Raw genomic sequence first — 46,350 nt, forward strand, 5'->3', positions numbered from 1 at the left:
GAGCGCCAGGAGGTGCCGGCAGAGCGCGGCCATCGGGTCGTCCCGGCCGGTGAGGTCGCGGACGAGCGGCCAGCCGTTGTCGGCGGGGGCGGGGCGGAGCCGGAAGTGTGTGTAGGCGTGCCGGGTGGTCCTGTGGGTGTCCCAGTGGAAGGTGTCGCGCATCCCGGGGCGTACCAGGAGCAGTTCGCCGGGCTTCAGCGGCACGCTCAGGTCACCGCAGACCCAGCGGGCGCTGCCCCGCAACAGCCAGACGAATTCGTACGATCCGGCGTCCCTGGGGCCGAAGACCGAACCGGGCGGGTAGTCGGCGACGGCGGGGCCGAGCCGGGACAGCAGCGCGGGGGTCGGCGGCGGGACGCGCTCCGTCACGGCCGTCTCACCGGTCGCAGCCCCCGGACCGGTCGCGCCGCACCCGGGGCGTACGGATGTCAGTGGTTCCCTTGTAGGCGTACGGGTCCTGGCCCGCCACCAGCACGATGTCCCGGAAGTCGGTCTGGGCCATGGGCACTTCGGCCTCGGGCGGGGCCCAGGGGAGCAGGGACGCGGCGCTCATGTAGTGGTTGACCAGCGCCCGACGGAAGCCGTGCCGACCGGAGTTGGGCAACGACTTGTGCAGCAGGTAGCCGTTGAAGAGCAGCACCGATCCGGCGGCGATCTCGACGGGCACGGCGTCGGACTCGTCGTAGGGGAAGGCGTACGACTCGACCGTGCAGTCGTAACGGGCGTCGTCGTGCTGCCGGTTGGGGTAGATGACGCCGGGGCGGTGCGAGCCCGGCAGGACCCAGAGGCAGCCGTTGTCGACGGTGGCGTCGTCGAGGGCGAGCCAGGCGGCGGTCAGCGACCGGTCCCGGGTGGGGATGAACATCTCGTCCTGGTGCCACGCCTGGCCCGGTTTCCCCTCGGACTTGACGAACAGCATCGACTGCATCGCCTTGACGTCCGGACCGATCACCTCGGTCAGCGGTCCGACGACGGCGGGATGGCGCATGGTGTCGAGCATGAGCGACGACAGCTTGTGCGGATAGTGCACGCACAGGAACCGCCGTACCGTCTCGTCGTCGCTCTCGCCCGCGACCGGCTCCGGCGCGCCCTCGACGCAGCCCCGCTCGCCCCGGCAGATCCGCACGGTCTCCGCACGCAACTCCGCCACCTCGTCCGGGGCCAGGGCGTCGGGCAGCACGGCGTAGCCGTCCCGGTCGAAGCGGGAGGCGAGGTCGTCGTCGGCGGTGTTCTCGGCCATGGTCCCGATGTTCCCGGACACCGCGTCCGCGTGCCATGGCTCAGGCGGGCACCCGGATGGCGAATCCGGTCACTCCCCAAGATCAGATCATCTGTCAGAAACAAGACGGACAAAGGCCGTTCACGTCTCTTGACGCGTTTCTCCGGGTCCGAGTAGCATCATTCGGCACTGCTTAATACGTATTAGGGAGTGCTCATGGCCCCTCCCGAACGACGTAGACGCTCCACCCAGCGGGACATCGCACGGCGCGCCGGCGTCTCCCAGGCGACGGTGTCGCTGGTGATCAGCGGCGGCGCGGCGAGCGACCAGATCGCGGAACCGACCCGGCGGGCCGTGCTGGCGGCGGCCGAGGAGCTCGGCTATGCGGCCAATGTCGCCGCGCGCAGCCTGAAGGGCGGCCGGAACCGGTTGCTCGGGCTCTACACCTTCGAGTCGGTGTTCCCGACCGACCAGCGCGACTTCTACTACCCGTTCCTGCTCGGCGTGGAGGAGGAGACCGCACGGCAGGGCTACGACCTGCTGCTGTTCTGCTCCGGCGGGGCCGCGTCCGGGGCGCCGGGGGCCGAGCGGTCGATCTACGTCGGCGGGACCAACCGGCTGAAGATCGCGGACGGTTGCGTCCTGCTCGGCCGGAACGTCCGCCGCGAGGAGCTGTCGGCGCTGGTCCGGGAGGACTTCCCCATCGTGTTCGTCGGCCGCCGCGAGGTGGACGACGGTGAACTCTCCTATGTGGCGGCCGACTACGTCTCGGCGACCGCGGCGCTCGTCGCGGAGCTGGCGCGCCTCGGCCACCGACGCATCCTGTACCTGCGCGCCCTGGAGGACAGCGAGCCCACCAGGGACCGTGAGGAGGGCTACCGGCGGGGACTGGCCGAGGCCGGCCTGGTCGCGGACGAGGCGCTGATCCGGAGCCTGACCGATCCGGCGGAGCTGACGGCCGAGCGGCTGGCCGGGTGGATCGGCGAACTGGGGATCACCGCGCTGCTGGTCGAGCCGACCGAGGACAACCGGCTCACCGAGGCGCTGGCGGCGATGGCCGGTACCCGGCGGGTCCGGTTCCCGGAGGACTGCTCGCTGGCCCTGCTCGGCGATCCGCCGTCCTGGACGCCGGAGTCGCGGAACTGGACGCGGTTCTCGCTGCCCCGCGCCCGGATGGCGGGGGAGGCCGTACGGGTCCTGGTCGAACTGCTCGACCAGGCGAGCCCCGAACCGCGCCGGCTGACGGTGCCCTGCGCCTTCGTCCCGGGTGACTCGATCGGTCCGGTGCCCGCCGGTGGCGGGAGGCCGCGGACATGATCCGGATGATCGTGCACCGGCTGCTCATCGGGGTGTTCGTGATGTGGGGCGCCGCCTCGCTGATCTTCCTCATCGTCCGGGCCGCGCCCGGCGACCCCGCGACGGTGCTGCTCGGCCCGGACGCCACCCGGAGCCAGATCGACCAGCTGCGCTCCTCGCTGGGCCTGGACCGGCCGCTCGGCGCGCAGTACCTCAGCTACCTCGGCGACGTCTGCCGGCTCGACTTCGGCCAGTCGCACTGGCTCGGCAGGTCCGCGATGGGCGCGGTCCTCGACCGGCTGCCCGCCACGATCGACCTCACCGTGACGGCCACCGTGATCGCGGTGGTCGTGGGACTGACCCTCGGCATGCTGGCCGGGGCCCGGCCGGGCAGTTTGGTGGACCGGGTGGTCTCGGCGTGCACGATCGCCCTCCAGTCGTTCCCGACGTTCTGGATCGGCATCATGCTGGTGCTGGTCTTCGCCCTGACCCTGCGGCTGCTGCCCAGTTCCGGGGTCGGCACCCCCCAGCACCTGGTGCTGCCCGCCGTCACCCTCTCCTTCCCGTTCGTCGCGATCATCGCCCGGCTGACCCGGACCAGCGTTGCCGAGACGATGGGCGAGAGCTACATCCAGACCGCGCGCTCCAAGGGGCTGACCGAGCGTCAGGTGCTGTTCGGGCACGCCCTGCGCAACTCGCTGATCCCGGTGGTGACCGTGGTGGGCGTCCAGGTCGGGGCGCTGGTGGGCGGCGCGGTGATCGTGGAGAACGTGTTCGCCTGGCCCGGTCTCGGATCGCTGGTGGTGGAGGCGGTGGCCAACCGCGACTACACGGTCGTCCAGGGCGCGACGCTGCTGATCGCCGGGATCGTCGTCGTACTCAACCTGGTGGCCGATCTGCTCATCGCGCAGCTGGATCCGCGGATCCGGACGGGAGCCGTCTGATGGTCGATCTCACCGTCGCCGTCGAGAAGCCGGTGACGGCCCCGCGGCGGGCACCGCGCTCGCTCCTGTCCCGACTCCCCGCCGTGGTCGTGGGCTGCTACCTGCTGGTGGCCGTCGTCGGTCCGCCGCTGGTCCACTACGACCCGGTGCACACCTCCCTGGACGACCGGCTGCTCGCCCCCGGCGCCAGGGTGTCCACCGGGGGCACGGCCTGGCTCGGCACCGACGGACTCGGCCGCGACCTGTTCGCCCAGATCGTCTACGGGGCCCGGACGGCGGTCCTCGTCGGCGTGTCCACGGTCGCGCTGTCCTGTCTGGTCGGGGTCCTCCTCGGCGCCGTCGCCGGCTACTTCCGGGGCGTCGCCGACGCCGTACTGGCCCGGATCTTCGACGTCCTGCTGGCCTTCCCCGCGATCCTGCTGGCCATCGTGATCGCGGGCGCGTTCGAGCGCAGTGTCCTGCTGGTCGTGATCGCGCTCTCGGCGACCGGCTGGATCGGCTTCGCCCGGGTCACCCGGGGCATCGCGCTCTCCCTCAGGGAGCGGCCCTGGGTCGACGCCGCCCGGGTGCTGGGAGTGCCCGGCCGGACCGTCCTCGTCCGGCACGTGCTCCCGTTCACGGCGGGCCCGATCGTCGCCCTCGCCACACTCGAATTCGCGCTGGTGGTGCTGGCCGAGGCGGGGCTCAGCTTCCTCGGCATCGGGCTGCCCCCGTCGACCGTGTCGTGGGGGCAGACCATCGCCAACGGCAAGGAGTACCTCGAAACGCAATGGTGGATCTCCACCCTGCCGGGCATCGCCCTGTCCCTCCTGATCGTCAACGTGGGCATCCTCGGCGACCAGCTCACCGCCCGCTACGGGCGTGGCCGCCCCGGCTGAACCACACCAGGTACGGCGCCTCACCCCCCCGACCGACTCCGAACCCACCGGCGGACTCCGACCCCCCGACCGACTCCGAACCCACCGGCTGACTCCGACCGACCCTCGATCGAGAGGAGCACCATCATGACCAGGACGCGTGAGCACGGGCGGAGCCGGCTGATCCGGCTCGCCGCCACCGCCACGGCGGGCGCGGCGCTCCTCGCCGCCTGCTCGACCACCACCGGCGGCGACGACGACGGGGGCGGTTCCGCCTCGGGAGACGTGACGGTCGCCGGCACCTATCCGATCGAGAGCCTGGACCCGCACGGAGCCCAAGGCGCCTCCACGGGAACCCAGTTGGCTGCCCAGGAGATCTTCAGCAGACTGGTGAAACCCGCCGCGGACGGCACCCTCGAAGGCGACCTCGCCGCGTCCTGGAAGCCCAACAAGGACGTCACCGCCTGGACGTTCACGTTGCGCTCCGGCGTCACCTTCTCCGACGGCTCCGCCCTCGACGCCGACGACGTGGTCGCCTCCTTCCAGCGGATGATCGGCCTGAACGGCCCCAACGCGGGCAACTTCCCGGGCGACACGATGACCAAGGTCTCCGCCACCGAGGTGGTCCTGCACAGCCCGGCGCCCGACGCGTCCGTCCCCGGCAAGCTCGGCACCTTCTACGTCCTCCCGTCGGGCATCGGCAAGGACGACACCGCCTTCTTCAACCACCCTGTCGGCTCCGGGCCGTTCACCGTGAACGCGTTCACCCCGAGCGGGTCGCTGGTCCTGGTGCCCAACAAGAAGTACCGGGGCACGAAGCCCACGCTCGACAAGGTCACCATCCGGAACATCCCCGAACTCGCGGCCCGCATGACCGCGCTGCGCACCGGCGAGGTGGACGTCGTCTGGGGCATCCCCGACGACCAACTGGCCTCGCTGAAGGGCCAGAAGGACCTCACCGTGCGGACCGTGCCGAGCAGCGCCGAGTTCACCATGTGGTTCAACTCCTCGATCCCCGCCCTCAAGGACGCGAAGGTCCGCCGGGCCATCTGGCAGGCCGTCGACTTCAGGACCATCATCGACAAGCTCTATCCGGACACCGGCAAGGCCGCCGACGCGCCCGTGACCGGCGTCGTCCTCGGCCACGTGACGCAACCCGCCGTCGCCTACGACCCGGCAGCCGCCAAGGCGGCCCTCACCGCCGCCGGATTCGACTTCTCCAAGAAGCTCCGGCTCCAGTTCGCCAACGACGAGTTCAAGCCCTTCATCGAGGCCGTCGTCTCCGACCTGCAGAAGGTCGGCGTGCAGGTGGACCCGCTGGAGAAGGAGCAGGCCGTCTTCACGGAGGACCTGCTCGCCCTCAAGTGGGACATCAACTTCCAGCAGCTGGCCACCCCCAGCTACGACGCGGCCAGCAACCTCGGCCGTCTCTACACCTGCGCGGCCAAGCGCATGGGCTACTGCAACAAGACGTTGGACGGCCTGCTGGCGGCGGCCGGCGCGACGGCCGACAAGGCGAAGCGCACCGACCTCTACGGCCAGGCCAGCAAGATCATCTGGCAGGACGCGGTCGGCATGTACCCGATGTCCGTGAGCATCGCCTACGCCTGGAACAGCGACCTGAAGGGCTTCGTCCCGGACGCCAGCGGACTGCCGGACTTCGCCGGCGTACGGACCGGCGGCTCGTGACCCCCGCCGGAACCGCACGCGAACACGGCGCCGGGAAGGCGGTGGCCGCGACGGACGGGCCGGTCCTGCGGATCGAGGACCTGGTGGTGGAACTCCCCGGTCCGCGCGGCACCCGCACCCGGGTCCTTGACGGCGTCTCCTTCGACGTGCCACGGGCCACCACGGTGGGGCTGATCGGCGAGTCCGGCAGCGGGAAGACCATGACCGCCCAGGCGGTCCTGGGCCTGCCGCCCGAGGGCGCCAGCCTGGCCGGCCGGCTGCTGTGGCACGGCGAGGACCTGCTCGCCGCCGACCCGGCACGGCGCCGTGCGGTACGCGGCCGGGAGATCGCGATGATCTTCCAGGACCCGCTCGCCGCCCTCAACCCGACCCAGCGCATCGGCCGGCAGGTCGGCGAGATACCGCGCCGCGACCGGCTGCCGCGGGCCGAGGTGAACCGCCGGGTCGTCGAACTCCTCGACCGGGTCGGCGTACCGGAGCCGGAACGGCGGATGCGGGCCTACCCGCACGAGCTCTCCGGGGGCCTGCGCCAGCGTGCCGTGATCGCGATGGCGCTGGCCGGAAACCCCGCGCTGCTCCTCGCCGACGAGCCCACGACGGCGCTCGACGTCACCGTGCAGTCCCGGATCCTGCGGCTCCTCGCCGACATCCAGGCGGCCGACGGCCTGGCGATGCTGCTGGTCAGCCATGACCTGCGGGTCGTGTCGCACGTCGGCGAACAGGTCGTGGTGATGTACGCGGGACGGGTCTGCGAGCACGGGCCCGCCCGTGACGTCCTGCGGCGGCCCGCCCATCCGTACACCGCCGCCCTGGTGCGCAGCGTGCCTGCCGTCCGGACCCGCACCGCCCTCGCCGACCCGCTGCCCGGGGCCCCGGCGACCCCGGCGAACCGGCCGGCCGGCTGCGCCTTCCACCCGCGCTGCCCGCTGGCCCGCGCCCGCTGCCGCGCCGAGCGGCCACAGGTGCGGGAGGTGGTGCCGGGCCGTTGGAGCGCCTGCCACTTCGCCGAGGAGGTGGCGGGGTCGTGAACACGAGCGAGCAGGCCCTCCTCGACGTGCGTGACCTGCGGGTCCGTTACGGAGGACGGCGGAGCGGCCAGGTCGCCGTGGACGGGGTGAGCCTGTCGGTGGCACCCGAGGAGACACTCGGGCTGGTCGGCGAGTCCGGCTCCGGCAAGACGACCGTCGCCCGGTGCGTGGCCGGACTCCTGCGGCCGGGTGCCGGGACCGTCACCTTCGAGGGCCGCCCGCTCGGCCGCGCGGGACACCGGCCGCCCGAACTGCAGCGCGCGGTGCAGATGGTGTTCCAGGACCCGCGCTCCTCGCTGAACCCGCGCATGACGGTCGCCTCGGTCATCGGCGAGGTCTGGCGCACCCACCCCGTCACCGCGCCCGCGGGCGACCGCACCGAGGCTCTGCACCGGCTCCTCGCCGACATGGGGCTCGACCCCGAGGTGGCGGCGCGCCGCGCCGGGGACCTGTCGGGCGGTCAGTGCCAGCGGGTCAGCATCGCCAGGGCGCTGGCGGTACGGCCCCGGCTGCTGGTCTGCGACGAGGCGGTGTCGGCGCTCGACGTCTCGGTCCAGGCCCAGATCCTGCGGCTGCTGGCCGACCTGCGCGGCCGGCACCGGCTCGCGATGCTGTTCATCTCGCACGACCTGGGCGTGGTGCACCAGATCGCGGACCGGGTGGCGGTGATGCGCCGGGGCGTGATCGTGGAGGAGGGCCGGACCGGCGAGGTGCTGACCGCGCCGCGGCACGCGTACACGCAGGCGCTGCTGGACGCGGCCCTGGACCTGGACGACTCGGTGCCGGGGGACGGCGCCGCCGACGGCAAGGCGGTCGTATGAACGAGGGGCGGCGTGCCGTGACTCCGGTACCGACCGGCTGGAACACCTGGGACGTCCGCACGCACACCGGCATGAACAGGCTGCCGGACGGGCCACGGGTACGGTTCGGCGTCCTCGGCCCCGAAGGACCGGTGCTCGACGGGTTCACCTGGCGCGACGGACTGGAGCGGCTCGGCCCGCACACCGTGGACGGCAGCTACGCGGAGGTGACGGTACGGGCGGCCGGCCAGCGGCTGCGTCTCGAGTTCGCGGGCGGACCCGGGGACGTGCTGGACGCTCTGGCCGAGAGCACGGGGGCGATCGTGCTGTCGGTGGAGGGCCTGGACGACATCGAGGAGCAGACGGACCTGGCCGCCACCGTCCGCGCGGGCGGCGTCCGTTGGACGGTCGCCACGTCGACACCGGGCCGCAGAATCGAGGGCCCGGCGACCGCGCTGGTGCTGGCGTTCGGCACCGGAGCCGACGTGGACCTGCGGATCGCGCCGGCCGCAGCGGCGCCCCAAGGGGGTGCGGGGCCGCATCGAGGTGCGGCTCCGCAGCGGGGCGCGACCGGCCACGACGGCCCGGCAGACGAAAGACGACACGGCGCGGCCCGCACGGCGGAACGCACCTCGCTCCGTTCAACCGGCTGGCTGGGCGACGCCGCCGACGCCCTGACCCGGGCCGTCACCTGGAACACCGTCTACGCCCCGGACACCGGCCGCGTCCTGACGCCCACCTCACGCGACTTCGTGTGCGCCGACCGGAAGGGCTTCTACGGCACCTGGGCGCTGCACGCCTGGGACACCTTCTTCACCGGACTCACCGCCTCGGCAGTCGACCGGGACTACGCGCGCGGCATCTTCCAGCAGATCCTCCCGTACGCGGACGGGACCGGCATGATCCCGAACCGGGTCTCGGACGACAGGGGCCGCACCGACGACCGTTCACAGCCGCCGGTCGGCGCGCTGACGGTGTACCAGGCCTATCTGGCGGGCGGTCTCTCGCCGGAGACCCGCGACACGGCACTGCTCGGCACCACCTTCCCGGCGCTGCTGGCCTGGCACGACTGGTGGCCCCGGGCCCGCCGGGGACCGCACGGGCTGCTCGCCTGGGGCTCCGACCCGGTCGCGGGCGACTCCGCGTCGGCCACCCTGGACCGGGCCAGACGCGAGTCGGGCCTGGACGACTCGCCGATGTACGACGAGGCCCGGTACGACCCGGCGACCCACACCATGGACCTCGCCGACGTCGGCCTGAACGCCCTGCACATCGCGGACGCCGAGGCGCTGGCGGACATCGCCGGTCTGCTCGGGGAGCACGCGACGGCCGACCGGTTGCGGGCCGAGGCCGCCGCGGCCAGGACGGTCGCCGACCGGCTGCTGTGGGACGACGGGCGCGGCGGCTACCGCAACCTCACCTCCGCCGGCACCCACGATCCGCACGTCTCGCCGACCATGCTGTACGCGCTGCTGGGCGGGTTGCCGGACCCCGGCCGGGCGGCGACGGTGGCCGCCGACCTGTTGCGGCCCGAAGTACTCGGCGGTGTACGGCCCTTGCCCAGCGTGGCCCGCAACGATCCCGGTTTCGCGGCGACTTACTGGCGCGGCCGGATCTGGGCGCCGATGGCGTATCTCGCCGTGCGCGGGCTGCGGCGGTACGGGCTGACCGAACTGAGCCGGCCCGTGGTGGGGGACCTGCTGCGGCTGTTCCTCCACGAGTGGCACGAGCACGGCCACGTCCGGGAGAACTATCCGGCCGTCGACGGCGAGAACCTGACGAACCTTCGGAAACGGTCCGACGGGCTGATGGCCTGGGGCGGACTGCTGGCGTATCTCGCCTTCGGCGAACTGGCCGACGCACGCCCGGACGGCTGGCGGTTCGCCCACCCGGGCGAGCCGGCCGAACTGCGCAACCTGCCGCTGGGCGACGGCCGCCTCGACGTCCGGGCGGCCGGCCGGCTCACCGTCCGCCTCGACGGAGGTGCCCTGCTCGACATGGCGCCCGGCGTCGTCGTACGCAGCTACCGGCGGACCCGCGACCGTGTCACCGGAACCGCCGAGGGCGTCGGCGACGTGCTCGTCACCCCGCCGGACGGCGGCCCGCCCGTGCCGGTGGACGTCCGGGGCGCACCCCGGAGCTTCACGCTCGGTCCGGACGGCGCGGGTGACATGTGGGAAGGGAGCGGTGTATGAGCGCGCCGACATCGGCGGCCACGGACATCCTCGTCGTCGGCGGGGGACTCGGCGGGGTGGCCGCGGCACTGGCCGCCCTCGACCGGGGCCGGACGGTCCTGCTCACCGAGGAGACCGACTGGATCGGCGGCCAGCTCACCAGCCAGGGCGTACCGCCCGACGAGCACGCCTGGATCGAGCAGTTCGGCGCCACCCGCACCTACCGCGCGCTGCGTGAGGCGGTCCGCGACCACTACCGGACCTGGTACCCGCTCACCGAGGAGGCCAGGCGGCGCCGGTATCTCAACCCGGGCGAGGGCCGGGTGAGCCCGCTGTGCCACGAACCGCGGGTCGCCGCCGCCGTCCTGGACGCCATGGTCGCGCCGTACGTGGCAGCAGGCCGGCTGCGGATCCTGTACCGGCACCGGCCGGTGGCCGCCTCCGTCGACGGCGACCGGGTACGGTCCGTGGTCGTCGAGGGCCCCGACGGCACCCGGATCGAGGTGTCGGCCCCGTACGTCCTGGACGCCACGGAACTCGGCGACCTGCTGCCGCTGACCGGCACCGAGCACGTGACCGGTTTCGAGTCCCGCGGGGACACCGGGGAGCCGAGCGCGCCCGACGCGTCCCAGCCGGCCAATATGCAGGCGTTCTCCTGGGTGTTCGCCGTCGACCACGTGGCCGGCGCGGACCACACCGTCGACCGTCCGGCCGGTTACGACCGCTGGGCCGCCTACCACCCCCCGCAGTGGCCGAACCGGCTGCTGAGCCTGAGCGCGCCCGACCCGAGGACGCTGCGGACCGTACCGCGTGGCTTCACCCCGAACGCCGACTCGGGGCCGGTCGTCGCCGACCAGAGCAAGGACGCGGGCGACAAGGAACTGTGGGAGTTCCGCCGGGTGTTCTCCCGGAAGCTGTACCGGCCGGGGTTCGCCGCGAGCGACGTGACCATCGTCAACTGGCCCATGATCGACTACCTGCCGGGCCCGCTCGTCGGGGTGGACGACAAGGAGCGGGACCGGCACCTGGCCGGGGCCCGCGAGCTGAGCCTGAGCATGCTCTACTGGCTGCAGACCGAGGCCCCCCGGCCCGACGGCGGCACCGGCTGGCCCGGCCTGCGGCTCCGCGGCGACGTGCTGGGCACGGCCGACGGGCTGGCCAAGGCGCCGTACATCCGGGAGTCGCGCCGGATCGTCGCCCGGCGCCGGATCGTCGAACAGGACCTGTCCCTCGCCGTCCGCGGCGAGCACGGCGCGGTGCGCTACCCGGACTCCGTCGGCATCGGGATGTACCGGATCGACCTGCACCCCTCCACCGGCGGCGACACCTACATCGACGTCGCCAGCAGCCCCTTCCAGATCCCGCTGGGCGCCCTGCTCCCGGTGCGGGTGCGGAACCTGCTGCCGGTGTGCAAGAACATCGGCACCACCCACATCACCAACGGCTGCTATCGGCTGCACCCCGTCGAGTGGAACATCGGCGAGGCGGCCGGATCGCTGGCGGCGTACTGCCTCGACCACCGGCTGGACGTCGAGCAGGTGCACGAGGACGGCGAGGAGTTGCGCCGCTTCCAGGACGAACTCACCCGCGCCGGCGTCGAACTGGCCTGGCCCGAGGTCAAGGGGTACTGATGGGCGGCAGCGAAGCGCCCCAAAGGGGCGCGGGGCGGCAGCGATGTGCGGCTCCGCCGCGGGGCGCGACCAGCCACGACGGCGCCGCAGCCGAACAACGACACGTCGACGGACGCGCCCTGCTGACAGGCGTCATCGTCCCCATGGTCACCCCGATGGACCGCCCCGGCCACCCCTCGGCCCCGGCCGCCGACACCCTGCTCCGCGCACTCGCCGCCGCCGGCGCCCGCGGCCTCATGCTCTTCGGCAGCAACGGCGAGGGACCGCTGCTGCCCACCGCGGAACTGGCCGAGTTCGCCGTCGGGGTGGCCGGACGCTGGCGTGAACTCACCGAAGGCGGGCCGGTGCTGATGAACGTCACGGCCCCCGGCACCGCCGAGGCGCTGGCCCGGGCGGCGGCCGTCCGCCCCGCCGCGCCGGACGCGCTGGTGCTCAGCCCGCCGATCTACTTCCACCACCGGCACGACGAGATCGTCGCCCACTACGCCGCCTTCGCCGGCCTCGGCGTTCCCGTCGTCGCCTACCACGCCCCCCGCTACGGCAACCCGCTCACCCCCGCCCTGCTCGACGAACTGACCGCCCTCCCGCACCTGGTGGGCATCAAGGACAGCTCCGGCGACCCCGCCCTGTTCGGCCACGCCCTCGCGGCGGCCCGGCGGCGCGACGGCTTCGGCGTCAGCCAGGGCGCGGAACGCCAGGCACTCGACGCGCTGCGGCTCGGGGCCGACGGGGTCGTCCTCGGGGTGGCCAACCTGGCGCCCGCGGTGACCGCCGAGCTGTGCCGGACCCACCACGAAGGCCGCGCCGAGGACGCGCGGCGCGCACAGCAACTGCTCGACCGGGTACTGGCGTTGCACACCGTACGCCCCGGCGTCCCGGCGGTGAAGGCCGTCCTGGCCGCGCGCGGCCTGTGCCCGCCGCATGCCGCGCCGCCCTTCACACCGTGCTCCGACGGGGAGCGCAAGGCGCTGCTCGACCTGCTCGCCCCGTTCGACGCACAGCTCATACACGCCTGACCCCGCGTCCGCGCCGGTGCCCCCCTCCCGTCCGCACTCCCTCCGTCCCGCCCGAAAGGGGTGGCCCCATGTCCGACGACAGACCGGACCGCACCGCCATGAACCGCAGATCCTTCGCCCTCGGCGTCGTCGGCGCCACGGCGACCGCCGCGTGGGGACCCGTGGCCCTCGGAACCTCGGCACAGGCCGCCGACCGGTCGTCCGCACCGGACCGGCACGGTGCCTTCTTCGAGGAGCAGACCCTCTGGGACTCCGTCGAGGGCCCGCTGGTGAGCTACCACGTCCACGCCCTCGCCGTGCTGCCCGACGACACGATCCTGGCCGTGACCGAGGGCCGCCACGAGGTGTGCGACGCGGGCCCGCGCGACCTGCTGCTGCGCCGCAGCACCGACGGCGGCCGGACCTGGGAGGCGAGCCGCACCCTGGTCGCCTCCGTCGACGGCGAGTCCTGGGGCAACCCGGCGCTGGTCGTGGACCGGCGCACCCGGGAGGTCTTCCTCTTCTACATGCTCTCGCTCCGGCTCCCCCAGAACACCTCCTGCTCGGGCGACTCCGGCGAGCTGTACGTCATCTCCAGCCGGGACAGCGGGCAGACGTGGGGCGAACCACGGAGCCTGGCGGGCCTGTTCGACGGTTTCCCCTACAACTGGGCGCTGCACGGCCCCGGTCCGGGCCACGGCATCCAGCTGCGCTCCGGCCGCCTGCTGCTCAACTGCCTGCACCGCAGGGTGATCGTCGGCAACACGGTGGCCCAGCGGTACTACGGGGTCGCACCGCTCTACAGCGACGACCACGGGGCCACCTGGCACGCGACCGGAGAGGTGCCGGTACAGGTCGCGTACCCCATCAACGAGGCGCGGACGGTGCAGCGCGACGACGGCACCGTACTGGTCAACGGCCGCTTCGCGTCCGGCGGCGAGAACCAGCGCATCGTCGCCGTCAGCACGGACGACGGCACGACCTGGTCGCAGCCGGCGCTCGACGGCGCCACCGGCTCGTTCAACGCGGTGGACGCCAGTCTGCTGCGCTACACCGGCGGCCCGGGCAGCCGGCAGCCCGGGCGCGTGCTGTTCAGCCGCCCCGACTCGCCCGTCCGGTACAACATGACGGTCGCGGTCAGCTACGACGAGGGCTTCTCCTACCGCTACCAGCGGGTCGTCAACGAGAACCGCTCCTTCTACTCGGACCTCGCCCGGCTGTCCGACGGCACCATCGTGCTGCTCTACGGCTGCGACGGCGACATGGCGAGCGTCCCGCAGCGGGTCGCCGTCTGCTGTTTCTCGCTCGACTGGCTGACCCGGGGCCGCGACAGCCTGCACGGCGGCCCGCACTACCGGGAGACGGTCGTCGGGCTGGCCGAAGCGGACCGCGAGGTCACCGGCGGCTCCGTGCAGACCGTCACGGATCCGCTCGCGCGCCGCGGGGAGCGGCTGGTCCTCACCCCCGAACAGGTCGGCGACGCAGTGGAGTTCACCTTCAGGGCGCCGCGCACCGGCGACTACGAACTGCTCCTGCGCCACTACCGCTCGGCGGACGGCGCGCTCGCCACGGTCACGGTCGACGGCACCCGGCTGCCCGCCCACGCGATCGACACCACCGCGCAGACGGCCGACGGCTTCGACCTCGCCCACCTCGGGACCACCAGGCTGCGCGCCGGACGGCACACCCTGCGCTGCGCGGTGACCGCACCGGGCCGGGGCGGCGGCACCCGGCTCGGCCTCGACTCGCTCAGCCTGATCGAGGCGCCGGGCTCCGCCGACGTCCGTGCCGAGGTCGTCGTGGACAACGACCGGCTGGGCTTCGCCGTCGTCAGCGGCAGCTGGCCCACGGCGACGGCCGACCCCGGCTACTGGTCGGGCAACTACCGCACGGCGCCCGCAGGTTCGGGCGAACGCAAGGTGCGCTGGCAGCCCGCCGTGCCCCAGGACGGCCGCTACGAGATCCAGGTGTCCTACCCCCCGGCCGCCGCCCGGGCGAGCAACGCCCCGTACACCGTCGTCGACACGGACGGCACCACCACGACCGTACGGGTCGACCAGCGGGCCGCGGGCACCACCGACCCACGCGGCGGCATCTGGGTTTCGCTCGGCGAGTTCCGGCTCCGGGCCGGTCTCGGCACGTCCGTCGGGCTGACCAACGAAGCCGACGGCGTGGTGGCCGCCGACGCCGTTCGCCTGCTGGGTCCGCTGGACTGAGCTCCTGCCTCAGCGCCGGGCGGCCGTGAGCGCCGTGAGGAGGCCGTCGGCCAGCCGCTCCGCCCCGGGCCTGTCGCCCGTTGCCGCCGTGGCGCGCAGCACGGCCCGCAGCTGCGCCTCGGGGAACGTACCGGCGTAGGCCGGGGCGTCGTCGGCCGCGTACGCCGCCGCGAGCGCCGTGCCGAGGGCCTGCGCGTGGGCCTCGGCGCAGGCGCGGGCGTTGGCCTCGGTGGTGAGCCGGGCGTACGCGTGGCCGTGGGCGTCGGCCTCGGGCGCGGAGTACCCGTTGGCCAGGGCGTGGTCACGGGCGCCCGTGTGGCCCTCCGCGTAGACGGCGGCGCGGTCGTAGGCGGCGTCGTGCAGCCGCAGCAGGAACGGGCCGAGGGCGGACCGCCAGGCGGTCCGGCCGGCCGGTGCGCCCCGGGCCGCCGCGCGGTGCAGGGCCGCCGGCCCGGCCGTGTCCGAGGTGTCCGAGGTGTCCGAGGTGTCCGAGGTGTCCGCGAGCAGCGGCAGCACGGTGTCCGCCTGCCAGACGTGCACGGCCCGCAGCCCGGCCGGCAGCCGGGTGGTGCCGAGCAGGCCGTGCAGACGGGTCGCCCAGGCGTCCGCGGCGGACGCCGGCAGCTCGCCGTGCAGGGCCGTGGCGAGCTGCCACAGCCAGGCCGGTGCGCCGGTCGCGGGCGGCTCGGCGGACCCGGTCCGCAGCGCGGCGAGGAAGGCCGCCGGGGCGGCCGTGGTCGTGCCCATGGTGCGGTCTCCCTGCGGCGGCGGGTCAGGCGGTCAGGGACGTGCCGTCGATCGCCACCCGGCGGCCCTCCCTGGTGTGCGGGAAGTAGTCCCACACCGCGTGGTGCTGCACACTGCGGTTGTCCCAGAACACCAGCGTGCGCTCCTGCCAGCGGACCCGGCAGTGCAGCAGCGGGGTACGCGCGATGTGCGCGTACAGCATCCCCAGCAGGGCGTCGCTCTCGGCGCGCGACAGCTGGGTGATGTGCGAGGTGTAGGGGGCGTTGACGAACAGCAGCTTGCGGCCGTTCTCCGGGTGGCGGACGACGACCGGCTGTTCGGTGCGCGGCACGTCGTACTCGGGCGGCGGGGTCAGTCCGGCGTCCGTCCAGGGCTTGGCGCCGTCGTGGAGGGCGGTCAGACCGTCCAGGAAGCCGCGCAGGGCAGGGGAGAGCAGGTCGTGGGCGAGGTGCATGTTGGCGAACAGGGTGTCGCCGCCGCTGCCGCCCTCCGGGATCGTGGTGATGTACAGCATCGAGCCGAGGGAGGGCTCGGCGTCGGCGGTGCCGTCGGAGTGCCAGCCGTTGCCGGCGACGGCCTTGGAGTCCTTGTCCGCCTTGATCTCCAGGATGTGCGGGTCCGACCCCTCGGCGGCGAGGGCGACGGGGTGCAGCTCGCCGAAGACGCCCGCGAACCGCTTGTGCGCCTCGGGGGTCAGGTCCTGGTCGCGGAAGACCAGCACGTGGTGGGTGTGGAACGCGTGCCTGAGCTCCTTCTCCTGCTGCGGCGTCAGCTCCTGGGAGAGGTCGAGGCCGGTGACCTCGGCGCCCAGCACCGGGGTGATCGGGGCGAGGGCGAAGGTGTCGTACGGCTCGACGGGGCGGGTGGTGAGCCGTTCGACGGCGCGCAGTGCGTAGTCCTCCATGAGGGACCTCCTGGGAGTCGGGGTGGGCGGGGTCACAGGGCGCGGTCGAGGAGTTCGGCGACCACCAGGCGGCCGAAGGCGAGGTTGCCGTGGATCGTGTCGTCGGGCGCGCAGAAGACGGACCGCTGCCGCCCGGAGCCGTCGGTGACACGGTCGCGCAGGTCGACGATCTCCACGCCGCGCGCGGCGAGTTCGGCGCCGACGACGTCCTGCGCGGCGAAGAAGACGGCAGGGTCGGACATGCCGGGGACGCGTTGCGGCGGCAGCGGGGCCAGCACCCGCAGCCCGAGGGCGGCCGTGCGCTCGTAGAAGGCGAGCGCGCCGCGGACACCCGCCCGGACCAGGTCGGCGAACAGGCCGCTGCGCAGGAACCGTTCGGGCACGGCGCCGTGCCGGTCGCGGTGGATGTCCCAGTTCTGCCGGGTGGCCACCGTATGGGCGCTCAGCCCGAACGTGCACACGAGCGGCACCCCGAGCCCCGCGAACCCGGTCACGCCGAGCTCCGCCAGGAACCCCTGGACCAGCCGCCGCGCCGCCGCGTCCCGGAAGACCGGACCGTCCTCGCCCCCGGCGCCCCTGTCGTCGAGGAACGGCCCGAGGAAGTCCCGCCCCGAGCCGACCGGGCCGCCCGCGAAGGGCAGCCCCGCCTGCCGCGCGGCCTGCCCGACACAGCCGGCGTGGGAGTCACCGAGCAGGAGGAACCGGGCGGGACCGGGGAGCGTAGTAGTCGAGTACGGCATCGTCACACCAGTGGTCCTCTCCGCCGGCGACGGGGGTGGTCTGCGCGGGCACGGGCGGTGCCGTGCCCGCCTCCGGCCGCAGGGCCCGGAAGAAGTGCCGCATCACGAACGCCACCCCGTCGGGCGTGACCGTCCGGAGGTTCGGCCCGTAGGACGCCGCCCGGTACGGAAATCCGGTGACGATCTCGTACGACGGGAAGTAGTCGACGTCGTCCGACGCGTCGGCGAGCTGACCGGCCGCCGCGCGCAGCACCGACTTGGAGTGCGTGGTGGCGACCAGGGCGTGCCGGCCGGTGGCGGTCGCCGTCAGCGGCACCGGCGACACCGTGAGGACCGTGCGCAGCCGGGAGTTGACGCCGCGCGCCATCGCGAGCACGTCCGTGAGGTCCCGGTGCACCCTGTCCACCGTGTGCTGGTGCAGGACGTGCCTGCCGGGGTCGTAACGGCCGCGCACGGTACCCGGGCACACCGGCAGCACGGTGCCGGTACGGACGTCGTGCCAGGCCTCGGTCAGGCCGAGGGTGAAGACCAGCACGTCGGCTCGGGTGAGCGCGGTACGGATCGCGCCCAGCGTGACCGCGCGGGCGCGCAGCACGTCGTCCGCCGAGCGGTGGCCGTCCGGTTCCACGGCCGGCCGGTAGGGGTCGTGGAAGACCCCGTCCTCCTCCCACACCTCCGTCGGCGGCTTCTCCTCCTCCAGCGCCCAGGCGACCCACTGGCGCAGCGCGGCGGCCGTGTAGACGTTGCCGGTGCGGAAGGAGAAGCGGCGGTAGCCGCGCGCCGCCTGTTCGGCGGCCGTCAGCCCCGGGGGCGGGAGTTCGGCGTCGTACCAGTGCATGCCCTCCGCGAGCAGGGCCCGGCCGATGTGCGCGGCGAAGCAGGAGCCTACGGTGACGACGGCGTCGTCCTGGCCGATCGCGAACTTCGGCGTCCACAGGCCGTCGATGTCCGTCGGGTCGCGCTCGGCGACCGCGGTGCGCCAGAACGACCGCGCGGGCAGGCGGGTGTACGGATGCTGCACGGCTGGTCTCCTCAGGTCCGTCCGGCGGGCTGCGGCCGGGCGCCGGACGGCGACCCGGTCCCGGCGAGGGCGGCGGCGATCTCCCGGACGTGGGGTTCGGCGACGATCTGGTAGTGGTCGGCGTCGACGTGGTGCAGCCGGTACGGCGCGGGCAGGTGCGGGTCCCAGGCACCGGGGACGGTCGGTTCGGGCGCGAGCACGGCCTCGGTCACGGGGCGGTCCGCCAGCCACACCGCGGCGGGCGTCCGGTCCAGCCGCGGCAGCCGGTGCCCCGCCATGGCCGCCAGGTTGGCCCGGCAGCAGCGCCCGAGCCGCTCGGCGTAGCGGCGGCCGGACTCCGCGAGGGGGGCCGCGGTGCCCGCGCCGGGTTCGGCGGTGCGGTGGGGCCGTTCGGGCGTGCGGTGGGCCTGTTCGGGGGTGCGGAGGGTCTGTTCGGCGGTGCCGTCGGCCCGGTCCGCAGGCCGGTCCGTGCCGTTTCCGCTCAACTCGCGGGCGAAGACGGCCTGTATCTGTTCCTCGTCGTAGCCGGCGAGGCGCTGTCCGGCCCCGGGCGGCGGCGGGTCGAGGAGATGGAGGGCGGTCACGGGCCGGTCCTGGGACTCGGCGAGCGCGGCCATCGACAGCGCGGTCCACGCCCCGAACGACCACCCGGCGAGCGTCAGTTGCCGCCCCGGTTCCGGGAACTCCCGCCGCACGGCGGCCAGATACCGCGCGGCGCGCTCGTCGATGGAGGGGGAGTCCGGCAGTCCGGCGTCGGCGGCGCGCAGTCCGGGGTCGGCGATCAGGCAGACGGTGAGGCCGGCGGGCAGGGCGGAGACCAGGGGCCGGTAGGCCTGGATGTCCCCGCCCACCGGATGCACCAGGCACAGCACCTGCGGTCCCGGGCCGTGCTGCCACACCTCGACGTCCACCGTGCCGTGCGGGCTGACATCGGCGCCGAGGTGGCCGAGGATCTCCGCGAGGCTCACCCGGTGGCTGAGCCGGGACAGTTCGATGTCGGTGCCGTGCCGGCGTTTGATCTCGTCGAGGAGCTCCAGCAGGGTCAGCGAGTCGGCGCCCAGGTCGTAGAGGGCGGCCTGCGGGTCGACGGTGTCCACGCCGAGCAGCTCCAGGAGGATCCCGGTGATCTCCGCGGTCGCGTCGCTCCGCACGGGAGCCGTGGGGTGGGCGGGGGTGGCGGGTTCGTAGAAGTCACGGGCGGCCGTCAGGTCCGTGGTGCCGACCATGAGATGCGGGAGTTGCAGACGGAGCACCCGCTCGAAGACGGCCGTCCCCTCCTCGGGGGTGAGCGCCACGGTCAGGTGGTCCCGGTGCCGGGCGTCCGCCCGGGCGGCGTGCCGCTCGGCCATGCCGACGCCCCGCCACGCGTCCCAGCCGACGCTCGTGCGTGCCGTGGCGTCGCCGCCGGGCGCGCTGCGGTGGGCGTAGGCGTCCAGGCAGGCGTTGGCGGCGGCGTAGTCGAACTGGCCGACACCACCGAACCGGGCCGCCATCGAGGAGCAGTACAGGACGTAGTCGGGGGCGTGTTCGGCGGCGAGCAGCTCGACCAGCAGGGCCCCGCGCAGCTTGGCCGCCGTGACACCGCGGGCCGCGCCCGGCTCGCGGCGGGTCAGCAGGCCGCCCGCCGCGGCGCCTGCGGCGTGCACGATGCCGGCCAGCCCGTCGAGCAGCGGGGCCAGCCGGTCCGCGACGGCCACGGGATCCTCGGCCGCCAGGTCGGCCGTGACCAGGGTGACGCGCTCGCCGAACGGCCGCAGTACGGCGGGTACTTCGGCGCCGCGCGCCACCAGGACGACGCGGTTCCCGGGGTGTCCGAGGAGGCTCGCGGCCAGGGTGGTGCCGATGCCGCCCGTGCCGCCGAGGATCAGATGGGTGCCCGGCGCGGCGGCGGGCCGGGCCGCCTCGCCGACGGGCACCGGCACGGTGGTGCGGCGCCACCAGAAGCCGTCCCGCAACGCGGTCGCCCGATCGGTGCCGGTGCCGGTTCCGGTTCCGGTGCTGGTGTCGCTGTCGGCGTCGGCGTCGGGGGCCGGGTCGTCGAGGAGCAGGTCGGGCAGGTGGGCGGCCCAGCCGGCCGGCTGCGGGCCGGGCAGGTCGGTCCAGCGCAGGGTGACGCCCAGTTCCTGCCGGGGGACCTCCAGGGCCGCCGCGAGCAGACCGGCCTCGGGGGTGTGCACGGCCCCGGTGACCGGTTGCGCCCGCTGGGACAGCAGCCAGGCCCGGGGCCGTTCCGCCTCCGGGCGGGCGGCGAGGGCCAGGGCGAGGGCGGCGACCGTGTCGAGGCAGGCCCACTCGGCCGTCTCCAGGGCGGACACGGTCGGGCTGCCGTCGAGGGCGAGCGGAAGCGCGTGCAGCCAGTCGACGGCCGGCTCGTCCGCGCCGGTCAGGCGGTCCAGCAGGGCGGTGAGCTGCCCGGCGTCGGCGACGTCGGCCTCGTAGCGGTCGTCCCCGAGCCGGGTCAGGCCCTGTCCGGCGCGTACGGTCACCACCCGGGCGTAGTGGCGCTCCAGGAACCGCCAGCTCTCGCCGTCCTGCCCGGGACCGATCACCACCACGGCGGTACGGCGGGACACCGGTGCGCCGGTGCGGGCCCGCCGTGAGCGGGTCCACAGGGGCTGGTGCAGCCACTCGGCGGCCGGCAGCCGGGACGCACCCGACGGCTCCTCGGGGGCGCGGGGGAAGTCGTACTCGGCCGTGTCGAACGCGGGCGGCGGAAAGTCCCAGGGCGCGGGCGCCGGGCCCGACGGCCGTACGACGGCGCGGCCGGCCGTCCACGCCTCGACGAGAACGTGCGGGTCGGTGTCCTCGACCGCGGGCGCGTCCTCGACCGGGGGCGCGGTGACCGTCGGCAGCGCCCGCAGCCAGGCGATCGCCGAGGCGGCGTCGGGGCAGACGGCCGCCGCGCGGTGGGCGAGGACGGGGCGGCCGGTCCTGAGGTGCCGCAGCACCTGGGGGTAGGAGTCGGGAGCGGCCGTGAGGTAGTCGGCGATACGGCGCCCGTCCGCACGGACCGCGGCCTCGGACGCGCCGGACAGCACCAGGCACGGCAGCGGCTCCGCCTGACCCGGGACCGGGACCGGCTCCGGCTGCTCCAGCAGCACATGGGCGTTGGTGCCGCCGATGCCGAAGCTGCTCACCCCGGCCACCCTGGGCCGGCCGGCCGGCCACGGCTCGGCGGTGACCGGGATCCGGAACGGGCCGTCGGCGATCTCCGGGTTGAGCCGGCCGAAGTCCACCGTCGGCGGCACGACCCCGTGGTGCACGGCGAGCACCGCCCGCACCAGGCCGACGACGCCCGCCGCCGCGCCCAGGTGCCCGATCTGGCTCTTCACGGACGACAGCGCCACCCGCGCGTCGTCCGCCAGCCCGTACGCCTGCCGCAACGCGGCTGCCTCGACCGGGTCACCGAGCCGGGTACCGGTGCCGTGCGCCTCGACATACCCGACATCGCCGGCACGGCGGCCACTGCGGTTCAGCGCCGAGCGGATCGCGGCCCGCTGTCCGGGCAGCGACGGGGCGCTGTAACCGAGCTTGCCGGAGCCGTCGTTGTTCAGCCCCGAGCCGGTGACGACCGCGTACACCGTGTCGCCGTCCCGGCGGGCCGCCGCCAGCGGCTTGAGGACGACGACACCGCTGCCGCTCGCCCCCACGGTGCCCTCGGCGTCCGCGCTGAACGGCCGGCAGTGCCCGTCCGGGGAGAAGATGTGCTGCGGCCGGTAGGTGTAGCCGTCGGTCAGCTCCGTGTCGATGAGGACCCCGCCGACGAGCATCACGTCGGCGTCGCCCTGCCGCAGCATCCCGGCCGCGACGTGCACCCCGGCGAGCGAACTGGAACAGGCGGACTGGAGCGTGAACGCCGGTCCGGTGAGCCCGAGATGGTAGGCGGCCTTGGTGGCGAGGAAGTCCTTCTCGTGGTGCAGGGCGAGCCGGAAGGAGTCCGGCAGCAGCTCCGGGTCGCCGTCCCGGAGCATGCGCTGGAAGTAGGTGTTCTCGCCGCAGGAGGCGACCAGACCGACCCGCAGCCGCGCCGGGTCGCCGATGCCGGCGTGGGCGAGGGCCTCGGCGCAGTTCATCAGCAGGTGGCGCTGCTGGGGGTCCATCAGCCGGGCCTCGTGGGGGCTGACCGTGAACCGGCCCGCGTCGAACTCCAGCAGTCCCGCCGGCTGGGAGCGGGCGCCGACGCGGTTGCCGTCGGACGGGGCGAAGTGCTCGATGCCGCGCCGGCCGGAGACGACCAGGTCCCAGAACGCGGCCAGGTCGGGCGCGCCCGGCAGCCGTACGGCCATGCCGACGACGGCGACCGGCTCGTCCGCCCGCCGGGCGCCGCCGGACGGCTCCGGTCGCCGGGCCGGACCGGGGCGGGAGGCGCCGGACGCCGCCGGGTGCCCGGTCGGTGTCTCGCGCGCGGTGCCGTCGTTCGTCACGAGCCGGGCGAGCGCGCGCAGGGTGACGTGCTCGAACAGATCGGGTACGGAGAAGGGGAGATCGCCCTCGCCCGCGCACCTGAGCTGGAAGCGCATCAGGTCCAGGCTGGTGGCCCCGGCGTCGAAGAACCGCTCGTCCGCGTCCACGGTCCGCCCGGTCGCCGCCCGGAACAGGTCGGCCAGCCGCTGTACGAGCGGCGACGCTCCGGCGTCCGCCCCGTCGCACGGCCGGTCGCCCGGCCGCGGTTCGCTCCCCGCGCGCAGTTCGTGTCCCGGCGCGGCGAGCGCCGCCCGGCGGTCCAGTTTGCCGCTGGGGGTGCGCGGCAGCTCCGGCACCCGCCGGAAGGCCGCGACCCGGACGTAGGCGGGCAGCAGACTTGCCAGCCGCCGGGTCAGGTCCGCCGGGTCGGGATCCTCGCCCCGGCACTGGAGGACGGCGACCAGCCGGCCGTCCAGCACGCCCGCGACCGCGTTGACCACCCCGGGAGACCCGAGCAGCGCGGCCTCCACCTGGCCCAGTTCCAGGCGGTGACCGCCCAGTTTGACCTGGCCGTCGTCGCGCCCCGCGTAGTGCAGCAGGCCGTGCTCGTCGAAGCGGGCGCGGTCCCCGGTGCGGTAGAGGGTGCCCAGCTCGGGGTCGTCGACGAACCGGTCCCCGTGCGGGGCGGGATCGCCCAGGTAGCACCGGCCCGCCATGGGACCGCCGATGAGGAGGTCGCCCGTCACGCCCGGCGGCACCGGCAGCCCGCCCTCGTCGACGACCCGCAGCACGGCCCCCGCCACCGGGCGCCCGATCGCCGGGCGCGCCGGCCAGCGGGCCGGGTCGCCTGCCAGGCACAGGGCGCTGACGACATGGGTCTCGGTCGGGCCGTAGTGGTTGAAGAGGCGGACGCCGTCCGGCAGCCCCGCGAACCAGCGCCGGATGGCGTCCGTGCACACCAGCTGCTCACCGGCGGTGACGACGTCCCGCAGCCGGGACGGGAACAGCCCCGCCCGTACGCCGTGTTCCGCGAGCAGCTGCAACGCCACGTACGGCAGGAAGATCCGCTCTGCCCCGCCCGCCTCCAACTGCCGCAGCAGCGTGGGTATGTCCTGCCGCCAGACCGGTCTCACCAGGCGCAGTTCGCCGCCGGAGCAGAGGGTGGTGAGGATCTCCTGGAAGGAGACGTCGAAGGAGAGCATGGAGAACTGCTGGGTGACGGCGGGCCGTTCGAGCCCGCCTGCCACCCGCTGCCAGGTGAGCAGATCGCACAGCGTCCGGTCAGGGACCTGGACGCCCTTGGGGGTGCCGGTGGAGCCCGACGTGAACAGGGTGTAGAGCGGCCGGAGCCCGCGGTGCCGGTACGGCACGGGCGGCGCGGTGGGCGTGCGGGTGAGGGTGACGACGTGCCGGGGCAGGTCCGGCGGGGCGATCGTCGCCAGGACGTCGAGGTCCTGGGCGCCGGTCAGCACGCACAGCGGGGCCGCGTGGTCCAGCACGTGACGCAGCAGGGCCGGCGGGTAGGCGGGGTCGAGGGGGACGACGGTCAGGTTCCGGCGGGCCGCCGCGAGCAGGGCGACGACGTGCTCGACGGACGGCTGGAGGTACAGGGCCACGGACGCCGGGGCGGCTGGATCCTCGGGCACGCTCAGCAGCGACGCCAACTCGTTGGCCTGGGCGTCGAGTTCGGCGTACGTGAGGGTGGTGTGGCCGAGGGTGACGGCCGGCGCGTCCGGAGTGCGGGCCACCTGGCGGGCGAAGCCCTCGGCCACCGTCGTGAAGTCCGCCGCGACGGGGGTGCCGTGGGCCGTCCCCGCCGTGCGGTGGGGGGCGACGAGTTCGCGCAGGGCGAGGTCACCGTCGCCGGTCAGCCGCTCCAGGGCCAGCCGGAACAACCGGGCCGCGGCTGCCGCCCGTTCGGCGCCGAAGTCGTCCCGGTACTCCCACAGGCAGCCGAACCCCGACTCGTCCTCCACCACCGACAGCGTCAGCGCGCACTTGGCGTCCGCGGGCTCGGGCCACCGGGGCTCGACCGTGCAGCCCGCCAGACGCAGCGCGGAGAACTCCGTGTTCTCCAGGACGAACATGTAGTCGAAGAGCGGGGAGCGCTCCCGCAACGCCGGGTCGGTGAGCACGTCGGCGAGGAGGACTTCCTGCCCTTCCAGGACCCGGCGCACGGTGTCGGCGTGCGCGGCGAGGTGGGTGCGCAGCGAGTCGTCGGGCCGCACGGCCAGGTCGAGGAGCACGGTGTTCGCGAACATGCCGACGCTCTCGGCGAACTCGGGGCGCGGCCGGTTCGCCACCGGAGCGGCGACGAGCGGCCGGGCCTGCCCGGTCACCCCGTACAGGCACGCGGCGAACGCCGACACCAGCAACTGGAACCTGGTCAGGCCGAGTTCCCCGGCGCGCCGGTCCAGTGCGGTACGGCGGACCAGGTCCAGGGAGGTCCGCAGCAGCCGGGCCCGCGGCCGGGCCGGGGAACCGGCGCGGGGCGCGGGCAGGGCCGGGGACGGTTCCGGGGCTTCGGCGTAGTGGTCGCGCAGGCGGGTGCGGTGGCGTTCGTAGGCGGGCGTCGCACGCCAGTCGCGTTGCCAGCGGGCGAGGTCGAGGGGGCCCGCGGCCGGGGCGGGACGCTCCGCGTCGCCCGCGTAGGCGTCGGTGAGATCGCGGAAGAGCAGGTTGAGCGACCAGCCGTCCACGGCCGCGTGATGCAGATGCAGCAACAGCACTCCGCCGTCGGCCCGCTCCGCCCAGGCGGCCCGCAGCAGACGCGGCTCGGTCAGGTCGAAGCGGTGGGCGAAGAAGCGGTCGGCGGTCTCCCGCCAGGGCTCCCCGTCGCGGGTGTCCAGCGGCTGCCAGGGGTCGTACGGCGCCTCGGTCCGCTGGAGCAGGCCGTCCGGGGCGGGCACCAGCCGGGTGCGCAGGGCGGCGTGCCGCTCCACCAGCGAGCGCAGCGCGCGGCGCAGCGCCCTCGGGTCGACGGCGCCCCGGACCCGGAAGACGAGCGGCACGTCGTAGGAACGGTCCCCGGGATCGCGCCGGTGCAGGAGGAAGAGCCGCTCCTGTTCGCTGGTGGCGGGCGCGGTCGTGGTGTCGGGGGCGGGCGGCACCGGCGGACGGGGATCCGCCCCGGCGGAGCGCACGGCGTCGGCGAGGGCGGCGAAGTCGGCCCGCAGCACCAGGTCCTGGGCGATGTCGACGCCGTACCGCTCCAGGATCTCGAAGCGGAACCGCAGCGCCTTCAGGGAGTCGCCGCCGCTCGCGGTCCAGCGGTCGTCGGGGCGCAGTCCGCCGACGGCGAGGATCTCCTCGGCGATCTCCAGGACGGGACGCTGCTCCGCGCTGGCCGCCACCGCGTCCGCACGGGTGCCCCGCCACGGCGTGACCGCGTCGCGCACCAGCGCCGCCTGGTCGACCTTGCCGTTGGCGGTCAGCGGGAGTTCCGCGACGAGGTGGGTGTGGTGGGGGCGCATGTACGGCGGCAGCGCGGCGCCGAGGTGACGTTCGTAGTCCGGGAAGGAGAGGTCGTCGCCGAGGACGAGGAAGGCCAGCAGCTCGTGGCGGTCGGCCGTGTCGCGCCGGGTGCAGACGTGGGCGCGGCGCACGGCGGGCAGGGCCAGGATCCGCTGCTCCACCTCGCCCGGTTCGATGCGGAAACCGCGCACCTTGACCTGCCGGTCGGCCCGTCCGACGTAGACCACACGCCCGTCGGCGTCCCGGCGTACCAGGTCACCGGTCCGGTACCAGCGGCGCGGGGTGCCGTCCTCGTCGGCCAACTGGACGAAACAACGCGCGGTCAGCTCCGGCAGGTTGCGGTAGCCGTTCGCCAACGCGAGCCCGGAGAGCAGGAGTTCGGCCACCTCGCCGTCCTCCGCGGTGCGTCCGTCCGGGGTGTGCAGCAGCAGCCCGGTCCCCGGCAGCGCGGTGCCGATCGGGATCGCGTCGCCGTCGAAGTCGCGGGGGATCGGGTGGCACAGGGCGAACGTCGTGGCCTCCGTCGGCCCGTACACGTTGTGCAGGACGGTCGGGGCGTGCGGGTTGGCGTCGTACCAGGCGCGGATCGCCCGCGGGTCGAGCCGTTCACCGCCGACGAGGACCTGGTCGGCGCCGGCGAAGCAGCCGGGGACCTTGTCGACGACCGTGTTGAAGAGCGCGACCGTGATGAACACGGTGTCGACCCGGCGTTCGCGCAGCACGGCCGCGAGCCGGTGCGGGCTGTGCACCTCGGAGTCGTCCAGTACGACGCAGACGCCGCCGGTGAGCAGCGGTGCCCAGACCTCGAAACTGAGCGCGTCGAAGGCCGGGTTGGACATGCACGCGTAGCGGGCGCCGGGCCGCGGGTCGAGCCAGCCCGGCCGGGCCAGCCGCAGCACCCCCGCGTCCGTGACCTCGACGCCCTTGGGGCGGCCGGTGCTGCCGGAGGTGTAGAAGACGAAGGCCGTGGTGCCGGACCCGGCGGGTACGGTCGTGGGCGGCGCGGTGGCGGGCGCGGCGGCGGTGACCGTGGTGTTCGGGGGCGCGGTCGGGCCGAGGAGCAGGTCGGCGTCGATCCCGTGGGCGTGCCCGGTCGTACCGTCGTGGACGACCACGACGGCGCCGGAGTCGTCGAGGATGTGCCGCTGCCGGTCGGGCGGACTGAGCCGGTCGAGGGGGACGACGGTGGCCCCCGCGCGGCGGATGCCGAGCATGACGCAGACCAGTTGCCAGGAGCGGGGCAGGCAGACGGCGACGGACTGCCCGGCGGCCACGCCCCGTTCTCGCAGCCGCGCGGCGACCCGGCCGCTGAGCAGGTCGAGTTCCGCGTAGGCGAGCAGCCGGTCACCGTCCTCGACGGCCACGGCCGAGGGCGTGCGGCGGCCCTGCGCGAGCACGGCTTCGGCGAGCCCGGTCTTCGCGGGTCCGGTCTCGGCCGGCTCGGTCTCGGCGGGTCCGGTCCGGGCCGGCTCGGTCTCGGTCGGTTCGGAAGGCGGGGTGCGGTCGGTCATCGCGATTCTCCCGCCGGTACGGCGACGGAGCGCGTCGCGGGTGCGGACCGCCCCTCGTGACGGGCGAGTTCGGCGGCGAGCAGCGCGGCGACCCGGGCGGTCTCGGCGCCCTCCAGGATCTCCCAGTGGTCGCAGGCCATCGTCTCGACCCGGAACCCGCCCAGCGCACGACGCCGCCAGAACGCCCGGACCTCCGCGTGGAAGGCGGTGTCAGCGCCTTCCGCCACCGCCTCGGCGAGGACCAGCCGGGTCGGGGAGGGGGCCGGGAGGTGTGTGCGGGCGGTGAGCCGGTTGTGGTTGTAGATCCGGAAGTACCGGTCGACCTGGGCGTCGTCGATGCCGGGGTACATCCCGTTGAACCGTACGAGTTTGTCCCGGAACTCCGCCGCGTCGACGGCGGTGATCGCCGCGCGGGCCTCGGTGTCGTCCGTCGCCTGCGTGTCGAGCAGGACCACGCTCACGTCGCTGCGTCCGGCGGCGCCGAGCCGGCGGCCCATCTCGTGGGCGACGAGTCCGCCGTAGGAGAGCCCGGTCAGGACGAGCGGACCCGCGCCGAGGGGTTCGAGGAGGCGCAGATAGGCCTCGGCCATGGCCTCCACGCTGGGCAGCATCTCCTCGCCCGGGTTCACGCCGGGGGACTGGATGCCGTACAGGCCGGTGTGCGCGGGCAGGTGGGCGGCGAGGGGCAGGTAGCAGAAGGCGGTGCCGCCGGCCGGGTGGACGCAGACCACCCGGGGGCCGGTGCCCCGGCGGAACTCGATCAGGCTGCCCGGCGCGCGGTCCGCGCCGTCCTCGCGCAGCAGCGCCGCCAGGGACTCGATCGTCGGCCGCACCATGACCTCGGCGACCGGCAGCCGGCGGCCGAAGGCCTCGGTGACCTCGTGGGCCATCTTGATGGCGGACAGCGAGGTGCCGCCGACGTCGAAGAAGTTGTCGCCGACGCCGATCGAGGGGTGGAGCAGCACGCCCTGCCATATCCGGTACAGGGCGTGTTCCACGTGGTCGCGCGGGCTCGCGGTGTTGACCTGGTCGTTCGTCTGCTCGTGGACGAGGCGCAGCAGGGCGGCGCGGTCGAGTTTGCCGCTGCGGCCCAGCGGCAGGGACTCCAGGTCGAGGACGACGGCGGGGACCATGTAGTCCGGCAGGCTGCGGGCGAGCGCGGTGCGCCAGTCGGCGCCGGCGCGGGCCGGGGTGTCGCCCCGGCCGACGGCGGCCACCAGCCGGGACCGGCCCGCCGGGTCCCGGTCGGCGAGGACGACGGCCTCGCGGACGCCGGGCAGCCGCGTCAGCGCCGCCGCTATCTCGCCCGGTTCGATGCGGAAGCCGCGCAGCTTCACCTGGTCGTCGGCGCGGCCCGCGTAGTGGAGCAGGCCGTCGTCGCCCCAGCGGGCCAGGTCGCCGGTGCGGTAGACGCGGGCGCCGGGCACGAACGGGTCCGGCAGGAAGCGTTCCTCGGTGAGGTCGGGGCGGCCCAGGTAGCCCCGGGCGAGGCCCGCCCCGCCGAGGTGGATCTCGCCTACGACACCGGGCGGCACCGGCTGCATCCGGGCGTCCAGGACGTAGCAGCGGGTGCCGGGCAGCGGGCGGCCGATGGGGCACGGGCGGTCCAGCGGGCGGGGCTCGTAGTGGGCGGTGCTGTAGAGGGTTGCCTCGGTGGGGCCGTAGCCGAAGCAGACCCGCAGGCCGGGCAGGCGTTCGGCCATGCGGTGCAGGGCGGCCTCGGTCAGCGACTCGACCCCGGTCAGCAGCCTGCGCAGGCGCAGACCGCGCAGCCGCCGGTCCGGGTCCTCGTCGGCCCACCTGACGTAGGCGGGCGGCAGAAAGGCCTGCACGATCCCGTGCGCACCCAGCCAGGCGAAGAACTCCTCCGGGTCGCCGCGGAGTTCCTCGGGGACGATGTGCAGGACACCGCCGGTGGTGAGGGGCAGCAGGAGTTCGTGGACCGAGGCGTCGAAGCCGATGCTGGACCAGGCCGAACCCGCCTCGCCGGGCGCGGTGCCCATCCGGTCGTGCCAGACCGAGAAGAGGTTGAGGACGCTGCGGTGCTCGACGGCGACGCCCTTGGGCCGCCCCGTGGACCCCGAAGTGAAGATCACGTACGCGAGCTGGTCCGGAGTCCGCGGGATCCCGGCCGGCGGCCCGTCGACGCCCGGCGAGGTCTCGGCCGTCCTTCCGGGTGTTCCCCCGGCCGTCACCCCATCCGTCACCCCGGCCGTCTCCTCGGCCGTTCTCCCGGCCGTCTCCCCGGCCGTCGCGTCGGCCGTCACCTCGCCCGTCCCGTCGGCTGTCTCCTCGGCCGTTCCCCCGGCTGTTCCCTCGGCCTCGACCGTGTCGAGGTCGAGCCAGTCCGGCGGGCGGTCCGCATCGCGGTGGTCGCTGAGGACCACGGGGCACGCGGCGTCCTCGACCATGGCGGCCAGCCGTTCCCGGGGCTGCCCCGGGTCCAGCGGGAGGTAGGCGGCACCCGCCTTGAGGATGCCGAGGACGCCGACCGCCAGGTCGCCGGTGCGGCGCGCGTGCAGTCCGACGACGTCGCCCGGGCGGACGGCACGGGCGACGAGGGCGTGCGCGAGCCGGTTGGCACGCCGGTCGAGCGTCGCGTAGTCCAGGGTGCGCTCGCGGTCCGTCACGGCGGGGGCGGCCGGGTGCGCGCGGGCCCGGGCCTCGAAGAGGGCGGTGAGGCCGGATGCCGTGCGCAGGGCGGTCGCGGTCGCGTCGGCGGGGGCGCCGGGTTCGTCCGGCTCCTGCGTGGCGTCGCCCGCGCCGATCAGCTCAAGCCGCTCACGCGGGTCCATCAGCTCCAGGGTGTCGACGGCGCGGTGCGGATGCCGGGCCATGTCGGTGAGCAGACGGCGGAGGTGTCCGGCCCAGCGTTCGGCCGTGGCGGCGTCCAGCAGCGCCGTCGCGTAGTCGAGGTGCCCGGTGACGCGGCCCTCCGACTCGGTCGCCGACAGGGCGAGGTCGAACTTGGCCGGGGCGTGGGCGATCGGCAGCGGCGCGGCCTCGACCCCGGGCAGCTTCAGCAGGTCGTGCCGGTCGGGCACCCAGGCCAGCATGGTCTGGAACAACGGGGTGTGGGCCGCGCTGCGGGGCGGGTTGACCACCTCGACGATCCGCTCGAACGGCAGGTCCTGGTGGGCCAGGGCGCCGCGGACCACCGCCCGGGTCCGGGCCAGGGCCTCGGTGGCGGTCGGCGATCCGGACAGGTCGACGCGGAGCGGGAGCGAGTTGACGAGGAAGCCGATGAGCCCGGCGGTCCCGGGGCCGCGGCGGCCGGCGACCGGGCTGCCGACAACGATGTCCTGCTGCCCGGAGAGCCGGGACAGCAGGACGGCCCAGCCGGTCAGCACCGCCACGAACAGGGTGGCCCCGTGTTCCCGGGCCAGGCCGCGCAGGGCGGCCGTGACCTCCGCGTCCAGCTCGAATGCGACGCGACCGCCGTCGTAGCCCTGCTCGGCGGGCCGGGATCCCGGCAGCGGCAGTTCGAGGACGGGCGGGGCGTCGGTCAACGCGTCCTTCCAGTAGGCCTCCTGAGCGGCGAGGGCACCGCCGAGCACGGACTCCCGCTGGGCGTCCGCGTAGTCCGCGTACTGGAGCCGCGGCTCCGGCAGCCCGTCCGGCACGCCCGCCGCCAACGCCTCGTAGAGGACCGCGACTTCCCTCATCATCACGTTCATCGACGCGCCGTCGTAGATGCTGTGATGGAACGTCAGCAGGAGTACGTGGCGTGCGGTGCCGAGGGCGAGCAGCCGGCCCCGCCAGAGCGGACCGGCCGCCAGGTCGAACTCCCGTGCCGCCTCTTCCCGTTGACCCGCGGCCACGCGCCCTTCGGGGTCGGCCGCGGCGCCGAGGTCCTCGACCTCCAGGGGTGCACCCGAGCCCGGCGGGTCGATGTGCTGGCACACTCCGCCCGCCTCCGCCACCAGCCGGGTCCGCAGGGTCTCGTGCCGGTCGGTCAGCGCGTCGAAGGCGGCGGCCAGGATGTCACGGTCGAGCGGGCCGGTGAGAAGGAAGGCGAGGGTCTCGTTGTAGGCGGTGCTCCCGCCCGGGAGCTGGGCCAGGAACCACAGCCGCTGCTGGGCGAACGAGGCAGGCCTGATCCGGTGGGCCGGGTCGGTGGGGGTGGGGCGGGGAGTGTTCTGCACCGGCAAGGCCTGGCCTTCCTGTCGGGGGACGGGACCGGGGACGGAACAACGGAACGGGGGCGCGGCGGACGACGGCATCGCGCGAAGTGCCGTAAGGGGAAAGGGGATGGGGGGAACGGGATGCGTGGATATCGGCGGGTGGGGGAGGACCGACGGGGGATACGCGCGGTGCAGCTGCGCACGCTGAGGCGTCAGCTGTGCGGAGGTTCTGAGGGGGCTCCGTGACTTAGCTGTGATCATCAGTCACGCGTCGAGGGCATGTCAACACTTGACATCCCAGCGGGAGTTGACCTAGCCGGGACGTTCTCCCGGGCGTCCTCGATGTTCTCCGCGTCCCGGCAGGCCCGGACGCGGACCATCGGATGCGCCCGCGCCCGTCACCGTCCGGTCCCGGGGGCGGGCCGGACGGCGCTCAGAGCCGGAGGGTGAACCAGGTGGTCTTGCCCTCGTCCGTGGGCCGTACTCCCCAGCTGTCGGCGAGCGTACGGACGAGCAGCAGACCCCGGCCGGACTCCTCGTCCTCGGCGGCCCGGCGCGGCCGGGGCAGTTGCGGGCTGCGGTCGCTGATCTCCACGGTGAGGTCGGTGGCCGTGCGGTGCAGATGCAGACCGATGGGACCTTCGCCGTGCTGGACGGCGTTGGTCAGGGTCTCCGACAGCAGCAGGAGCGCGTCGTCCGCGCCCGCCGCACAGTCCCAGGCGGTGAGCGCCTGGTGCAGGAACGCCCGCCCCGCCGGCACCGAGGAGGGGCAGGCCGCCAGATCGGTGGTCAGGGCCGCCAGCGGCGCGGCCGGGAGCTGCGCGAGCAGCAGGGTGACGTCGTCGTTGTGGCTCTCGGCGTCGGGCAGCAGACTCGCCAGCACATGGTCGGCGGCGGTCTCCAGGCACGGTGTGCCGGCGAAGAACTTCTCCAGGACGACGGTGAGTTCGGCGATCCGTTCCTCGATGTCGCTGCCCGGCGTCTCGATCAGGCCGTCCGTGTAGAGCACCAGGGTCGCCCCGGGCGGGACGGCCGTACGGGACTGCTCGTAGAGGACGCCGCCCACCCCGAGCGGGGCGTTGACGGGCGAGTCCAGGATGCCGACCGCGCCGTCCTCCGCGCCGGCGACGAGCGTCGGCAGATGACCGGCCGAGCAGACGGTCACGGTCCCGGAGTCGGGGGCGATGACCAGGTAGCAGCAGGTCACGAGCTGGTCGGGGACGTCGAGGTCGGCCACGCAGGAGTCCAGCGCCTGCATCAGCAGCCGCGGCTCCATCCCCGTCTTCGCCAGCGCGTGCGCCGCCGAGCGCAACTGGCCCATGACCGCGGCGGCCTCCAGCCCGCGGCCCATCACGTCACCGATCAGCACGCCCACCCGGTCGGCGCCCAGCGGTATCAGGTCGAACCAGTCGCCGCCCACCCCGGCGCCCTGGGTGGCGGGCCGGTACCGGCTCGCGGTGGCCAGACCGGGGAGCGCGGGCGGGGTGCCCATCAGGCTGCGCTGCAACGTCAGCGCGATGTGCCGCTGCTGCTCGTACAGGGCGGTCAGTTCGGCCTCGGCGCGCTTGCGGTCGCTGATGTCCCGGACGATGGCGCAGGCGCCGACGACCCGGCCGCGGGTGTCCCGCGTCGGCCACAGGGTCACGTCCACGTCGAGCAGCGCCCCGGAACGGGTGACGCGCAGCGTCTCGAAGTGCTCGACCTTCTCGCCCTGGCGCAGCCGGGTCAGCAACGCGCTGACCTCCGTGCGGAGTTCGGGCGGGGCGAGCATGGACACGTGCCGGCCGATGGCCTCCTCGGCGGTGTAGCCGTAGAGGTCCTGCGCCGCCGCGTTCCAGTAGGTGATGTACCCGTCGAGGGTCTTGGCGAGGATGGCGTCCTGGGAGGACTCGACGAGGGCGGCGAGCTCGTTGATACGGGCCTCGGCGGCCTTGCGGTCGCTGACGTCGCGCACGGCGGCCGACACCAGCAGCCCGTCCGCGGTCTCCATCGGGCTGAGGCTGATCTCCACCGGGAACTCGGTGCCGTCCTTGCGCAGTCCGTGCAGTTCCAGTCCGGCGCCCATCGGACGGACCTGCCGGTTCGCCGAGTAGCCGCCCCGGTGCAGGTTGTGCTGGGTGCGGAAGCGGTGCGGCATCAGCAACTCGACCGGGTGGCCGAGGAGTTCCTCGCGCCGGTAGCCGAAGAGAGCCTCGGTCTGCGCGTTGACCAGCTTGATGATGCCCTGGCCGTCGACGATGACCATCGCGTCCGGCGCGGCCTCCAGCAGGCCGCGGAAGCGTTCCTCCGCGGCCCCGGACCCCTGGCCGGATGCCGGCGCGCCGCCGCACCGGCAGAGGGCCGCCGCCACCTCCGCCGTGCCGACCACGCGCGAACGCTCGCTTCTGAGGGACCCGGCCATGTCCGCCCCACCCCTTTCCCGCCGATTTCCCACCGATGGATGCGGTTATCTCAGCGCTTCCGGCGCGCCGGGGCAGGGAGAAGTCGTTTAGTGGCCGCGACCGCCCGAACCTGTCCACTGCGGCGCACTCGTTGCCCACCGCACGTCCGGGGTCGGGACCGGCGTGCAGCGGCGACGGGACACCCGCACCGGCCCCGGGGTGACCGACGGCCGCCGGGCACGGCGCGGCCCCTCCTCCGGGACCAACGGCCCCCGTCCGGGCCCCCTGGCCCCTGCCCCCCGACCGCCCCGGACGCGACGCTGGAACCGGTCCCGACTCCGGCACCAGAACCGTCCGCCCGAGGATCCCGCTCCCCAGGAGGTGGAGAGCATGCTCCGTACCGTCACCGCAGGCCTCGACGGCGCACCCGGGAGCCGGGCCGCCACCGCATGGGCTGCCCGCGAGGCGCGGTTGCGCGGCCCCGGCGATCCCCCGGCCATCGAGGACCGGCCCGGCGGCGAGGTCCGGCACGGCCGGGTAGCGGTCCGGATCCTGTCCGACCTCGGCGCGGGGCGGTGACCGCCGTGGACCTGCCCCTCGTCGTCGGCGTCGACGGCTCCGAGCCCAGCCTGCGGGCCGTGGACTGGGCGGCCGACGAGGCCGCGCTGCGCCGGGTACCGCTGCGTCTGGTCCACGCCTGCCTCTGGGAGCGCTACGAGGGCGTCGCGCTCGCGGACGATCTCGACAGGCCCTCCGACCAGGTGATGGCCGAGGACATCGTCGACGTCGCCGCGCAGCGTGCCCGGCACCGGCAGCCGGACGTGAAGGTGTGCACCGAGGTGCTGCCCGAGGAACCCGGGTACGCGCTGGTCCGGGAGAGCCGCAGCGCCGGCCTTCTGGTGCTGGGCAGCCGTGGCCGCACCGGCCTCGCCGAGGCGCTGCTCGGCTCCGTCTGCCTCACCGTCGCCGCGCACGCGCACTGCCCGGTGATCGTGCTCCGCGCCGGCCAGGACGACCGGGGCGGCGCGGGCCGGCGCGGCCGGATCCTCCTGGGCGTCGGGGACCGGCAGGATGCGGTGCGCTTCGCGCTGGGCGAGGCGGAACTGCGAGGGGCCGAGGTGGCGGCCGTACGCGCCTGGCACTGCCCGGCGCACGACTTCGCCGACCACCTTCCGGCGGACTCCGCCCGGCTGTACGAGCAGCAGGCCGACCGGCGACTCCAGGAGGCGCTCCATGCGGCCCCCGAGGGCGTGTCGCTGCAGCCGCGGACCGTCGAGGGCCACGCCCGGGAGGTGCTGCCGGCCGCCTCCCACGACGCCGATCTGCTGGTCGTGGGCGCCCTGCGCAAGCCAGGGCACCGCGGCCTCCGGCTCGGCCGGACCGCCCACGGCGCCCTGCACCACTCCGCCTGCCCGGTCGCCGTCGTACCCGAGTGGGTGTGACCCGCCCAGCCGCCCGGCTGCCGCCCGAAGGCTCGCCGAACGGTCGGGCACAGGCGGGCAGCAGGTGGGCCCGCCGTTGTGTTCGGCCGGGCGCGGCGCCTGTGCTCGCTCTCCGCTGCGGCGATCCGTCGGCAGCGGCGGAGCGACACCGCGGGGGACCGGTGCCGCTCCTGGGTCGACTCTCTCCCGGGCGACGCCCCGGCGCAGGTGCCGTTGGTCCCGCATCCGGGGCCGATCGGCCCTGCGCGCCGGCCCCGCCACCACAGGACGGCTCGAACCGGTGCCGCTGCCCGAGCCGTCGTCGTACCTGCCTGGCTCCCACGAGCCGCCGGTCGGCATCCGGCTGTCGGGCCGTGCGGTGCGTGTCGGTCCGGGGACACGCGCGTGGTGGTGCTCCCGGACACGGTCCGACCGCTGACCCCGTGAGCATGGGCACCGGCGGACGCCGGGGGCCGCGGCCGGTGTAGCGGGCTACACCACGGGTCCGGGAGTGCGCTCCCTCGTGGCCGGGCCGGGGCGACGGGATCGTGGTCTGCAGAGATCCCCGGGGCGGTCCAGCCCCTCGCCCCTCGTCCTAAGGAATGCCCGATGGCCGCCAAGTCGCCGCTCGCCACCGTCAAGTCGTTCTTCGCCGATCTGCTGCTCTGGTCCTTCTTCGTGGCGGGCCTGGCCGCCGCGATGGGCGGCGCGGGCGCGGTTCTCGACGGCACCGCGAAGAACGCGGCGACCCTCGCCGGTATCGCCGTCTCGCTGCTGACTGGTACCCGCATCGCGAAGAAGCCGAGGATCAAGGCGTTCCTGTCGACCCGGCCGGTGCTGTGGTTCCTGTTCCTCTTCAACGGTGGTGTGGCCGCGGTCGCGTACTTCGCCATGGACGGCGCGAAGGGCATCGCCACCGCCGCCGGCATGGGCCTGGTGGCCCTGGGCGCGGCGGGCGGTCTGGTGTCGGGCCGCCGCAGGTCCGAAGGCGACCGGGCCCAGGACGAGTCGACCGGAACCTCGGCCACCGGCTGGTAGGTCACGACCCCCCGCCCCTCCAGGGCCCGGATCCGATCCCCGGATCCGGGCCCTTGCCGTGCGGGTCCCGGCGACATGGTGGAGCGGGCTACACCACAGGTCCGGGAGGGAGCTCCCTCGTCGGCCGCGGCGCCCCGCGAAAGAGTGGGACACGGAGCGCCGGACGTGTCCCCGCCCCGGCCCGACCGGGCCGGACCGGGGCCGGTACCCGCTCCCCTCGCCCGTTTCGAACGTTCCGAATTCCCGTCGTGGAGGCTCCTCCGTCATGGCAACTGTCCTTTACCACCTGGGCCGTGCGGCCTTCCGCTGGCGATGGTTCGTCACCGTCCTGTGGGTCGCCGTCCTGGGCGCCGTGGGATTCGCCGCCGCCAAGGCGCCCACGGCCGCCGACGAGGGCTTCACGATGCCCGGGATCGAGTCCCAGAAGGCGTTCGACCTGCTGGAACAGCGCTTCCCGGGGACCGCGGCCGACGGCGCGAGCGCCAGGATCGTCTTCATCGCCCCGAGCGGTGAGAAGGTCACCGCGACCGCCCACAAGAAGGCCGTCGAGAAGCTCGTCGACGAGGCCGCCGCCGGCTCCCAGGTCGCCACCGCCGTGGATCCCTTCCAGGCGAAGGCGGTCAGCGAGGACGGCAGGACCGCGTACGCGACCGTCTCCTTCACGGCGAAGGCCGACGACCTCACCGACGCGAGCAAGCAGCACCTGGAACGCGCCGTCGACCAGGCCAGGGACGCGGGTCTGACGGTCGAGGTCGGCGGCGACGCGCTCGCGACGCAGCCCGCGGCGGGCGGCAGCGCCGAGGCGATCGGCATCGCGGTCGCCGCCCTCGTCCTGCTGGTCACGTTCGGCTCGCTGGCCGCCGCCGGTCTGCCCCTGATCGCCGCGATCATCGGCGTCGCCGCCAGCATGACCGGCATCATGGCCCTGTCCGAGACCTTCGGCCTGTCGGAGAACACCGGCACCCTCGCCACCATGCTCGGCCTGGCCTGCGGCATCGACTACGCCCTGTTCGTCGTCTCCCGCTACCGCGAGGAGCGCGCCAAGGGCCACGCACCCCGGGAGGCGGTCGGCCTGGCGGCCGGCACGGCGGGCTCCGCGGTCGTGTTCGCCGGCCTCACCGTCGTCATCGCGCTGGCCGGGCTCTCGGTGGTCGGCATCCCGATGCTCACCAAGATGGGCCTGGCCGCCGCCGGCGCGGTGCTCGTCTCGGTGCTGATCTGCCTGACCCTGGTCCCGGCGATCCTCGGTTTCTGGCCGAACGCGGTGCTCTCGCGCGGCGCCCGCCGCAACTCCCGGCGCCACCGCAGGAAGCAGCTGAAGACCGAGAACGGCGGCTCGCGGTGGGCCAAGGTCGTCGTACGGCTGCCCCTGCCCGTGCTGCTGCTCGGCGTGGTCGGACTCGGCGCGGTCGCCATCCCCGTCCTCGACCTCCAGCTCGGCATGCCCGGCGACGAGGCCAAGCCCACCTCCACCACCGAGCGGCGCGCCTACGACGCGCTCGCCGACGGCTTCGGCCCCGGCTTCAACGGGCCCCTGACCATCGTCGTCGACGCGAAGGGGGCCGACGACGCCAAGTCGGCCGTGGCGAAGGTCGCGAAGGACATCGGCGCCACCGACGGCGTCGTCTCCGTGTCACCGGCCCGCTTCAACAAGGCGGGGGACACCGCGGTCTTCGCCGCCACCCCGGCCACCAGCCCGACCGACGAGAAGACCAAGGACCTGGTCAGGACCATCCGCGGGGAACGCTCCGGCATCGAACGGGACGCGGGGGTGTCCTACGAGGTGACCGGCAAGACCGCGCTGGACATCGACGTCGCGCAGAAGGTGCAGGACTCGCTGGTCCCGTACCTCGCCGTGGTGGTCGGCCTGGCGGTCGTGCTCCTGCTGCTGGTCTTCCGCTCGCTGCTGGTGCCGCTCAAGGCCGCCTTCGGGTTCCTGCTCTCCGTCCTCGCGGCTCTCGGCGCCGTCGTCGCGGTCTTCCAGCAGGGACACGGCGCCTCGCTGCTGGGAGTGGAATCCACCGGTCCGATCATGAGCATGATGCCGATCTTCCTGGTGGGCATCGTCTTCGGACTGGCCATGGACTACGAGGTGTTCCTGGTCTCCCGGATGCGGGAGGCGTACGTGCACGGCGAGGCACCCAAGCAGGCGGTCGTCTCCGGCTTCCGGCACAGTGCCCGGGTGGTGGTGGCCGCCGCGCTGATCATGACGGCGGTGTTCTCCGGGTTCATCGGCGCCGGTGAGTCGATGATCAAGATGATCGGTTTCGGGCTCGCCATCGCGGTCCTCTTCGACGCCTTCGTCGTCCGGATGGCCATCGTGCCGGCCATCCTCGCCCTGCTTGGCCACAAGGCCTGGTACCTGCCGAAGTGGCTGGCCCGGGTGCTGCCGGACATCGACGTCGAGGGCGAGAGGCTGAGCCGCAAGGTGCCGGCCCCGGCCGCCGGGTCCGCCCCGGCCGCCGAGTCCGCTTCGGGCGTCCCGGCCGAACCGAGCGAGACGGAGCCCGCCGCGGCCCGCTGAGAACACGGGAGGGGCCGCCCCGGCTGGGGCGGCCCCTCCCGCTGTCGCGTCCCGCTCAGGCCTGCGGCATGTGGGCCAGATAGGCGAGGACGGCCAGCACCCGCCGGTGGCCGCTGTCGCTCGGCGGCAGGTTGAGCTTGAGGAAGACGTTGCCGATGTGCTTGTGGACCGCGCGCTCGGTGACGACGAGGGTCCTCGCGATGGTCGCGTTGTCGTGGCCCTCGGCCATCAGCCCCAGCACCTCGCGCTCGCGGGGCGTGAGCGAGTCCAGCGGCGAGTCCTTGCGGCGGGTGAGGAGCTCGGTGACGACCTCGGGGTCCAGCGCGGTACCGCCGCCGGCCACCCGCTCCAGCGCGTCGAGGAACTCGTCGACCCGCCCGACCCGGTCCTTGAGCAGATACCCGATGCCGCTGGTCCCGCCGCCCAGCAGCTCACTGGCGTACGACTCCTCGACGTACTGCGAGAGCACCAGCACCGGCAGCCCGGGGATCCGCTCCCTGGCCTCCAGTGCCGCCCGCAGCCCCTCGTCGCGGAAGCCCGGGGGCATCCGCACGTCGAGCACGGCCACGTCCGGGCGGTGCTCCAGGAGCGCGGGCATGATCTCGGGCCCGCTCCCGGCGACGGCCATCACCTCATGCCCGGCCGAGGTCAGCAGCAGGACCAGGCCCTCCCGCAGGAGGGCGTTGTCCTCGGCGATCACCACACGCACGGCAACTCCACTTCGATCACGGTCGGTCCTCCGACCGGGCTGGACACTTCCATGGTTCCGTCGAGCGCGGCGACCCGCCGCCGCATACCGAGCAGCCCCGAGCCGCCGGTCTCGTCGGCTCCGCCGCACCCCTCGTCACGGACCCGCACCCGCAGGCCGCGGCGGACCCGGACGAGCCGCACCTCGGCACGGGAGACCCCGCTGTACTTGGCGACGTTGGTCAGCGACTCGGCCACCGCGAAGTAGGCCGCCGCCTCCACCGCCGCGGGCGCCCGCACCCCCTGGTCCAGGCCGCCGTCGTCCACCGCCACGTCGAGGCCGCTGCCCGCCGCCAGCGCCCGCACGGCGCCGGCCAGGCCGCGGTCGCTCAGGATCGGCGGATGGATGCCGCGCACGACCTGCCGCAGCTCCGTGAGCGCCTTCTCGGCCTGTTCCTGGGCCTCGTCGAGGAGCCGCCGGCCGGTCTCCGGATCACCGCCGTAGGCGCGCCGGGCCAGCCCGATGCGCATGGACAGCGCCACCAGCTGGGCCTGCGCCCCGTCGTGCAGGTCCCGCTCGATCCGGCGCAGCTCCGCCTCGTGCGCGGCGATGGCGTCGGCGCGGGTCGCGGCCAGTTCCTCGACCCGGGCGGTCAGCTGTGCCTGCGGGGAGGGCTTGAGCAGCGCGGTCGACCAGTCGGCCTCCAGGTCCGCGAGCCGCACGATCAGCGGCAGCACGACCGCCTCGCGGCGCAGCAGCCCGCACCACACCCCGTCGACGACCAGCCCCACCGGCCACAGCGGCACGGCGAGGGCGAGCAGCGCGCCGTAGAACCAGTACGCGACCATCCAGCGCGCGTCGGTCCGGGTGCCGGGATCCTTTACGGCCTTGACCACCCGCTCGCGCACCGTCCCGGTCAGCGGCCGGTACACCTCGGGGATCCGCACCCCGGTCCAGGTGGCGGTCAGGCTCCGCTTGGCGCCCGCGATCCGCCGTATCAGCAGCACCGTCTCGGGCAGCAGCCAGACGCCGACGACCGTCAGCGCGCCGATCGCGGTGATCAGCAGGACGGTGACGAAGATCCACATGCCGAAGGCCATCGCGGCGGCCAGGACGAGATGGACCGTGGCCCACGCGGCACGCCGCACCGTTTTCCACATGGGACGAAACTAGATGTTTTGCTTGAGTCACGCAAGTTTCTGATAGGGTGTGTGCCCGCGTCACCATGAGAGGGACCTGTCGTGCGAGCGAACCTCGAGGAGCGGCCGTCGCCGCCACCGTCGCGCAGCGGCGGACGGGACGTCCTGATCGTCGGCCATGACTCCGCCGAGACCGATCTGCTGACGACCACGCTGGAACTGGCCGGCTACCGCGTCGCGGGTGTGGCGGGCACCGGCGCCGAGGGCGTCGAGCGGATCACGCGCCGCCGTTTCGACCTGGTCGTGTGGGACGCCACGCTGCCGGACCTGAAAGAGGTCGCCGCCCGGGGCCGCCGCATCGGGCCCGAGGACCGCCCGCCGCTGCTCTACCTGATCACCTGCGAGTACCTGTACACCCTCCTGCCCGTGCTGGGCCGCGGCCGGGAGGACTACGTCACCAAGCCCGTCCGCACCACCGAGGTCCTGGCCCGGGCCCAGCTCCTGCTGCGCGGCGCCGAGCGGGAGGGCCGCCCGGGGGAGCTCGGCTACGGCGACCTCGTCCTCGACGACACCGCCTGCGAGGCCCGGCGCGGCAGCAGGCCGCTGGATCTGAGCCCCGCCGAGTACCGGCTGCTGCGCCACCTGCTCGCCAACGCCGGACGCGTGCTGTCGAAGGAGCAGATCGGCAGGTACGTCTGGGGCGAGTTCCGGGCGACCGACGCCATCGAGAAGCTCGTCTCCCGCCTGCGCCACAAGGTCGACCGGGGCGAGCCCGCGCTGATCCACACCCGGCGCGGCTTCGGCTACTGGCTGGGACACCCGCGCGACTGAGCCGCGGGCCCTCGGGATCGGCCCCGAGCGCCGGTCCGGAGTGTGGGTCTCGGCGCGGGTGACGGCCGTCACGTCCGGAAATTGTCGGGAAGTCGTCCGGGAGGTGTCGGACCGTCCCGTTTGCATGCGGGTACGGAGCCAGATCCCGATGCACCAGGAGACACCATGACCGGCAGCCTCAGGCCCGCGGACCAGTTCCACATCGGCATCGTCGCCGAGGACTTCGACGCCACGAAGAAACAGCTCTCGGAGCACTTCGGGTTCGACTGGTCCGAGGACATGGGCGGGCCCGTCGACGTCCGGCTGGCCGACGGCGAGACGGCCGTCGACTTCCGGTGCGCCTACGCCCGGTCGTCCGGCGCCGGGACCCGGCTGGAGATCGTCCGGAAGGTGCCCGGGACCTTCTGGGAGCCGACGCGCGGCTCCGGCATCCACCACCTCGGCTACTGGTCCGACGACGTGGCGGCCGACGCCGCCGCGCTCGAACGGCAGGGCTATGTGACCGAGGCGACCCGCAAGGGCTCCGACGGCGCCCTGTTCTTCGCGTTTCTGCGCAGCGCCGGCGAGACGGGCTTCCGGGTCGAGCTGGTGAGCAGGGCCGCCCAGCCGGCGATGGAACGGGCCTGGGCCCGGTAGGCGCACGCCCGCGGGGGCCGGATCGTCCCCGCCGGGCACATCCGTCACGGTGCCGACACCACGGCACCGAGTTCACCCCAGTCACCCCTTTCACCCTTCCCTTTTCCCTTTCACCCTTCTCGTCGACGCCACCAAGGAGCGGGACATGACGACCGTAGGAATAGTCACCGGAGCCGGACGCGGCATGGGAGAGGCCTGTGCGCGGCGGCTCGCCGGCACGGTGGACGTGCTGCTGCTCGTCGACCGGGACGCGGACGGCGCGGAGGCCGTCGCGAAGAGCCTCGACGACCCGGCCGGACGCACCCGGGCCGAGGCGTTCGGCCTCGACGTCACCGACCGCGAGGGCCTGGCCCGGCTCGCCGCACGGGTCGCCGAACTCGGCACACTGCGCGCCGTCGCCCACGCGGCCGGCATCTCGCCCACCATGGCCGACTGGCGCCGCATCTTCGAGGTCGACCTCATCGGCACGGCCCTGCTCGCCGAAGCGCTCCGCCCGCTCGCCACCGACGGCACCGCGCACGTCTACTTCTCCTCGATGTCCCCCCTGCTCGCCCGCGTCGACAGCCCCGATCCGGCCATCGGCGCGATTCTGGACGAGCCGCTGCGCGAGGACTTCCTCGACCGGATCCGCGAGGCCGTCGGACCGGAACTCGAACAGTCCACCCTGGCCTACCCGTGGGCCAAGCACGGCGTCGCCCGGTTCGCCCGCAAGGAGGCCGTACGTCTCGGCCCGGTCGGCGCCCGCGTGTGCTCGCTGGCCCCGGGCATCATCGACACCCCGCAGGGCCGACAGGAGGCGGCCAAGCAGTCGTCCATGCAGAAGCTCGTCGACGCGACGCCGCTCGGCCGCACCGGCAGCTCGGAAGAGGTCGCCGATGTCGTCGCCTTCATGCTGTCGGACGGGGCGAGCTTCCTGAACGGCGTCGACATCCTCGTCGACGGCGGTGTCTACGCGGCCGTCCGCGACCGCTGACGCACTCCCGAGGCCGGTTCGGGACTGGTCCGGGACCGGTTCGGGACCGGCCTCGGGAGACCCCTTTCCCGCGCGACCCCGGAGTCGGGTCGAGGTACCGGGCCATCGCCCGCCCGCCTGCCCGTCCGTCTGTTGTCCGCCCGGCCGATGTGCGGGCCCGGCGGACCGCGCCCCGCGAGCGGTGCGAGGATGTCTGCCGACGGCGTCGGCCGCACGGCCGCCTGCCGTCGGCAGCTGGTCGGGGCCCGAAGGAGAGGATCGCGGATGAAGCCGCCACGGGGCGACACGGCGGTCTGCACGGGACCCGCCCGGCCGTCGGGCCGGCCGCGCGCCACCTCGCGGGCCGCGCTCGAACGGCTGGGTTTCGAACTGTTCGCCGAGCATGGCTTCGACGACACCACGGTCGACGGCATCGCCGCGGCCGCGGGCATCGGGCGGCGCACCTTCTTCCGCTACTTCGCCTCCAAGAACGACCTCGTGTGGGGCGACTTCGAGGAACAGCTGACCAGGCTCGGCGCCCTGCTCACGGTGGCCGACCCCAAGACGCCGATGATGGACGCGCTGCGCGAGGCGGTCGTCGAGTTCAACCGGTTCGACCCGGAGATGGTGCCCTGGCACCGGCAGCGCATGACCCTCATCCTGCGCGTGCCGACGCTCCAGGCGGACTCGGCCGTGCGGTACGCGTCGTGGCGGGCCCTCGTCACCGCGTTCGCCGCCCGGCGGCTGGGCCGCCCCGCGTCCGACCTGCTGCCCCGGCTGGTCGGCAGCACCACCCTGGCCGCGTGTGTCACCGCGTACGAGCAGTGGCTGGCCGACGAGGACGCCGACCTGGGCCGACTGCTGGACCTGGCCGTGCGGCAACTCGCGGACGGGTTCCGGGACCTGCACGGCTAGCCTGCCGCCTGCCGCAGGGCCCCGCAGGGCGCCGGTCAGGTCAGGCCGCGCCGCACTGCGTCGGCGACGACCTCGCCGATGAGGACGGCGGTGGCCGCCGGGCCCCTGAGCGGCGGCGTCGGCAGGATGGACGTGTCCGCGACGCGCAGGCCGGCGACACCGTGCACCGCGCCGAAGCCGTCGACGGCGGCCCGGCCATCCCCGGCGGGGCCCATCGGGACCGTGCCGCAGGTGTGGTGGGACGTGCCCAGGTGCCCGAGGACCCACTCGTCGAGCAGTCGGTCGTCGCCCAGCACCCCGGCCTCCGGCGCCGCGAGTCCCGCGGAGACCTCCGCGAAGTCGGCCGTGGCGACCAACTCGGCCGTGATCCGGACCACTTCACGCATCCGCCGCCGGTCCGCCGCCGTCGCCAGGTAGCCGTAGTCGAAGCTCGGGGGCGTCGCGGGGTCGGCGGAACGGGTGCGCATCCGGCCCGTCGGCCGCGGGGTCTGGACGGAGACGAGGAACGCGAGCGGCGCGCCGGGCACGGACGCCCGGCCGCCGGTCAGACCGGCCGCCGGGACCAGGGACTGGAGGATCTCCAGGTCGCCCGGGTGCGCCCCGTCCGACGAGGAGAGGTGCAGCGCGCCGCCGAGCCAGGAGCCGACGGGCGCCGGCAAGGGCCGCCGGGGTGCCCACTCCAGCACCACCTGCGGATGGTCGCCGAACCGCGCCCCGACGGCCGGGACGTCGCTGACGACGGGAATGCCGAGCGACTCCAGCAGGCGGCGCGGTCCGATGCCCGACAGGTGCAGCAGGTGCGGTGAGCGCAACGCCCCGGCGCAGAGCACCACTTCACCGCCGTACACCGTGCCGCGCTGCCCGTCCCGCTCGACCACCACGCCGGTCGCGCGACCGCGCTCGACGACGACCCTGAGGACCGTACTGTCGCCCTCCACACGGAGGTTGGGGCGTCCGGACGCGGCCGACAGGTAGCCGATGCCCGTGTTGAGGCGGACCCCGTCCACGACGTTGCACGGTATCGGGCCGAAACCCGGCGGGTCCTGGGCGTTCTTGTCCGGCTCGGCCGGGAGGCCCAGCCGTCGGGCTGCCGCCCGGAACGCCGCGGTGGCGGGATGACCGAGCCCGGTACGGCGCACGCGCACCGGCCCCCGATCCCCGTGCAGCGCGCTGCCGCCCTCGTCGAGGTCGGTCTCCAGGGCACGGAGGAACGGCAGCATCCGGTCGTAGGACCACACCGGCCCGGCCGCGGCCGACCAGCGGTCGAAGTCCTCCCGCCGGGCCCGGACGAAGTACCCGCCGTTGACGGTCGTCGAGCCGCCGAGGACGCGTCCCCGTACGACCGTGTACGGGTGCCGGGGAGTGAGGTGCACGGCGTACGGCTGGACGGCGGGGTGTCCGGGCTGTGCGCCGGGCACGAGCCGGGCGTCCAGCAACTCCGGTGCGAACGCGGCCGGACCGGAGGGTACCGGGCCGGCCTCCAGCAGCAGCACCCTGCGGCCGGGATCCTCGCTGAGCCGCGCCGCGAGCACGGCGCCGCTGCCGCCGGCCCCGACCACTATGACGTCCGGCCGCGTCACCGGTGTCCGCCCCGCGTCCAGGAGTGACGCGGCGTCAAGTACCCGTGCGGTGCGTTCATGGTCCTCCGCGTCCTCTGCGTCCGCTGCGTGCTCTTCGAAGCTTCGTGCCTCCGGCGTCTTCACTTTCGGCACCCGGTGTCATTATTCTCCGGATGTCCGATGGGAGCGATGCTCAGGGAGAGTCGCATGAACGAATCGCCAGTCACGCAGCCCGTTCCGGACAGCGAGATCCAGGACGGGAAGGCCCCGGCCGAAGACTCGCTGATCGAGGCGGACGAGTTGATCGAGGAGGTCTCGATCGACGGCATGTGCGGCGTCTACTAGGCGCCGCGGGATGACCGCCGTGGACCTCGACCGTGTCATGGACCTCGACCGTGTCATGGACCTGGACCGTGCCTGGGATCTGCATCCGCAGGTCTCGGTGCGGCCGGAGCCCTTCGGTGCGCTGCTGTACCACTTCGGTACCCGCAA

32 protein-coding genes (1 of these 32 cut by a window edge) are annotated in these 46,350 nt (G+C 74.2%); 20 read left to right on the forward strand and 12 right to left on the reverse strand.

Annotation, left to right across the window (positions count from 1 at the left end; all coding sequences use genetic code 11):
* A protein-coding gene (locus AB0D74_RS41780; protein WP_362599158.1) for an AraC family transcriptional regulator crosses the window boundary here: on the reverse strand, positions 1–369 show its 5' portion. 510 nt of this gene lie to the left of the window's left edge; only the first 369 of its 879 coding nucleotides appear in the window; it begins with the start codon at positions 367–369; its stop codon lies beyond the left edge, outside the window.
* Between the two features lie 7 nt (positions 370–376).
* Positions 377–1,240, reverse strand: coding sequence for a phytanoyl-CoA dioxygenase family protein (locus AB0D74_RS41785; RefSeq protein WP_362599160.1), 864 nt, complete (start codon positions 1,238–1,240; stop codon positions 377–379).
* A 195-nt stretch (positions 1,241–1,435) separates the two neighbouring features.
* On the opposite strand from AB0D74_RS41785, the gene AB0D74_RS41790 reads away from it, so the two are divergent.
* The 10 genes from AB0D74_RS41790 to AB0D74_RS41835 all read left to right on the forward strand — a co-directional run bounded on the left by AB0D74_RS41790 (position 1,436) and on the right by AB0D74_RS41835 (position 14,849).
* A complete protein-coding gene (locus AB0D74_RS41790; RefSeq protein WP_362599162.1) occupies positions 1,436–2,536 on the forward strand; it encodes a LacI family DNA-binding transcriptional regulator in 1,101 nt (366 codons plus the stop codon).
* Positions 2,533–3,459 (forward strand): ABC transporter permease, encoded by a 927-nt coding sequence (locus AB0D74_RS41795; RefSeq protein WP_362599164.1) that lies wholly within the window; start codon positions 2,533–2,535, stop codon positions 3,457–3,459. Before AB0D74_RS41790 ends, AB0D74_RS41795 begins: the two co-directional genes overlap by 4 nt.
* Complete coding sequence (locus AB0D74_RS41800) at positions 3,459–4,337, forward strand: ABC transporter permease (protein ID WP_362599166.1); 879 nt, start codon at positions 3,459–3,461, stop codon at positions 4,335–4,337. The genes AB0D74_RS41795 and AB0D74_RS41800 overlap by 1 nt, the downstream gene beginning before the upstream one ends.
* Positions 4,338–4,463: 126 nt before the next feature.
* Complete coding sequence (locus AB0D74_RS41805) at positions 4,464–6,005, forward strand: ABC transporter substrate-binding protein (RefSeq protein WP_362599168.1); 1,542 nt, start codon at positions 4,464–4,466, stop codon at positions 6,003–6,005.
* The gene (locus AB0D74_RS41810; protein ID WP_362599170.1) at positions 6,002–7,033 is read left to right on the forward strand and encodes an ABC transporter ATP-binding protein; all 1,032 of its coding nucleotides are present in this window, start codon (positions 6,002–6,004) and stop codon (positions 7,031–7,033) included. The genes AB0D74_RS41805 and AB0D74_RS41810 overlap by 4 nt, the downstream gene beginning before the upstream one ends.
* Positions 7,030–7,854 carry a dipeptide/oligopeptide/nickel ABC transporter ATP-binding protein gene (locus tag AB0D74_RS41815; protein WP_362599173.1) on the forward strand — a complete coding sequence of 275 codons (825 nt, stop codon included), beginning with the start codon at positions 7,030–7,032 and terminating at the stop codon, positions 7,852–7,854. Before AB0D74_RS41810 ends, AB0D74_RS41815 begins: the two co-directional genes overlap by 4 nt.
* 17 nt (positions 7,855–7,871) lie before the next feature.
* Positions 7,872–10,028, forward strand: a complete 2,157-nt coding sequence (locus tag AB0D74_RS41820; protein WP_362599175.1) for a trehalase family glycosidase — start codon at positions 7,872–7,874, stop codon at positions 10,026–10,028.
* The gene (locus AB0D74_RS41825) at positions 10,025–11,638 is read left to right on the forward strand and encodes an FAD-dependent oxidoreductase (RefSeq protein ID WP_362599177.1); all 1,614 of its coding nucleotides are present in this window, start codon (positions 10,025–10,027) and stop codon (positions 11,636–11,638) included. The genes AB0D74_RS41820 and AB0D74_RS41825 overlap by 4 nt, the downstream gene beginning before the upstream one ends.
* Positions 11,638–12,654: a dihydrodipicolinate synthase family protein gene (locus AB0D74_RS41830; RefSeq protein ID WP_362599178.1), complete on the forward strand. Its 1,017-nt coding sequence runs from the start codon at positions 11,638–11,640 to the stop codon at positions 12,652–12,654. Before AB0D74_RS41825 ends, AB0D74_RS41830 begins: the two co-directional genes overlap by 1 nt.
* Positions 12,655–12,722: 68 nt before the next feature.
* The gene (locus tag AB0D74_RS41835) at positions 12,723–14,849 is read left to right on the forward strand and encodes an exo-alpha-sialidase (protein WP_362599180.1); all 2,127 of its coding nucleotides are present in this window, start codon (positions 12,723–12,725) and stop codon (positions 14,847–14,849) included.
* Between the two features lie 9 nt (positions 14,850–14,858).
* On the opposite strand, the gene AB0D74_RS41840 is transcribed toward AB0D74_RS41835, so the two are convergent.
* The 7 genes from AB0D74_RS41840 to AB0D74_RS41870 all read right to left on the reverse strand — a co-directional run bounded on the left by AB0D74_RS41840 (position 14,859) and on the right by AB0D74_RS41870 (position 34,142).
* The gene (locus AB0D74_RS41840; RefSeq protein ID WP_362599183.1) at positions 14,859–15,596 is read right to left on the reverse strand and encodes a hypothetical protein; all 738 of its coding nucleotides are present in this window, start codon (positions 15,594–15,596) and stop codon (positions 14,859–14,861) included.
* Between the two features lie 25 nt (positions 15,597–15,621).
* Entirely contained in the window at positions 15,622–16,500 is an 879-nt protein-coding gene (locus tag AB0D74_RS41845; protein WP_362599185.1) for a TauD/TfdA family dioxygenase, read from the reverse strand.
* 32 nt (positions 16,501–16,532) lie between these two features.
* A complete protein-coding gene (locus AB0D74_RS41850) occupies positions 16,533–17,246 on the reverse strand; it encodes a hypothetical protein (protein ID WP_362599187.1) in 714 nt (237 codons plus the stop codon).
* The gene (locus AB0D74_RS41855) at positions 17,185–18,261 is read right to left on the reverse strand and encodes a GSCFA domain-containing protein (RefSeq protein ID WP_362599189.1); all 1,077 of its coding nucleotides are present in this window, start codon (positions 18,259–18,261) and stop codon (positions 17,185–17,187) included. Before AB0D74_RS41855 ends, AB0D74_RS41850 begins: the two co-directional genes overlap by 62 nt.
* Before the next feature lie 11 nt (positions 18,262–18,272).
* Positions 18,273–27,650, reverse strand: coding sequence for an amino acid adenylation domain-containing protein (locus AB0D74_RS41860; RefSeq protein ID WP_362599191.1), 9,378 nt, complete (start codon positions 27,648–27,650; stop codon positions 18,273–18,275).
* Positions 27,647–31,795 carry an amino acid adenylation domain-containing protein gene (locus tag AB0D74_RS41865; RefSeq protein ID WP_362599193.1) on the reverse strand — a complete coding sequence of 1,383 codons (4,149 nt, stop codon included), beginning with the start codon at positions 31,793–31,795 and terminating at the stop codon, positions 27,647–27,649. The genes AB0D74_RS41860 and AB0D74_RS41865 overlap by 4 nt, the downstream gene beginning before the upstream one ends.
* Before the next feature lie 412 nt (positions 31,796–32,207).
* On the reverse strand, positions 32,208–34,142 hold the full coding sequence (locus AB0D74_RS41870) for a PAS domain S-box protein (protein WP_362599195.1): 1,935 nt from the start codon (positions 34,140–34,142) through the stop codon (positions 32,208–32,210).
* Positions 34,143–34,545: 403 nt separating this feature from the next.
* On the opposite strand from AB0D74_RS41870, the gene AB0D74_RS41875 reads away from it, so the two are divergent.
* The 4 genes from AB0D74_RS41875 to AB0D74_RS41890 all read left to right on the forward strand — a co-directional run bounded on the left by AB0D74_RS41875 (position 34,546) and on the right by AB0D74_RS41890 (position 39,138).
* Positions 34,546–34,734 carry a hypothetical protein gene (locus tag AB0D74_RS41875; RefSeq protein ID WP_362599227.1) on the forward strand — a complete coding sequence of 63 codons (189 nt, stop codon included), beginning with the start codon at positions 34,546–34,548 and terminating at the stop codon, positions 34,732–34,734.
* Positions 34,735–34,739: 5 nt separating this feature from the next.
* Positions 34,740–35,597, forward strand: a complete 858-nt coding sequence (locus tag AB0D74_RS41880) for a universal stress protein (protein WP_362599197.1) — start codon at positions 34,740–34,742, stop codon at positions 35,595–35,597.
* 588 nt (positions 35,598–36,185) lie between these two features.
* On the forward strand, positions 36,186–36,614 hold the full coding sequence (locus AB0D74_RS41885; RefSeq protein ID WP_362599199.1) for a hypothetical protein: 429 nt from the start codon (positions 36,186–36,188) through the stop codon (positions 36,612–36,614).
* Between the two features lie 265 nt (positions 36,615–36,879).
* Positions 36,880–39,138: an MMPL family transporter gene (locus AB0D74_RS41890; protein WP_362599201.1), complete on the forward strand. Its 2,259-nt coding sequence runs from the start codon at positions 36,880–36,882 to the stop codon at positions 39,136–39,138.
* Between the two features lie 55 nt (positions 39,139–39,193).
* On the opposite strand, the gene AB0D74_RS41895 is transcribed toward AB0D74_RS41890, so the two are convergent.
* Complete coding sequence (locus AB0D74_RS41895; protein ID WP_362599203.1) at positions 39,194–39,847, reverse strand: response regulator transcription factor; 654 nt, start codon at positions 39,845–39,847, stop codon at positions 39,194–39,196.
* Positions 39,835–40,986: a histidine kinase gene (locus AB0D74_RS41900; protein WP_362599205.1), complete on the reverse strand. Its 1,152-nt coding sequence runs from the start codon at positions 40,984–40,986 to the stop codon at positions 39,835–39,837. The genes AB0D74_RS41895 and AB0D74_RS41900 overlap by 13 nt, the downstream gene beginning before the upstream one ends.
* 81 nt (positions 40,987–41,067) lie before the next feature.
* Between AB0D74_RS41900 and AB0D74_RS41905 the strand changes: the two genes are divergently transcribed.
* From AB0D74_RS41905 to mftR, 4 genes are all read left to right on the forward strand, one after another.
* Entirely contained in the window at positions 41,068–41,796 is a 729-nt protein-coding gene (locus AB0D74_RS41905) for a response regulator transcription factor (RefSeq protein WP_362599207.1), read from the forward strand.
* A 165-nt stretch (positions 41,797–41,961) separates the two neighbouring features.
* Positions 41,962–42,432: a VOC family protein gene (locus AB0D74_RS41910; protein WP_362599209.1), complete on the forward strand. Its 471-nt coding sequence runs from the start codon at positions 41,962–41,964 to the stop codon at positions 42,430–42,432.
* Between the two features lie 145 nt (positions 42,433–42,577).
* Positions 42,578–43,405: an SDR family oxidoreductase gene (locus tag AB0D74_RS41915; protein WP_362599211.1), complete on the forward strand. Its 828-nt coding sequence runs from the start codon at positions 42,578–42,580 to the stop codon at positions 43,403–43,405.
* Positions 43,406–43,669: 264 nt separating this feature from the next.
* A complete protein-coding gene (gene mftR, locus AB0D74_RS41920; protein ID WP_362599213.1) occupies positions 43,670–44,299 on the forward strand; it encodes a mycofactocin system transcriptional regulator in 630 nt (209 codons plus the stop codon).
* Positions 44,300–44,334: 35 nt separating this feature from the next.
* Here mftR and mftG read toward each other — a convergent pair whose 3' ends face one another.
* A complete protein-coding gene (gene mftG / locus AB0D74_RS41925) occupies positions 44,335–45,879 on the reverse strand; it encodes a mycofactocin system GMC family oxidoreductase MftG (protein ID WP_362599215.1) in 1,545 nt (514 codons plus the stop codon).
* Positions 45,880–46,065: 186 nt separating this feature from the next.
* Between mftG and mftA the strand changes: the two genes are divergently transcribed.
* Both mftA and mftB read left to right on the forward strand, forming a co-directional pair.
* Entirely contained in the window at positions 46,066–46,203 is a 138-nt protein-coding gene (gene mftA, locus AB0D74_RS41930; RefSeq protein ID WP_362599217.1) for a mycofactocin precursor MftA, read from the forward strand.
* A gap of 55 nt (positions 46,204–46,258) precedes the next feature.
* Positions 46,259–46,350 (forward strand): mycofactocin biosynthesis chaperone MftB (gene mftB / locus AB0D74_RS41935; protein WP_362599225.1); only part of this gene is annotated, 92 nt, incomplete at its 3' end.

It is taken from the genome of Streptomyces sp. NPDC048278 (assembly GCF_040652195.1).
GTDB lineage: Bacteria > Actinomycetota > Actinomycetes > Streptomycetales > Streptomycetaceae > Streptomyces.

Excerpts from the sequence above, each read along its gene's own strand:
- AB0D74_RS41785 (WP_362599160.1), bottom strand. The coding sequence starts at position 1,240 with ATGGCCGAGAACACCGCCGACGACGACCTCGCCTCCCGCTTCGACCGG.
- AB0D74_RS41900 (WP_362599205.1), bottom strand. The coding sequence starts at position 40,986 with ATGTGGAAAACGGTGCGGCGTGCCGCGTGGGCCACGGTCCATCTCGTC.
- AB0D74_RS41860 (WP_362599191.1), bottom strand. The coding sequence starts at position 27,650 with ATGACCGACCGCACCCCGCCTTCCGAACCGACCGAGACCGAGCCGGCC.
- mftR (WP_362599213.1), top strand. The coding sequence starts at position 43,670 with ATGAAGCCGCCACGGGGCGACACGGCGGTCTGCACGGGACCCGCCCGG.
- AB0D74_RS41840 (WP_362599183.1), bottom strand. The coding sequence starts at position 15,596 with ATGGGCACGACCACGGCCGCCCCGGCGGCCTTCCTCGCCGCGCTGCGG.
- AB0D74_RS41830 (WP_362599178.1), top strand. The coding sequence starts at position 11,638 with ATGGGCGGCAGCGAAGCGCCCCAAAGGGGCGCGGGGCGGCAGCGATGT.
- AB0D74_RS41835 (WP_362599180.1), top strand. The coding sequence starts at position 12,723 with ATGTCCGACGACAGACCGGACCGCACCGCCATGAACCGCAGATCCTTC.
- AB0D74_RS41795 (WP_362599164.1), top strand. The coding sequence starts at position 2,533 with ATGATCCGGATGATCGTGCACCGGCTGCTCATCGGGGTGTTCGTGATG.
- AB0D74_RS41875 (WP_362599227.1), top strand. The coding sequence starts at position 34,546 with ATGCTCCGTACCGTCACCGCAGGCCTCGACGGCGCACCCGGGAGCCGG.
- AB0D74_RS41800 (WP_362599166.1), top strand. The coding sequence starts at position 3,459 with ATGGTCGATCTCACCGTCGCCGTCGAGAAGCCGGTGACGGCCCCGCGG.
- AB0D74_RS41845 (WP_362599185.1), bottom strand. The coding sequence starts at position 16,500 with ATGGAGGACTACGCACTGCGCGCCGTCGAACGGCTCACCACCCGCCCC.
- AB0D74_RS41825 (WP_362599177.1), top strand. The coding sequence starts at position 10,025 with ATGAGCGCGCCGACATCGGCGGCCACGGACATCCTCGTCGTCGGCGGG.
- AB0D74_RS41790 (WP_362599162.1), top strand. The coding sequence starts at position 1,436 with ATGGCCCCTCCCGAACGACGTAGACGCTCCACCCAGCGGGACATCGCA.
- AB0D74_RS41885 (WP_362599199.1), top strand. The coding sequence starts at position 36,186 with ATGGCCGCCAAGTCGCCGCTCGCCACCGTCAAGTCGTTCTTCGCCGAT.
- AB0D74_RS41910 (WP_362599209.1), top strand. The coding sequence starts at position 41,962 with ATGACCGGCAGCCTCAGGCCCGCGGACCAGTTCCACATCGGCATCGTC.
- AB0D74_RS41890 (WP_362599201.1), top strand. The coding sequence starts at position 36,880 with ATGGCAACTGTCCTTTACCACCTGGGCCGTGCGGCCTTCCGCTGGCGA.
- AB0D74_RS41805 (WP_362599168.1), top strand. The coding sequence starts at position 4,464 with ATGACCAGGACGCGTGAGCACGGGCGGAGCCGGCTGATCCGGCTCGCC.
- AB0D74_RS41915 (WP_362599211.1), top strand. The coding sequence starts at position 42,578 with ATGACGACCGTAGGAATAGTCACCGGAGCCGGACGCGGCATGGGAGAG.
- mftA (WP_362599217.1), top strand. The coding sequence starts at position 46,066 with ATGAACGAATCGCCAGTCACGCAGCCCGTTCCGGACAGCGAGATCCAG.